This is a genomic window from Aliiglaciecola sp. NS0011-25, from assembly GCF_040370605.1.
Classification (GTDB): domain Bacteria; phylum Pseudomonadota; class Gammaproteobacteria; order Enterobacterales; family Alteromonadaceae; genus Aliiglaciecola; species Aliiglaciecola lipolytica_A.
Genome location: NZ_BAABWR010000001.1, coordinates 1 through 57,671, shown reverse-complemented (window position 1 = coordinate 57,671; position 57,671 = coordinate 1). Strand labels below are relative to the sequence as shown.

The following is a 57,671-nucleotide window of genomic DNA, read 5'->3' as shown; positions in this document are numbered from 1 at the left end:
TTTGATCCACGAAATTGAATTAGAAGCGGCCAATGAGGAAGAGATTGCCAATACCATTAAAGTCATGGGTGGTGAAGATTGGGAGCTATGGTTGAACGCTCTAGCTGATGCTGATTTGTTGGCGGATAACTGCAAAACAACAGCCTATACCTATATAGGTAAAGAGTTAACTTGGCCAATATATGGTCAAGCGACTATCGGTAAAGCTAAAGAAGATCTTGATCGTGCCGCGAGTGAAATTATTAAGCAGCATAGCGACAAAAATGTTTCGGCTTATGTCTCTTCTTTGAAAGCATTGGTTACTCAAGCAAGTTCAGCGATTCCAGTAATGCCTTTGTATATATCGTTAATTTACAAAGTCATGAAACAAGAAGGAACCCATGAAGGTTGTATTGAACAAATCACTGGTTTATTCCAACAAAAACTGCTGGTAGATTCTCCTGAAACTGACGAAGCCAATCGACTTCGTATGGATGGCAAAGAAACCAACGAAGCTACTCAGGCTGTTATCAAAGGTTTGTGGGATAAAGTCACACAAGATAACTTCCATGAACTAAGTGATTACGCAGGTTATCACCACGAGTTCTTGAAATTGTTTGGTTTTGATATTGACGGTGTCGATTACGAACAGGATATCAATCCATTAGTAGAATGGTAGATAGCCTTTAGAACTATTTCTAATGTTATTCAAAACCCTAATTGTCGCTCGCGCATTAGGGTTTTTTAACAATTTAGTTACTTGTTAAAAAGGTGAGTGCTGTGCATAATTTGCACTATATTTAGAAAATCCCTAAATATTATGCGGAAAATCCTTATTTAGCCGTAAATAGCGTAGCGTAAACAGCTGGAATAATGCTAAAATTCCAGAGTTTACTGGCATGAGTTTCTTTAATTAGTTCATAAGTGACTCAATTGCTCAATCATTCTCTTGCGAGGTGTGGACCAATACGGATTTTATTTCTGTGTTCACCTGGTTAAGGATTCACACTCAACAAAAGACAAAAATAGTTGATAAGTAAGATCACCTTTGAGTTTTCAAGCGAAACTGCGGATGTCACCATTCTTCGCATTATTTAGCCAGAATTCAAAATTGATATTTCTTTCACTTTAATTTTATTTTTACAAGACTGCGGTTGCATATGATAAAAATCAAGCAAGGGTTAGACCTTCCTATTCAGGGGGCTCCTAACCAAACAATTCAAAACGGCCCGAACGTCACTCGCGTGGCTGTCTTGGGGGAAGAATATGTTGGCATGCGTCCTACCATGTTTGTTCAGGTAGACGATGTTGTAAAGAAAGGTCAGGCTCTTTTTGAAGACAAAAAGAATCCTGGTGTTCTCTTTACTGCGCCAGCAGCGGGCAAGGTAGTTGAAATTAATCGTGGAGCAAAACGTGTTTTGCAATCTGTGGTTATTGAATTAGCTGGTGACGAGCAAGAAACCTTCGACAAATATGACGCTGGACAATTGAGTTCAGTAGCACGTGAAAAAGTTGAAGAGAATTTGGTTAAGTCAGGCTTGTGGGTTGCATTCAAAACGCGTCCATACAGTAAAGTGCCTGCACTGGGAAGTGAGCCAAAATCAATTTTTGTTACCGCAATGGATACCAACCCATTGGCCGCCGATCCGCAAGTAGTAATTGCTCAACGCAAAACTGATTTTGAAAACGGTTTAGCGGTATTGAAGCAACTTACCTCTGGCTCAGTATTCGTCTGTAAGGCTCCTGGCGCTGATATTCCTACTGGTTCAACTCCGGTTGAAGTAGAAGAGTTTGCTGGTCCACATCCTGCAGGTTTAGCTGGTACTCATATCCATTTCTTGGATGCAGTGGGTGCAAGTAAAACCGTTTGGTCGATTAACTATCAAGATGTCATGGCATTTGGTGCCTTGTTTACTTCTGGTGAGTTGAATAACCAACGCGTGGTTGCTTTAGGCGGCCCTGCGGCGAAAAATCCTCGTTTGGTGAATACTATCCTTGGTGCTGACATTGAACAGTTAACTGCTGGTGAAACAGTGGGTGATGATGTTCGAGTGATTTCAGGTTCAGTGCTTATGGGAACGCATGCTCATGGCGTTCACGGTTTCTTAGGCCGTTATCACACGCAAATTTCATTATTAGCTGAAGGCCGTGAGAAAAAATTCTTAGGTTGGTTAGCGCCAGGCAGTGACATGCATTCTGTTACTCGTGCCTATCTAGCGCATTTATCACCTAAAAAACTATTTAATATGACAACGTCTACCAATGGCTCAGACCGTTCCATGGTACCTATTGGTAATTACGAGCGCATTATGCCGCTGGATATTTTACCAACTTTGTTGCTTCGTGACATCATTTCTGGTGATACCGACAGTGCGCAAACACTGGGCTGTTTGGAGCTTGACGAAGAAGATTTGGCGTTGTGTACGTATGTTTGTCCGGGTAAATACAACTACGGACCTATTCTACGTGACTGTCTCACCACCATTGAGAAAGAGGGTTAGGTCATGGGATTAAAAGCCTATTTAGAAAAAATAGAACCGAATTTCGAAGCCGGTGGTAAATATGAAAAGTTTTATGCGCTTTACGAAGCAGCAGCGACTATTTTTTACACGCCAGGTAAAGTAAACAAAGCATCTACTCACGTACGTGACAGCATAGATCTTAAACGCATCATGATCATGGTATGGATGGCTACTTTTCCAGCTATGTTTTACGGTATGTACAACGTTGGTGCTCAAGCTCATGAAGCATTGTTACTTGGTGCTGGCACCTTGCCTGATATTTGGCAAGCGAATTTGTTTAGCGCATTAGGTGGGCAAATTGGTGTTGAAGGTACAGGCTGGTTAGGCATGATGTCCTACGGTGCGTGTTTCTTTCTTCCTATCTATGCCACTGTATTTATTGTTGGTGGATTCTGGGAAGTGTTATTCGCTTCTGTGCGTAAACATGAAATAAACGAAGGGTTCTTTGTTACCTCAGTGTTGTTTGCATTGACCCTACCGGCAACGATTCCATTATGGCAAGTTGCTTTAGGTATTACTTTCGGTGTTGTTATTGCCAAAGAAGTCTTTGGTGGTACAGGTCGTAACTTCTTAAACCCAGCGTTGTCTGGTCGTGCCTTCTTATACTTTGCATATCCTGGGCAAATATCCGGCGACCAAATTTGGGTTGCAGCTGACGGTTACTCTGGCGCAACTTGGTTGAGCAAAGCTGCGTCTGGCGAGATGGACTATACCAACATGGACCTTTGGTGGAACTCGTTCTTCGGCAATATTCCAGGTTCGGTCGGTGAAGTATCGACGCTAGCCATCATGCTTGGTGGTCTATTTATTATTTATATGCGCATTGCCTCATGGCGAATCGTTCTGGGTGTTCTGTTAGGTGTTGCTTTCTTTGCATCTCTATTGAACTTTGTAGACAGTAGCACTAACCCAATGTTCGCGATGCCGTGGTACTGGCATATGGTAACTGGTGGATTAGCGTTTGGTATGTTCTTTATGGCAACAGACCCAGTTTCAGCTTCTTTCACTAATAAAGCTAAATGGGCATATGGTTTCTTAATCGGGTTTATGACAGTGATGATTCGTGTACTTAACCCTGCATTCCCTGAGGGTGTGATGCTAGCCATATTATTTGCAAATTTATGGGCGCCACTATTCGATTATTTCGTGGCTCAAAGTAACATTAAGCGGAGGGTTGCTCGTGTCGGATAAGAAAAAAGAAACCTTAGGCAGAACTATCGGTGTTGTAGTCGCTGTATGTCTAGTCTGCTCAGTTGTTGTTTCTGGCGCAGCCGTAGGCTTGCGAGAAATGCAACAAACAAACGCTGCCAATGATAAGCGTAGTAATATTCTTCAAGCTGCTGGACTTGAAACAACAGCAGAATGTGACGTTCCTTGTACTTTTAATAAGTTTGTTACTGAACGTTATGTTGATTTAGCAACGGGTAAATATGTTGAAGTTGAAGAAGACTTCGATATGTATAAAGCGGCTAAAGAAGAAAAGTACAGTGTTAAAGTCGAAAACAGCAACGTCGGTTTCCAACGTCGCTCTAGCGTCGCCAGTGTTTATTTGATTGAAAATGAAGCCAATCAAGTCACTCGCATCGTTTTACCTGTTCATGGTTCTGGATTGTGGGATTTGATGTATGGTTTCCTTGCGATTGATGCTGATGGCAACACCGTTCGTGAATTGGTCTACTATCAACAAAAAGAAACACCAGGATTAGGCGGTGAAGTACAAAACCCTAGCTGGAAAGCGAAGTGGGACGGTAAAAAACTGTATAAAGATGGTGATGTGGCAATTCAGGTTAAGAAAAATGCAGGATCTGGCAACGACTACGCTGTTGATGCACTATCCGGGGCAACCTTAACCAGTAACGGTGTGCAGAACACATTGACATATTGGTTGGGTGAGAATGGTTTCGGACCATACCTCAAAAATCAGACTTGGAAATCATAGGGCGAAGCACAATGGCTGAAACTAAAGAAATGAAAAAGGTGCTGTTCGGACCCATTCTGGACAACAACCCCATCGCATTGCAAGTGTTAGGTGTTTGTTCTGCACTTGCTATTACTACTAAATTAGAAACTGCATTGGTTATGGCTTTAGCCCTGACCTCAGTAACGGCATTTTCTAATTTGTTTATCTCTCTAATTCGTAAGCAGATTCCTTCTAGCGTTCGGATTATTATTCAAATGACAATCATTGCATCTTTGGTAATCGTTGTTGACCAAATCCTAAAGGCGGTCGCGTACGATATTGCTAAAGAATTATCGGTATTTGTTGGTTTGATTATTACTAACTGTATCGTAATGGGGCGTGCAGAAGCCTACGCAATGAAGAGTCCACCTTTCATGAGCTTCCTTGACGGTATTGGAAATGGCTTAGGCTATTCTTTAGTACTTATTATTATCGGTACAATTAAAGAATTGTTTGGTTTTGGTACCATTCTCGGTTTCCCAATTTTACCGCTAGTACAAAATGGTGGCTGGTATCAAGGTAATGGTCTATTAATTCTACCTTTCAGTTCTTTCATTTTGATCGGTGGATTAATTTGGTTTATTCGTACCATTCGTCCTGAACAAGTCGAACCTAAGGAGTAAGACATGGAACATTATTTAAGCCTTTTTGTTAAGTCTGTCTTCATTGAAAACATGGCATTGTCATTGTTCTTAGGTATGTGTACTTTCTTAGCAGTATCTAAAAAAGTAAAAACTGCTATGGGACTTGGTGTTGCGGTTATCGTGGTGTTGGGTATTTCAGTACCTGTAAACCAAGTAATTTACGTAAACATTCTTGCTCCTGGCGCACTTGCTTGGGCTGGTTTCCCTGATGCAGATTTGAGTTTCTTAAACTTCTTAACCTTTATCGGTGTTATCGCAGCATTAGTTCAGATTCTAGAAATGAGTTTGGATAAGTTTTTCCCAGCGCTATATAACGCGTTAGGTATTTTCTTACCGCTAATTACCGTTAACTGCGCCATCTTTGGTGGTGTAGCTTTCGCCGTACAACGTGAATATAACTTCACTGAAAGTGTGGTTTACGGTATCGGTAGTGGTGCAGGTTGGGCAATCGCGATTACCCTACTAGCGGCAGTACGTGAAAAATTAAAATATGCTGATATGCCTGAAGGCATACGTGGATTAGGCTCTGTGTTTATGATTGCAGGTCTTATGGCATTGGGTTTCCAGTCGTTCACTGGCGTAGCCCTTTAAGCGAAGACACTAAGGAGTATTTGTAAATGAATCCAAATGAAATTTACCTTGGTGTAGGTATGTTTATTGCCATTGTATTGGCACTCGTACTTATCATCATGTTCGCAAAGTCTAAGCTTGTACCATCAGGCGACGTGACTATCACTATCAATGGCGATCCTGATAAAGCCATTACGGCTTCACCTGGCGGCAAGTTGCTTGGCGCTTTGGCTGATTCAGGTATTTTCGTATCATCTGCGTGTGGCGGTGGTGGCTCTTGTGGCCAATGCCGTGTTGATATTAAGTCTGGTGGTGGCGAGATTCTGCCTACTGAACTGGATCACATAAGTAAACGTGAAGCGAAAGAAGGTTGCCGTCTATCTTGTCAAGTTGCGATTAAACAAGACATGGATATTGAATTACCAGAAGAAGTCTTTGGGATCAAAAAATGGGATTGCGAAGTTATTTCTAACGATAACAAAGCAACCTTCATCAAAGAACTTAAATTGGCTGTGCCAGATGGTGAAAGTGTTCCTTTCCGTGCCGGTGGTTATATTCAAATTGAAGCTCCACCTCATCACGTTAAGTACAAAGATTACGACATTCCTGACGAGTACAAGCCTGATTGGGAACGTTTCGGTTTCTTTAATATCGAATCTAAAGTAGACGAAGAAACTATACGTGCATATTCAATGGCTAATTACCCAGAAGAAGAAGGGATAATCATGCTGAATGTGCGTATTGCTACGCCTCCACCGAACAATCTAAGCTTGCCTGCGGGTAAAATGTCTTCTTATATTTGGAGTTTGAAAGAAGGCGATAAAGCCACTATTTCTGGTCCATTTGGTGAATTCTTCGCTAAAGACACACAAGCTGAAATGGTCTTTGTGGGTGGTGGTGCAGGTATGGCGCCAATGCGTTCTCATATTTTTGACCAATTGCGTCGACTTAAGACTGACCGTAAAATTACCTTTTGGTATGGTGCTCGTTCGCTACGTGAAATGTTTTATGTTGAAGATTTTGATATGCTTCAAGCAGAAAACGAAAACTTTAAATGGCACGTTGCCTTGTCTGACCCTCAACCAGAAGACAATTGGGAAGGTGATACTGGATTTATCCACAACGTATTGTTGGAAAACTATTTGAAAGATCATCCAGCGCCGGAAGATTGTGAGTTCTACATGTGTGGGCCTCCTATGATGAATGCTGCAGTCATCAATATGCTTAAAGAATTAGGCGTTGAAGACGAAAACATCATGTTAGATGACTTCGGTGGCTAATATCTAAATGGAAAGTTGTAAAGAGGGACATTTATGTCCCTTTTTTTTGTGAGCATTAGTGTTATTAAATGAGCTTGTTGTATGAATAAAGTGAAATCCCTCGGCCTACTATTATGTGTTTTAGTGGTAATACTGGTTGTTTGGAATACTCCTAAAAGTGCTGGCGAAATCCATTTGTCAGGTGCGACTATGGGGACTAGCTACAATGTGAAAGTTCTTGCGGATGTGGGTTTGCCACCGGAAGAATTACAGCAAAAAATTGATGACCTGTTGGTCGATATCAATAAGTTAATGTCAACCTACGATCCTAACTCCGAGTTGTCCCGCTTTAATCAACAACTTAGCTCTGAACCCTTTAAAATGTCGCCAGCTACACTTACAGTATTAAAGGAAGCGAAAAGGCTAGGGGAAGTCAGTCTGGGCGTACTGGATGTAACCATAGGACCTCTAGTTAATTTGTGGGGCTTTGGACCTGAAGCCCGACCAGAAAAAATTCCTTCACAGCAGACAATCGATTCGCTTAAAGAACAAATTGGCCTGAACAAGTTGGTTATCCAAGATAACTATCTAATTAAACTGCAGCCTGACTTGTACGTGGATTTGTCGACCATTGCAAAAGGTTATGGTGTAGATGCTGTAGCTGAATTATTGGAGTCTTACGGTTACAAAAACTATTTGGTAGAAATTGGTGGCGAGATGCGCGTGGCCGGTGTAAAGAGCAATGGTTCAGGTTGGCGTATTGCGGTTGAAAAGCCAGTCAATAACGAACGCGCTGTACAGTCAATCCTCACAATTGGGAATAACGCGGTGGCAACGTCGGGAGACTACCGTAATTACTTCGAACAAGATGGCATTCGTTACTCCCACTTGATTGATCCCAGAACTGGCTACCCTATTCAGCATAACTTGGTTGCGGTAACTGTTGTTCATCCTTCTTCTATGACTGCAGATGGTTTAGCGACGGCTTTAAATGTATTGGGGAAAGACGATGCACTGCGAGTTGCGAAAGAACATAACCTAGACGTGATGTTAATTACGCGAGAAAAAGGTAGCTTTAAAGCGTATACTACCGGAAAGTTTGACGAATATATTAACGCTGCAACTGAGCAGTAATTTAAATTAAAATAGTTAGGATATAGTGTGAGTACATTTATTTTAGCCTTTGTGTTTTTTCTCGTTGTGGTGCTAGCCATGGCAGTAGGTTACATATTCCAGCAAAAAACAATTGCAGGAAGTTGTGGAGGTTTAGGTGCGCTAGGTATTGCAAAAGCTTGTGACTGTCCAGAACCGTGTGACCGCAAAAAAGCGCGCTTAGAAAAAGAAGAAATACGCCAGAAAAAACTGGCCGAATGGAAACAGAACCAAATTTTATAAATTCTGAGATGAAAATTATCACAAGGTTGTAAGGTTTATTACAACCTTGTACCTACCAAAACTTAAACCGTTTTTCCGCTATTTCCCAGCTGGTTGCAAGATAATATACTGCAAAATAAATTACTTTTACTACACTTAGTAAAAAGCTAAGCAGGGAAAGAAAATGCCTAAAGAAACCCCAATAGAACGTCGCAGACGCATAGCAGCGCATACCGGCATCACCAGTTTACGAACTGATTTTTTACATATTTGCAAAAAACACCCTGATAGAATTGGCATCATCACAGAAGGCGATTCTTGGTTTGCATACCCTAAGAAGTGGGTTGCATTTGGTGGCGATATTAACGTTATCCATCATATTGAGAATGTGGTTTCTAGAACAGATAAAGTCAACTTACTTAGGCTGGCAAGTAATGGCGATGAAGCGGTTAATATGATGTCAGGTCAGCAAAAAGCAGACCTATCTTCAGTCTTGCAACAGAGTGCTCAATACGTGAAGTTGATTTTATTCTCTGGCGGCGGCAACGATATTGTCGGTAAACGTGACATGCCAATGATTTTGAACCAATACGAAGAAGGATTTAGCGCTCAGGACTGCATTCATGCTTCACGCTTTAACCGCAAAATGGATGCAATCATGTTGGCTTATGACCAGTTAATTGATTTACGTGACGAGTATAATCCTCAAGCAACTATCATTACCCATACTTACGATATTGCCAAACCGAGTAAAGACGGCGCTGAGTTTTTTTGGGGGCTGATAAAGACAAAACCTTGGATTTATCCTTATTTAATAGAAAAAAATATACCACTAGAGTTACATTTGCCGATAGTCGAAATTCTTTTAGGTACGCTAAAAACGCGACTTCAAGCGTTAGCAAGTCGTCCGGAACATTTGAATAAGCTCATTGTTGTGGATACCCAAGGAATTTTGCGACCTGGTAATAAAACAGATTGGCTGAATGAAATTCATCCTACAGAGTCGGGCTTCAAAAAAATTGCCAAACCTATATATGCGCAAATGAAATCACTAGAGCCTGAACTTCCTGCATTCAAATGACTTGACCTGAATTTACCATTACTGTATAAAAAAACAGTTTAATGGTTTTGGTTGAGGTTATGCGCAAAATTATTCATATCGATATGGATTGCTTTTATGCAGCAGTAGAAATGCGTGATAATCCTGCGTTACAAAATGTACCTATTGCTATCGGAGGTCGATCTGACAAGCGAGGTGTTATTTCAACTTGTAACTATCCCGCTCGCAAATTTGGTATACGTTCTGCGATGGCTACGGCACATGCGCTTAAACTCTGTCCTAACCTTGTTATGGTGCCAGGTCGTATGGAACTATATGGACAGATTTCCAAACAAATACGCGCTATTTTCGAGCGATACACCGACAAAATAGAACCCCTTTCATTGGACGAAGCCTATTTAGATGTGTCTGATTCCACGCTATTCTCTGGCAGTGCTACTTTAATAGCAGAGGATATACGTAACGCAATAGTGAACGAAACGGGGTTAACGGCCTCTGCTGGCGTCGCACCTATAAAGTTTGTGGCAAAAATTGCCAGTGATGAAAACAAGCCCAACGGCATTTGCGTGATCACGCCAGACAAATTAGATGACTTTGTTAAAAAGCTCCCCCTTGGGAAAATTCCTGGAGTGGGTAAAGTGACTGTGCAGAAGTTGCATAATTTAGGCTTATACACCTGCAATGATGTGCGCACTTATCCCATTGAGCAGTTAATTAAGATCTTTGGTAAATTTGGTCCGATAATTTGGAAGCGTAGCAATGGCATAGACGATCGAGATTTAAGCTTGTCGCGGGAACGAAAATCAGTTGGCGTTGAGCGCACATTACATGAAGATATTCAGACCAAAGAACAATGTTTGCAAGTATTAGAAACCCTCTACCCTAAATTGGAAGAACGATTAAAAACAGCCCGCAGTGACAACAAGATTCAAACTCAAGGTGTGAAACTAAAGTTTAGTGACTTTCAACAAACCACTGTTGAGCACCGATGTTCTGAATTAGATAAAAACTATTTTGTTGAATTGCTTGATGAAGCCTTTAGTCGCAAAACCGAACGTGGAATTCGCTTAGTTGGCTTGCATGTAGGCTTACCAACTAAAAGTCGGTTTCAGCAAATGGTGCTGCCTTTTGATTCAGCCCTAACATAGCCATAATGCGCTAACTTGTTTGCAGCAAATGTAGTTAAATGATGTTTAACAGTTGCACTTTAAACTATGTTATTTTCAAGTATGCGTTTTCACTCTATTAGGTAGTTAATACTTTGTTTTCCCTCCCTCGAAATGTTTGGATTTTGACATTTATACTTGCCTTAGCGATGAGTGCGGGAGCGATGATGGTAATGGTAGGAGGCCTTGTTGGAGCGAATTTAGCCCCCTCTGTTGGTCTTTCCACGTTGCCGGTAGCAATGATGATCATAGGTACCGCTTTTGGCGTCATACCCGTTACTCGTTGCATGGGAAAGCTAGGTCGAAAACCTGTTTTTTTAGCCGTTGCTGGATTGGCTTGTTGTGCCTCATTGCTTGCTGCATTGAGTATATATATTGCACATTTTATATTATTTTTAGTGGCTACTTTTTTGTTAGGGATAGCAATTTCTGGGTTTCAGCAAATCCGCTTCGCCGCTATGGAGTCAGTGACCTTTGAACGTGCCCCTAAAGCTGCATCCACTGTACTACTTGGCGGCTTAGCCGCAGCCATCATAGGTCCGGAACTCGCCACTATTGGTAATCAATTATTGGCAACCCCATTTGTTGGTTCATTCGTTTTAATGGCCGTACTTTGTTTGATTTGTATAGGGTTATTCGGCTTATTTAAAGAGACCCATACCCCGCTGCAACATACAGGAAAGCAAAAAGTTGTTATTCGTGATGTCTTGTCTAAGCCTTCTTTCATTATTGCGGTCTCTGCGTCAGTGATAGGTTATGCACTCATGAGCTTTATCATGACAGCAACACCTGTGCATATGCATATCAATACTTTGTATAGCTTAGAGCAAGCTAAGTGGGTAATTCAAAGTCATATTCTGGCGATGTACATTCCTTCAATATTCAGTGGTCTGTTGATTGCAAAACTCGGCGTTTATCGGGTGATAGTGGCGGGTCTTATTATCTACTTGTTAACCATTGCGGTTGGTTCAATTGACAGTCAACTGATCAATTACTGGGTCGCTCTCATTTTATTGGGTATAGGCTGGAATTTTTTATTCTTAGGTGGAACTGTGCTTCTGCCGCAAACACATACTATTGAGCAGAAGTTCCAAGTTCAGAGTATTAATGAATTCGCTGTTTTTAGTGCTCAAGGCATGGCTGCGTTGGGAGCCGGTGCACTACTCTTTGCTTTAGGTTGGAAGGGGTTAATGCTAACTAGTTTTATGATTATTTGTTGCCATCTAATTTTGCTGTCTTGGCAGGCTTGGCGGATTAGATCAGCAACAGTATTGGAATTGAATGGAGAAGGGTAAGTATGCTAAAAGCGGGTAAGTATCGTCATTATAAAGGTAATGATTATCAAGTGATTGGAGTGGCTAAACATTCCGAAGATGAGTCTGAGTTAGTGGTTTATCGTCCACTATATGGAGAAGGCAAGTTGTGGGTAAGGCCATTGGAGATGTTTACTGAAGAGGTGGTGATTGATGGCAAATCCACCCTTCGTTTTCGTTTTGTGGAAGAGTAAGTTAAGCCTAAGGTTGCTAAAACAGCAATCAAAACGGAGCTATTTAAGCTCCGTTTTAGGTTTGTGTTAATGGCTAGATAACAGTATCAAAACTTAAATTTAAGCCCTGCTTTATAGATTCTACCTAAGACTTCATAGTTGCTTGGAAAGGTATTGCCCGAATTTGAACTGGTGTCACCAATATCATTACCCAAAACCGGTGGTTCCTTGTCAAACATATTATCTATACCCAAAGTAAAGGTGGCATATTTAGTAAAACTATAACTGGCAAATATGTCGAAGTAATCGTAAGAATCAATTTTTCTGAAGGCTTCAAATCGCAAGTCACGCTCACCTGGCTCTACATCCACAGAATTAATATGTCTCCATAATAACGAAACAGTAAAGTCATCATATGACCATGTGGTGCGCTGAATCCAACGTATATCAGATAGCGGATCACAACTGGTGCCATAATATCCTTTGCAGTCTAGCACTGGTACTGTGTCTGAGCTTTGTGACTCCTGAGTTAAGTATTTATTGATGTTACCTGAGATAGCGAGATTACCCATGTCATCTAAATCAAAATTCATGTTGAATCCAATTTCAATCCCTTCAGCACGAAGATACTTCAAATTGGTAGTGAATTGATTTACACCCGCCGCAGAACCGGTTAAGTCTCCTCCAACACGATTGATTTTGGCACATTCACCAGCGTCACCATTGATATAACATGAATCAAGTATTTCCTGCGCGGAAAAATTACCAATGATCCCAGAAATATCGATGTCGTAATAATCGACCGATAATGTAAAGTCGTTGGCCCAATCAAAATCTGGGGTCCACACGAAACCAGCAGTGAAGGTGTCTGCTTCTTCTGGTCCTGGCGGATTACTGGGTGAACTGCCGTTAAAGGTATTGATTTGACCTGAGATAATGTCGGGTATCACGCCTACTTGCGCTTCAGTCATGCCAGTTGAGACACATAGTGCTGTTAATGCCGCGTCAATATTTCCTGCATTGGCTATCGAGCAGGGATCAATAACGGCATTATCTAAACCAGATGTGACAGGGGAAGCCAGTTCACCTACGTTTGGCGCTCTATTGGCTTTTTGTTGCATCACTCGCAATAACAGTGGCCCTACTGGACGCCAATTGAATCCTATTTTCCATGATTCTGCAGTTCCGATAGTATCAAAATCTGAAGTCCTAAAACCGAATTCTAGATCCATGGTTTCAGCAAACGCAGCACCATCGAACACGGGTAGAATCCCTTCAAAATAAAATTCATCAACTTTAAAACCACCTTTAATTGGAAGCAAGTTACCTCCAGCTCCACCTTGACAGCTAGCTGGGGTTTCTTTTAAACATTCATCCGGCTCCAAAATACCAGTCTCCGTCCTGTTTTCAAAACCAAAACTCATGGCTAGTGGAGCCCCAGCTGTGGGTAACTCAATGAAGTCTACTGGGCCGGTAAGTACGAGGGAGATAATTTCTTGTTCGTATTTTTGTTGCTGTAAAGCAATCGCTCTAGCGTAGGCCGAAGCTGCATCTGTAATAGTGCCAAAGCCGCCAAATAAATTAATAGGAACACAAGTTCCACCCACTGCACAGGTGACACCATCACGGGTATCCAATGCATTTTGGATGTTACCAAGATTGGTATAGCCGTCTCGAACAGTAGTGCGGTTTGACTCACCATACTGGTAAGAAAAATCATAATCCCAGTCGGCTACTAACTCGCCGCGAATACCGGCATTAATTTGCCAAAGCTCAGCGTCATAGCGTTCCGAGCGCGGACCTAGTTCTAACGTACGTCTGCGTAATCGAACCGTTAACGAGTCTTCGGTATCCACAATTCCGTTGTTGTTAGCGTCAGTCCAACTACCACCATTTAATAAGGTTCCATCACCTACAGCTGCATTCGCGCCATCAAGAATAAAGTCTAAAGCCTGTGTGCCAATGAGAGGGTTGTATAGCGGTAAATTGAAACTGCTACCAAATGTACCGGAAGGCGCGACTTGCTGAACCACTGTGGTATTAGTGAAGTTAAACGATGAGTAGAATTCCATGTGATCGTTTATTTCATAGTTGGCAAGGGCTGTTGCGCCATAACGTTGAGCTGGCGTTTGATAATAATTAAATGGGTTAAAGTTGAATAAACTACAGTTTGAACCAAGGGTACCGTCCTCTCTAAACTGTCCACTTACACCGGTTCCTATTAATTCAAATCGAGTGGGGATTGCAGTAGTTGAACCGCTACCAGATAAATCCACAACGTTTGGACCGCCACAACCAGCCGGCGGCGGTGTGGCTACATCTCCGTTTAGAAACTCTTGATAACCGGAACCTGTGTTGGAATTAATACCGAATAATCCTAAGGAACGATCGCCGAGCAGTACTGAGTCCCGTTCCATCCAGCTAATTGATAAAACCGCATTCCCTCGGCTGTCGTCAAAGTTAGCGCCAATGGTAAGAGACATATTGTCTTGGTCGCCATCACTTTCGCTACTTTGCGAGTGATTCATATCCAGAGCAACACCTTGAAAGTTGTTCTTCAGTACAACGTTCACTGCACCAGAAATGGCGTCAGAACCATAAACGGCAGAAGCTCCCCCGGTGACTACATCGATTCTGTCAATTAGTGCCGTAGGAATGTTGGCGGTATCTACTTGGCCATTAAAATTAAATGGCACCATGCGTTTTCCATTTAGCAGTACTAAATTACGTTGCGCCCCTAAACCACGTAAATCTATGGTTGCAGCACCTGCGGTGCCATTATTTACGTTGCCACCATCGGCAGGAATAGTAGAGGGTAATGAGCGAATTATTTTTTCAAACTCGGGGGTTTGTAAATAACCAATCTCTTCCTCTCCCAAGGAAAAAATAGGACTGGATGATTCAACTCCGGGTGACAAAATACGACTACCTGTTATTGAAATCTTTTCTACATCGGTCGTGTCTGTAGCTTCTTGAGCGGCAACAAATGATGTGCTAATTGCTGCCATCGAGCTAGCACAAAGTGCCAACTTAATTGATCTGGCTAGTTTTGAGGTGATATACATTTTTAGCTCCCCAATGGGTCTCAATGGTTAATTGGACTCACATTTTTTGTATAGTTAGTTTGTGACAAAAACCACTTGTCTAGAGATAAGCTATGCGCTATCTCGGAGTTGCTCTAGGTGGTTTCCGTCAAGCGTTGTAAGTGTGTGACCAAAGGAGTGTTTTGCGTGTTGAAGCGGGGGAACTTTCGATGAACGGCGGCTGTGCAGGTTTAACTGTTGCCCAAAAAATTACCCTAAAACTTATTAAGTTATTGAAATTTAATGATTAAAATATAATTGTACGATTTTTGTTGTGCTTTAGGCTGATTACTTCTAAAGTTTTAATTGAGATGGTTTTGGGGCGAGTGGGGACAGGTTGTGACGAATAGTTAACCCACTTTAATGCAATTTTATGTGTGGATTATTTATGAAAACATCGATATGTTAAAAAAAAGCCAACGATAAAGAATAATTGAAATGGCCCATTCAAAACTTATTTTTAATCGCTATTTCTGGTTTGCCAACACCTTCTTTTGGTTGGCTGTTCACGCCCTTTACACACACGTTAAATTTTTAGCGTTTGAGCAAAATGACAAAAATCCAAATTGGACTGAACTTTGGATCGCGATAAGTCCTTGGTTTATTATTTGGATAGGCGTGACCGCCATTATCTTTAAGCTAGTGCAATACACAAGTCACTCATCTCATTCAACCACTGTTAAAGTTTTTTTCCACTTAAGTTGGATGGTGTTTATTCTATTTATCTATTGGGGCACGGCGCATCTACTCATCATCGCCGTAACAGATCGAACAATGGATGAGTTTTCGTATTACTTTCTGCGCACCATAACTCAGAATGCACAATTGGATATTTCTATGTATTTAGGAGTGCTTGGGGCAGCGATGGCATTGCGTTTTTATCATAATGCAGTGCAAGAAAGTCTTGAATTGAAGCGCTTACATCATGAACTCACCCAAGAACAGTTACGGACTTTACGTTCTCAGCTGAACCCCCACTTTCTGTTTAATGCATTGAATACTATTGCCAGCTTAGTGCGCTTAAAACGTGAAAAGGATGCAGTAACAGCCCTATCCGAATTGAGTATTATGTTACGTAAAATACTCGAAACTAAAAATCATGATGATATTAAGATCAAAGACGAAGTTGCTTTTATAAACAGTTATTTAGCGATCCAAAAAATGCGCTTTGCAGATAAATTAGATACCCATATTCATGTGCAGCCAGAATGTCTCGAGCTGACTATTCCGAACATGCTTTTGCATCCTTTAGTTGAAAATGCGGTGCAGCATGGTTCCCAATTAGAGTCGAGTCGAAACCTTTTGAATTTAGATATAAGTCGAGATGAAAACGAACTTAAAGTCGTGTTAACCAACAAGGTTGCAAGGAACGATAATCACTGTGGCTTTGGAATTGGCCTTAGCAATACCCGTGAGAGGTTAGCTCGATTATATGGACAATTTCGTTTGGAATTGCATCCACTTGAAAACGATTTATTCGAAACCTTATTAGCAATACCGATAGGAGGACAAGATGCTTAATGTTCTTATCGCAGACGATGAATATTTGGCTCGGGAAACTATCAAAGTATTATTATCCAACGAATCAGATATTGGCAATATTTATGAGGCCGAAGATGGCAATCAAGCACTCTCACTGGTCAGCGAATTTAAACCTGACGTGGTATTTTTAGATATTGAAATGCCAAAAATATCGGGTATCCAAGTTGCTAAACATGTACCTCCTGAAAGCGTTATTATTTTTGCAACCGCTTATAATGAGCATGCTGTAGAGGCATTCGAGCTCAATGCGATTGATTACATTTTGAAGCCTTACGATGATGAACGTTTTTTTAAAGCGCTGGAGCGGGCTAGAGCAAAAATCACCGGTGAGCAACAAGATGACTATGCTAAATTGAGTGAGGCCATTCAGCAGATGCTTTATGAGCAGCAAAAAGCGTATCGTGAAAGATTAGTAATACGAGATCCTGGGCGAATTCGTTTAATTGATGTGGCTCAAATTACCTTTATTTCTGGGGCGGGAAATTACGCCGAAATTCATCTTGATGATGGCAAGCATGTATTGCATCGAGAAACACTTTCGACTTTAGAAGAACAGCTTAATCCCCAAGAATTTGTGCGAATCCACCGTTCATCTATTGTCCGTCGTAGTGCAATAAGTGAATTACGGCCGAATGATAAAGGAGATTATTCAGTGATTTTACAAAGTGGTGAGGTGTTAACCCTATCTCGTCGAAATAGAGTGAAACTCGACGAGTTAACCAACTAAACAGAGAACGTTATTTCAGCTTAAGATTAACTCATAAACAGCGCGCATAACGTCCATAAAACCGCGGCAATCGAAGCGGCAAATGTAGCAGGAACAAGTTGTGTTTTCACATGATCCATTAAATCGCAGCCAGTTGTCATGGAACTTAAAATGGTGGTATCCGATATCGGTGAGCATTGGTCGCCATACACGCTGCCATTTAAAACAGCAGCAAAACAAATCATCATAAATACTTCTGGATTAGCTAACATTTCGTTTTGAGAAATGTCCCACACCAAGGGCATCGCTAATGGGAATGCAATGGCAAATGTTCCCCAACTTGTACCTGTGGAAAACGCGATGATCATGGTGAGTAGTTGTAAAACCACCGGTAAAATCCAAAACGGTAGCTCTTCGCCTAGTAGATCTACTAAATAAATTCCGCCGCCAAGTTGTTTGCTGATAGTGCCGATGGTGATAGCTAACATTAAAATGACGGATGCAACAACGACTCCTTTCCAGCCTATACCAAGCCCATTGAGCATTTCGCGAATTTGCATACCTTTACCCAGCGCGAAGAGTACAGCGATGAGTAACGCACCGCCAAAAGCCCAGTGAATTTGTGGGGTACCGGTGAATATAAAGGTTACCACAGCAATCCCAATTAGACTGACTAAAGGAAAAACAAACTCGATCCAATGAGGGTTATACCCTTCAGGCACGCTCGTCTCTTGCAGTTCTTTTGCGCTAATAGGGGCCGCGTCTGGAGCATCTAACTGGCCGGTCAGTCTGGCCCTAGAAATGGCTTTGCGAATTGGTGCACCGGAAAAAACGGTGAATTCTAAGCTAAGAAGGAGAGTACCAATTACTGCAAAAATGCCGTAAAAACTAAATGGAATACTGGAAAAAAAGAAAGCTATTCGGTCGGCTTCAGTGGCTAAGAATGCCACCCCTGGAACAAATATAAATGCCTGAATATATGCAGGCCAGGCGTTAAATGCGATCACTGCTGCAATAGGCGAAGCGGTGGAGTCAACCACATAACTCAGTTCTTCATGGCTCACATTCGCTTTGTCAGCCATGGGCTTGACAGTGGTACCAACTAATACAGTACTCATGGTGCCACCTTGGAAAAACAACACCCCTAACATCCAAGTTACTAGCTTTGCTGAACGAGGACCGGTGACAAAGCGTTCACTCATCATTTCCGCAAACGCTTGTGCCGCGCCTGTTTTAGACCAAATTCCCATCAGCCCGCCCAGCAACCACAAATACAATATTAAAATTGAGGCTGCGTCAGTGGTGGCCATATTAGGTATTAAAACTTCTTGGCTGATATCAAACTTGCCTAACATAAAAGCGCCCACAACGATCCCGCTAAACAAGGCAAGCAGAGGTTCTCGGCTGATTAAGCATAGGGCGATCGCGATGAATGCTGGTAACAGCGACCATACTTTAAAGTGATAATCTGCGCGAAGTAAAATAGGGTTTTGACCGACGTCTGAGATGACAACCCACTGTTCTTTTATTTCTGGTTCTGAGGTCAGTAAATTTAGTTTATGCTGGGCCAGTGGCGATAGTTCGTAAGGAGTAACGTCGCTAATAATTTGTTCATTACCTTGCTTTACGTATGCCCATTCACCTTGTTCTGTTAAGTAGGTTTGGTATTGTATCCTTGATTCGACCCAAGTTGCTGAAACATATAAATTGACATACAAAGCGCCTATTAAACCTAAAATAATACATAAAAAGGTCAACTTATTTTGCAATTTATTCATTCTAGCGCCACTCTAAGTAATTATGTCTTTAGCAAATTGAGAAAGTAATAGTCTAGCATCCAAGGAGGCTAAACTTCTAAGCTATTTAGGCACTATTGTCGTTAAATGCTAACGATTAGTTGAGCTCTTTATATTCATAACTGATTAAACACATAGGATAGGAAAATGCGTAAACAAGTTGTTTTATTGATGTTTCTGTTAACTGGATTTTTAACTACGTCTGGCTATGCTCAAAATAATCCTGATGACGTTACTATGAAGTCTGAAAATTTGGGGGATTCAGTCTATATGCTAACGGGTATGGGCGGAAATATTGGGGTATCAGCCGGTGAAGATGGGCTTCTGATTATTGATGACCAATATGAACCTATGGCAGAAAAAATCTCTGCTGCTTTAGATTCAATTCTGAAAGACAAGTTAAGGTACGTGATTAATACCCACTATCACGGTGATCATACTGGCTCAAATGCGTATATGAAAGAAGTCAAAGATGCCACTATTTTCGCCCACGATAATGTCCGTGTCCGACTGCTAAACAAAGAGGAGCATAAACACTCGGAATTGCCTGTCGTAACTTATTCTCAAGGTGTTACCTTTCACTTTAATGGTGACACACTAAAAGTAATGCATTTATCCAACGCTCATACCGATGGAGACAGTGTCGTTATGTTTGAAAAAGCCAATGTTTTGCATACTGGTGATTTATTTTTCAATGGGCTTTTTCCCTATATCGATATTGATAGTGGGGGCTCAGTAAAAGGTTACATTGCCGGGGTAGAAAAACTGATTAGTATGATTGATGATGATACTAAAATTATTCCAGGTCATGGACCTTTAGGCGACAAGGCGCAATTACAGGCATTTGTTGAAATGATTAAACAAACATCTTCGCAAGTTAAACAGTTGAAGATAAATGGCTTGCCAGTTGAAGATATTATAGACGCGGGATTAGATGATAAATGGAAAGAATGGAGCTGGGCTTTTATCAATGAAGAAAAATGGATAAGAACACTTTACCGTTAATTTTAGTCGAGGCCTCCGAACAGGATATAGCCAGCCTTTGTGGGTGGTTTGTCAGTTTTGATGAAATTCGTGATTGGGGGGGACCTAACATCTCCTTCCCCATTAGCTCCCGCAGTCTAATTGTAGAAACTAAATTAGCGCAGGGAAGGAGTTATAAGCTAATAGATACCAAAAACAAATTGCTCGCTTTTGGGCAGTGTTATGAACGACTTGGAAGGTGTCACTTAGCCCGTTTGGTTGTCAATCCTCAGAACAGAGGCTGTGGTGTTGGTAAGCAACTCGTTAAGCAACTACTGACTCAAGCCCCCGAATACCTAGTAACTAAGGGCTTTTCGTTATTTGTATGGCCTCATAATAAAGTCGCTAAGAAGCTGTATCAATCTTTGGGTTTCCGGCGAGTAAATTATCCGGATTCTATAACACCTGAGATGGCTAAGTGTGACTATTTAATTAAAGACTAAATAACAGATTGAAATAATCAGCACTAATCAGGTTAAAACAACGCAAGTTTGGGGGTTGAAGACAAAATCAATCAACGCCGCCATGCAAAACATTCGTTTTCAAATCTAAAGTAACTATTTAATTTTACCCTCGCAGTCAACTCTGAGTTCAAAATTTCCCATAGCAATCAAGCGCATGTACAAATAACGAACAATTATATGAGGGCGAAAAAGTGAAAATATATGCGCATAAAATAGGCACTCGTTTGAACGGTACGCCCTAATAAAGTGCTAATGCACCAAACTGGTATGATGTGCGTCAAAAGACACCAATGTGAAAAAATTAAGTCATTGATTTTTATATATAAAAAAGTTGGCACTGAAGCTGCTAAGTAAGCTTTGATTACGCATCTACGATAGAAAAGTTATGTGTGTAACCATTGATAATAAAAATAATAAACAATGTTGAAATACTTCAAACGCTAGCTAAGTTGTTTGAGGCAGGAAGGCAATACTACCCGCACAAATTTTCGTGTCCTGTGGTTTGTGCGGGTTTTTTCCTTCTATTTATTCTTTACTATTCTCATATACGCGTTTACCAGCAACCCAAGTTTCCACTACGTTAGTTTTCCAAAGTTCTTTCTTATCAATTTCGAAGATATCCTGATCTATCAAAATGAAGTCAGCCCATTTACCTTTAGTTAATCCACCTAACACTTTTTCTTGATGAGCGGCATAGGCTGCATCTATGGTAAAGCCTTTAAAAGCTTGTTGGAGACTTAAAGCTTGACTAGGAATCCAACCTTCGACAGGTTGGTTGTTTCTATCCTGACGGGTGACAGCTGCGTGAATGCCATAAAATGGATTAGCTAATTCAACTGGAAAATCTGAACCTAGCGGCAATGGTGAGCCCTGATCAATGAAGCGTTTCCAAGCGTATGCACCACGTAAACGGTCTTTTCCTAAACGGTCTTCAGCCATGTTCATATCGCTGGTGGCATGGGTAGGTTGCATGGAGGGAATGATGTCTAGTTGTTTAAAGCGTGGGATATCATTCAAGCTGATAACTTGAGCATGTTCCACTCTATTGCGCAGCTCTTTACCGCCAACGGTTTTGAATGAGGCTTCAAATTGATTTAAGGCTAAGTGATTAGCGAGATCACCAATAGCGTGCACATTGAGTTGAAATTTGTGCTTGAGTACCAAATCAAAAAGGGGTTTAAATTGTGCTTCCTGCATGACCATCAGCCCCTTGTTGTCAGCTGCATCTGAATAGTCTTCGAACAAAGCTGCTCCACGACTACCTAGGGCTCCATCGGCCATGGCTTTGACACTTCTAATCGATAAAAAATCGTCGGGATCATTAAAATAACCCGCCTCGAGTACTTCCTGTAAACTGGGATCTTCAAACCAGAACATTGCATAAATACGCACAGCTAAACTTTCTGCTAAGGCTTTTTGTTTAAAAAAATCATATTCTGATTTGCTTATTCCAGCGTCATGCACATTGGTTATACCCACTGAAAGTAAGTGCTGTGAAGCGGCTTCTAAGCTAGCTTCAATGCTGTCGTTACTTTCTTCTGGTAGATGTTCCGATAGTAAATCCATCGCCGTATCTATTAATACACCTGATGGATTTCCTTGTTCATCTCGAATGATCTTGCCACCTGGCGGATCCAAAGTGTCTTTGTCTATGCCCGCGATTTGCATTGCTTTACTGTTAACCCAAACGGCATGACCATCCACTCGACTTAAAATAACAGGGGTTTCATTCACATATTCGTCAAGCAGTTGTGCTTTGGGAAATTGTTTGTCTGGCCACAATACTTGATTCCATCCGCCGCCAATTATCCACTCTAAATGTGAGTTTGCTGCTGCATATTCGCCTACCTTAGAGGCTGACAGTTGTGCAGATTGCACATCGCGTAAGTCAACTTCTAGCAATGAGTAGCCAAGGTATAATAAATGCCCGTGCGCATCAATTAAGCCCGGTAAAAGGGTTTTTTGGCGGCCATCAATAAATACACTATCTGGATATTGATTCATTAAGGTTTGATCGCCGATGGAAATCACTTTGCCGTTTTCAAAGACTATATGAGAAAACTGGATCATCGCTCCATCATTATTGAGGGTATATCCTTTAACATTGCCTACCATTGTTGGTTTAGCATGTGTAAAAAAGCTAAGGAAACAGACAAGCAGTACAAGTAAATTTTTCATAAATCCTCTTATTTTTATAAGCTAGGTAAATGACCTAGGTAATCGACGGACCAAATTTGTTGCATTTTTTTATGATCAATATTTCCGCCCGATAACAGCACTAATATTGTTTGACCTTTCGGTTGATGTTTTAACCACTCAATGACGGCCTGCATCGACATAGCGCTGGTGGGCTCCATAAGCAGCTTGAGTAAATGTTGCAACCACTGAGTCCAGTAAGCGATATCAGGTTCGGATACTTCCACTATACCATCTAGCATTTTTAGTACCGCAAAAGTATGCTCACCTATTGATGGCGTCGCAGCCCCATCGGCCATGGTTTGCGGTGGTTTGTTCAGCGTTATTATTTTATTCTGACGTAAAGACTCTGCGGCATCGTTGGCTACCAGTGGTTCTGCCCCCAATATTTTTGCCGATGGACAAAGGGCTCGAGCCGCAATTAATGTGCCTGATAATAGTCCACCGCCACCACAGGGCGCAAATATCGCGTCTACATCACCTGTTTGTTCGAGTGCATCCACTACCAAGGTGCCCTGTCCAGCGATAATGTCGGGGTGATTAAATGGAGGTATCCACAAGGTTCCTGGTTCTATGGATGCCTGTTTTACTGCATCGTCTGCTTCTAGTCGAGTTGGGTATAGCGCTAGTTCAGCACCATAATACCGAGTAGCTTGTGCTTTTACTACCGATACATTTTCGGTACTAAATATTTTCGCTGGAATACCATATAGGCTGGCTGCGTATGCAACTGCTTGGGCATGATTGCCTGAACTATTGGCAACCACACGTTCTGGTAAAGCATTCTGTTCGGCTAGTTTGGCCAAGGTATTAATAGCACCGCGCACTTTGAATGCGCCGGTTCGTTGTAAACATTCTGCTTTAAATAAGATTCGGCTGCCCAACCATTCATTCAATAACGAAGATTCAATTATTGGGGTTTGATGTATCATTGAAGCAATCCGTTTGCGGGCTTGAACAATGTCAGAATAGCTTGTCATCTAGACTCCTTTTTTCGCATATTAAGTCGTTATCTACAGATTTTATGTATAGTAAGCGGCTTACTTCGTCTGACGTTTATTTTTGATTTCCTAGTGAAGCATAAACTCGACACAATGGGTATAGGTGTATTGTGTTTTGCAACCAATCCCCTATGCTTAATACCGCAACATGAATCAGGAGACAAAAATGGGATTGTTAGACAAAATAATGGGGAATGCGTCAGAAATTAATGTGGCTGACGTTAGTGAAGAGTTAGCTCCTATCATAGGGGCAAGTGAAACCATAGAACGTGTATTTAAAGAAATCCGTGATATGTACGTCTTTACTAATAAGCGTTTGATATTAATAGATAAACAAGGTTTAACTGGAAGAAAAGTCGACTATCACTCAATTCCTTATCGGGCAATTACCCAATTTAAACTGGAAACCGCAGGACATTTCGATTTAGATGCTGAGTTCAAAATTTGGATATCTGGAATTGATGAGCCAATTGAAAAAGAATTAAATAAAAATGTGGTAGTTGGCATTCAACGTACCCTTGCCGATTATATGTTTTAAGCGATATAGCCAAATTAGGTGGGAATGATTTTCCACCTCGTCTACTTTATGAATAGCAGCGTGCAAGTAAGTGATCCTCCCAAATGATCCCCAAAACTAAATTTAACGGATTTCGATTTAAACAATTCGATATTGAACATAAAGATTGTGCCATGAAAGTGGGAACCGATGGGATATTGTTAGGAAGCTGGGTGGCGAAAGGCAATTACTCTTCTATTTTAGATATTGGAACCGGCAGTGGCTTAATTGCGATTATGTTGGCGCAACGAGCTGCCGAGCAAAGTCACATATTGGGCATAGATGTTGATGAGAAAGCGGTTTTACAGGCTCGAAAAAATGCGAACAACTGTCCGTGGACAACAAAACTGTCTTTCCAACATACAGCTTTGCAGCAATTACCTAGGTCATCTCAATACGACTTAATTGTGAGCAATCCGCCATACTTTGAAGGAAAAATGGGAGAGCTAGAAGTCACAGACGCTAATTTCATGAGTGAATCAAGAAGGCAAGCTAGACACGATACGCGCTTAAGCCTCGCCGAATTATTCCACTCAGTATCTAATTTATTAACACCGCATGGGCATTTTTACTGCATATTACCGTTGCAAAGTGGCGATATCTTTACTCTTGCTAAGCAGCAAGGCCTTTACTGTCAAATGCTAACAGTGGTGAAATCAAATCCTTCTAAGCCGGCAATACGTCAATTACTAAGGTTTGGATTTAGTCAAACAGAGCTAATTACAAAGGAATTCAGTATACATAACCAACAAGGCGCTTATTCCGATGAATACCTAGATCTTTGTCGGGACTACTATATTAATTTTTGAATCGGCATGGTTACTTTAAGTTGCTTTGCTGAAGGTTTTTTATACAAACAATTTTCTCTTAGCATATTTGTTGCTATATTTAATTTAGATGGTTTAGATAAAGTGGTGATGTATGCGTGATATTGAACTACCGGATTCAATCTCTAACTTAGCCGATAAGCTGCAAATTGTTGAAATTGTATGGCAAGGTATTCCGTTTCAAATTCCCAAATTTGCAGTTTACAGTATCTTAAATAACCCCGTTTTCGACAGATTTATGTATCGTAATGGGCGACGTGTGGCACTAATCAAACTTGGGCGCTATGAGGTGCCAGTAATTGATCCATTTCGAGGCAATATTGATAAGCCACCTGAGCATGTTGTTATCATCACTCACAGCAAGGGAGATAGGTTTGGGTTGTATGGTTATCCTGCCGATCATGTGGCTGATGATGTCTGTGTAGCCAGAAACCATCGTTCGGTCAAACGTATTATTAAAGATTTTGTTTAGTTAAATTAACTATCACCTGAATAATTCTCAAGTTTGAGTCATAACAAAGTAGCAGCCAAAAAAAAGCCCTTCAATTGAAGGGCTTTTAAAATCAACTTGAATCTTATCAGCTGTCTTTAACAAGAATTGACACTTTGTCTATTCCTGCTTCTTTGGCTTGGTTCATTACTTCAACCACGATACCGTGCTTGGTTTTTGAATGAGCCTGGATCGCTGCAGAATCAGTATTATTCTCTGCTAAAAAGCTTTGGATGTTTGCCACAACACGACGGATATCAACTTCACGGTTATCCATTACAATGGTACCTTGCTGATCAATTCGTATCGCCAATGTTTTTGCATTACTTGGCGGCGGCGGCGCATCTGGAGCCTTTGGACGATTAGCCATCAAGCCAGCTTCTTTCACAAAAGACGTCGTTACAATGAAGAAAATCAACATAATAAAAACGATGTCTAGCATGGGGGTCATATCAATTTGAGCTTCGTCATCAGCGGAGCCGTGCTTTTTCTTTCTCATAAATTCAACCACAGTTACTAATCGTTAATGTCCTAGTATAGAATCACTTTGGTGTCAGAGTAAATGCGTTAAATGAAATTTGTTGCTAGATTTTAGCAATTAATTTTAATTTGAGTTTAAAATTGCCCGTTAATTGAGCGCTTTCCCCAAAATTCTAAAATATTTCAGTACACTAGCGTTACTTTCTAACCTATGTTTTTCAATCGGATATATTCCTACTTGTGCTTCTACAGTTTGTTTTGTGCCTTGCACTAGGAATGCATTTTTAACGCTTTGATCCTGAATAGCTGCTTCAAACGCCCTTGCAGCCATCTCTTGTGGTTGAGCGAAATAATACAGTTGCATGCTTTTATCTGCTTGTACGCAGCGTGTGACATATTCGCTGGGCTCGATTCCATTACTGTCTAAAAATAAGGTTTGAAACCAATTCGAGAGGGTTTGGTTTAAAGGATGTGAATGCATTATGGCATCTTCTAACCAAAGACTAGAGGCAAATGCATGGGGTAGGTTTGTGGAATACATTTTAGCGCTAATGTAATGATCGAAACCATGGAACCACTCATGGGCTAGGGCGCCGCCACCTGCATTTTTAGCTAAGGATAGTTGTCTCTTAGGTGCATGATAATGTGCGCTACTGTGCTTTTGTCCGCCAATCCCAAAAGCCAGTGACAAAGTACCATTGAGGGAAATGACTTGCTCATTGACTTGCAAGATGTCCATTAAGTCACACAGCGCATCGAAAAATAGGTTAGCCGCTAACTGTTGCTCAGATTGGGTTACCCATTTTCCGATTTGAATCGTCTTGAAACCGAAAATTTTACGAATATCTCCAAAACTTACGTCCGCTCCCGCCCGATGCTCTGCACCGTTTCGATAAAAAGGTCGCTGAATTCTAGGGATAATATCCGACATTAGATGGCTAGCTTAGTGGAATTTCAGTCAGCAGTTGTTCACACCATTGACTGATACGTTGTTCGCTTAAGTCGTATTGGTTTTCATCATCTAATGATAATCCAACAAAATGACTTTTATCTGCAGTCAGTCCTTTGGAATGATTAAACTCATATCCTTGATTGGGCCAATAGCCTATAAATTCACACTCAAGCACTGCTAACTCGTCGTGTAACATTCCTAGCGCATCCTGAAACCAGTCGGCATAACCAATTTGGTCTCCTAATCCGAACAAGGCAACGGTTTTTCCTTTTAAGTTCAGGCTTTTAATATCATCCCAAGTCGACTCCCAATCTTCCTGCAGTTCACCAAAATCCCATGTGGAAATGCCGAACAACAATATGTCGAATGATTGTGCTTTGCTCAATGCTACGTCTTTTATATTAAATAGTTGAACAACAGGGGCATCGAAAAGTTCGTTGATTTCTGATTGGATTTTTTCTGCGGCCATTTCTGTATAACAGGTGGTAGAACCGAAAAATAAACCAATGTTTAGGGCGTTTTCTGACATTTTTTTCCTCATACTAATTCCGATAAGGGATGCGTTATTTAGAAACGCTCCTAAACGAAATAGGTATTAACGATTACTCAACCATTATTGTCTCTGTATGCGCTATCAATATCCAACGATTTTTTATTTTTATCTGTTAGCAGCCGTTTTAACTACTGCAGAGTCGATGATGTGGCGTCAATCTTTTTTGATAAAAGTGACTTGCTCACCATTTGCTAATAGAACAGAGGCTTCTACTTCGGTGCAATCGTCGTTTACTTTCAATTGGCCTATTCCCGCTCCGTTTAGTAGCGTTCTTATTTGTTGGTTGCTAGGACGGCGATGGCGAATAGTCATGTTGCGACGTTGTGTGAACCAGTTCAACGGTGACTTTGGACCGAATAAAATCTGATTCAGTCTATCCAACCAGCTTATTAATTTTTCTGGAAACTCGTTTTTAATACCGCTACTGGTTATCTGAGTGATGTGGGGGCTGTTGCGTCTGAATTTTAGGGTTATATCGTAGACAAAGGAATAATGAACGTCACCAGATAAGATCACAAAATTGGGGGGCGTTTTGTAATGCCGGAAAATATTAAGAATCACACTCGCAGTGCCTTTGTGCGCCATCCAGTTTTCCGCATCAACCATTAATGCTCGACCAAAAAAGGTAAAAATGCGCTGAATGGTCTCAATCAGTTTAACACCGAATATCGGTGCTGCGGAAACCATAATAACCGCGGGTTGATCGATCAACTCTTGTTGTAAGTCGCATAACGCTTCCCAGTCCATCAATCCTGAAGGTTTACTTAAACTTGATTCCGAGCGCCAACGCTGAGTCCGCGTATCTAACACAACAATTTTCGGGTGAGTGTTCAAGGTATAATGCCATTGATCCCAGTGCAGCAAAATATCAATAACCTGATCATGTTGTTCGATACCACTATCGCTGAAAAAAGGCAGTAACTTTTCTGTGAGCGGAGAAAGTTTTGTTACATCATTGCCCCAACCTTGGCACAGCCAATATCCAATTAAGGCATTACCAACAATGCGTTTAGCAAACGCATTATTATAAACCGCTTCCTCCCAACCTCGGGTTAAGTTCCAATCGTCGGTAATGTCATGGTCGTCGAATATCATATACACAGGAATATGCGCCATTGCTCGGCGCACTTTAGGTAACCCCTGTTTAAATTCTTCTACCCAATGCAATTCTTCTGCGTAGGTAGCTTGATATTGAGGGGCGATATTGTCTGCTTCAAGTTTGCTAAAACGCCACATTTCAGGAGACCATATTAGCGCGTACATACCTATTACTTCTGCGAAGCTTATCAAATGGTTATTTGCATTTACCGAAGTAAATATCGGTTTCTTTTTACCCTTGAAAAAGTAAGACATTACGTTTTCAGTTGTATCATTGTCAGGTAACAAAGTAGGGCGTTGGTAATAACAATTTTCATCAGTTAGTAATTGCTTACTACTATCTATTGTCGCCCCTGACAGTTCTTCTTGGAATAAACCTAAATACTCAATAACTTGGTTAATAGCGAATAAAGTCGGGCCTGCCACATCATCAATATAAGCCTGATCGCCAGATAATATGAGTAAATCGGGTGCTGAGGCTTCATCTGCAAATGACTGTTCCAAAGCCTGATCAATAGATAGCATCCCATCCTTACTATTGTGATGAGGTTTACGGCAGGAGCCATGTAAGACGTTATTGATTTGCCTATTAAAAAAGAAACTCGGAGAGCTTTGCTGGTTATACACTATGTCAGGCATCAATTCTTGCAAGGTTTTACGAATGCCTTGGTTATCGGTAAGGGTAATGTCGTAAAAATAGCGGGTCGCTTCCGTTAACGATTCAGAAAGTGCTAAGGTAGTGACGTAAATGAACGCATTTTTGCCTACTCTGACGATATTTGAGTGTTCGTCAATATTCTGGTGATATAAGATATCAGACTCTTTGGTCCAGACTTTAGCATCGAATTCGTATTTGTGACTAACTAGCATCCACAATGTAATACTAGTTTCATCAATTGCACGAAGAATAGGCCCCGCAATAATCGGGGGCAATTCTTTGGGAGGATGTTGAGAAAGTCTTGATTTTACCAAAGCAATATTAAAAATAGTCGAAATTTCTATTCAGTTTGCATTAGTTTTAAGCGAACAAGCAAATAGTTTTCTGATTTACTTGCTATTAATAAATTAACAACTTATAAAACCTGCCGAAGGATGAGGAAAGGAATAATGAAGAAACTGAGTCTAATTTTTTTAGTTGTTGTTGGACTGGCGGGGTGCGCGGAAGAGAAAGAGCAGAAATCACAAAGTATTCCTTTGCAAGGTCAGTGGTTAACTGAATCTACTGGCGATGTGATGCTTGATCCACAAACTTCCGGACTTAAAAGTTGGCGTGGGAAATTACTTTCTGTCTCTGATGGAAGTGCGGATATTTCTCAGCGTAAGCAGCTACATGTTATCGAGCCTAAAAATGCACTGGTTTTAGAAGAATCACTGTTATTTGTTATGTCGGAAGCTGTTCAGCAGAGTTGTTTTGCCGCATATTTAAATGATGCGCCTGATCTAGAGGCACTTGCCGTTGATCCGCGCAATGATAAAGTGTTTGTGGTTGTCACCGAAGATGCGACTCGTGGTGAAAGCATGTCTGAAAGTTGTTTTGAAAAATATCGAAACAGTGGTTCAACTGACTATCCAACATTGTTAGTGCGACTTGAGCTACAAGACGACAATTCATTGTTGATCACGCATGTAAGGCCATTACAGTTTGAAGCATCATTAAACATTGGCAATTTCCCCAATGACGGTATCGAAGCGATGACTTTTGGACCCGATGGCACTCTTTATTTGGGCTTGGAGAAGGACAAACAAGTAAACGCTCGAATCTTCTCAGTCAAAGTCGAAGATTCTTTTTGGGCATCTGATGACTTTGTTCAAGTAACTGATTTGGAGCTCAGATTACCAAAGTTTGAAACCGGTAATCATCCGATTAATGCCATGGACTATTTGCCTAGAACTAATCACCCTGGCTATTTAGTTGCTGCCGCTAGAAATGATAACAATATTTGGTTGGTTGATTTAAAAAAACAACACGAAACCAAAATTATCCCAGTTCACTATTACGCACCTACTAATTCTAATGATCCTAATTGTGGTCAATGGGAGTTAATGAATAACGCTTCTTTAGAGGGGTTGGCTGTAGTGGGAGATAAAATTTGGATGATCAACGACCCGTGGAAAAAATATTACAAAGAAAACGTTGTTTGTGAAACGAATCGAACTAAATACGAACAAATGGCGCCGCTGTTATTTTCTATGCCTATCGATCCTAATTGGTTTAACTAAATAAGAACCAGCGTAACCGACGAGTTAAATACTTATCGGTTACACTGTTTGTTATTCGAATATCCTGATAGCTAAAACGTTGTCATTTCAATCGACTGGCAAAGTTCTTTTTAAATTTCGCTAATTTAGGGGCCACGACCATATTGCAATACTGGTTCTGTGGGTTGTTAGTGAAATAATCCTGATGATAATCTTCGGCTTGGTAATAATTGTTGATTTCCGTGACTTCGGTAACGACAGGGTCTGGCCAGATCTTTTGCTCTTCAATTTCCGCGATAATCTCTTCGGCTAATTTCTTCTGTTCATCATTATGATAAAAAATAGCACTTCTATATTGGCTGCCTACATCATTGCCTTGTCTATTTAATTGGGTGGGGTTGTGCAAAGAAAAGAATATTTCCAATACATCTCGAAACGAAATTTTATCCGCATCAAAATTGACTCTCACCACTTCAGCATGGCCCGTTGAACCACTGCAAACTTGCTCATAAGTTGGATTATCAATGTGACCTGCAGCATAACCTGAATAAGCTGATTGGATGCCATCAACAGAGTTGAATGCTGATTCAATACACCAGAAACAGCCGCCTGCTAGGGTTGCTTGTTGAATATTTGCCATTTTTTCCTCAGAAAATAAGTTTTCGCGAATTGTTGCAACTAACATGGTAACGAATTTAGTTTAGTTCAAGGCATCCACAACAGATAGTTTTGCGTACTAAGATTATCATTGCCCGCCTAACCCTATCTTATTTTGCTTAGTGATGTGCATGGGAATAATTGAGTTAGCGGAAAGGGGCAAGCTATTGCGCTCTAAATACAGAGGTAAAATTCAGTTATGCAAAAAACAAATGCGCTAATTATTGGCAGTTCATCAGGTATTGGTGCCGAGCTTGTTCGTCGATTGTGTCATAACAGTCACTTTGATGTTGTCCATGCTGTATCTAGAAGACCCGATAAAATCGAACATCCAAAACTCTGCACTCATCAACTAGACAGTGTAGATGAAGTGCAAGTAGAGAACCTTTGTAAAGAGTTGCAAGCATACGGTCAATTTAGCCTGGTTATTTGTTGTATCGGCGTTCTTCATGCCGACGACATAGCGGGGGCGGTGAGGCCAGAAAAAAGGCTAGAGGATGTTACAGCTAGACAATTGGAATACTACTTTAAAGTAAATACTCTGGCGCCTATGATGTGGTTAAAACACCTGCCTATGCTTTTTTCTAAATCGGTTCATTCTCAAGTGGTTTTTTTATCGGCTCGAGTAGCCAGTATAGAAGATAATAAACTGGGAGGTTGGTACGGTTACCGAGCCAGTAAAGCCGCGTTAAACATGCTCGTGAAAACTAGTCAGGTGGAATACAAACGTCGATTTAAAAACGTAGAACTTATCTGTTATCACCCAGGTACAGTAGATACGGGGTTGTCTAAACCTTTTCAATCCAATGTGCCAAAGGAAAAGTTATTTAGTGTGGATTTTACTGTGCAAAGACTACTATCACACCTGCAAACATTAGACTTCAACCAAGCTCCGCATTTTATTGATTGGGATAATCAACCGATTCCATGGTGAAATGTGGGTGTTTTATCAATATTACGCTGCATATCTGCTGTGTTTTAATTTTTGGCAAACCTATATTTTTAAGTAAAAGACATTTTAAAATTAGCCTGTTAACATCGTCATTCTAACCTAAAAACAATAAGGGTGATTAAACTGCGCTGTAGTCTACAGTAAGGGGTAATCAACCAACAAAAAAGGAAAATATTATGGCAGCAGATCGCGAACAGTTTGGTTCTCGTCTCGGGTTTGTTTTGGCTGCGGCAGGGTCCGCTGTGGGTATTGGCAACATGGTGGGATTTCCAGTTGCTGCCACCAAAAATGGTGGCGGAGCATTCTTGCTCATTTATGCCGTTTTTGTGATGTTAATTTGTTTACCCGTGATGTTGGCAGAGATGTCTATTGGACGGCGAAGTCGAATGGATCCCCTCAATGCTTATGTCAAACTTAGCCAAAATCAGTTGCATTGGCGGATAGCGGGATGGTTGTCAATTATTACGCCTTTTATGATCGCGGTATTTTATCTGGTCATTACCGTGTGGATCTTTGGTTACCTGTTTCAAATCGCGATGGGTAATTTAGATAAATTAGCCGATCCTTCAACATTTACTGATTTCGTAAAGTCTTCGCAGTTATTTATATACATGGTTGGTGTGTTAGCTGTGGTGTACTTAATTTTGCAAGGAGGGGTAAAACAGGGGATCGAAAAAGCCGCAAAAGTGATGATGCCCGCCTTGTTTGTCATGCTAATCGGTCTGGTTATTTTTGTACTTACCCTAGACAATGCCTTTGCTGGGGTGGAATATTATTTGGTCCCCGATTTCAGTAAAATTGATGCATCTGTGGTCAGCGCCGCATTATCTCAAGCGTTCTTTTCCTTATCTTTGGGGATGGGGATTATGATCACCTATGGTTCGTATTTAGATAGCAAAAGTGATGTACCAGGTTCGGCCAAATTCGTTGCTTTAGCGGATACAGGGGTGGCCTTCATTGCAGGGCTTTTAATTCTTCCAGCGGTATTTTCGTTTAACCCTAATACCAATACAGCAGAGTTGAGTGACTCTTCTGTAGGAATGATTTTTACCTTTTTGCCTAAGATATTTTTAGCTTTACAGGCCTCCATTGGCTACGTTGGAGCAAGTGTTGTCGCCGGTTTGTTCTTCTTACTGGTATTCTTTGCCGCCATAACCTCTTTGGTTTCAATTTTCGAAGTGCCAGTGGCATCCTTTATGGAATCGAAAAAAGTGGGCCGGAAAAAAGCGTTGGGCGTAATGGGGCTGTTATTGGTTGTGACCTCTGGGGTGACGACTCTGTCATTTGGTATTTGGGATCCCGTCACCTCATTGACGAGTTACGCAGGACAGAATAAATCCTTGTTCGACATTATTGTCGATGTTTTTTATGACACAATTTTGCCATTAAATGGATTGCTAATCTGTCTATTCGTGATTTATCGTTGGAAAAAAGAGAATTTTAATGCAGAGTTAGACCAAGGAGCTCCTAGTTACAAAGGCAGTTTCTTTGAAAAATACGTCGACTTTTCGGTGGGAACCTTTATCCCGCTAATCCTATTTTTAGTCTTTATTAATACTGTCGCACTGAAGTATTTCGGAAAAGCGCTGATTGGATAGTTAGGTAACTAACTTCAAATTAAAGCCGGTCAACAGACCGGCTTTTTTACATCTGATAAATATGAATTTGAGGTTTTAGGTTGGCGCTAAAGCATATCGTATGGACTAGGGTAGGCTAAGGTTAGCTCAAGTGCGTTAATGGTGAGGTCACAATTGATGCGTTTGCCTGAGGGCGCAGAGGTGACTGGGGTAAATTCAGGAGGGGGCAAGCCTAAAGACGTTGCGGCATCAGTATAATATTGCTGTCGGGTTGGGTGCTCAACACTACTTAAGTGATAAGTCTGGCCAAACTTATTGTTTGTAATTATCTTTTGAATGGCGCTAATCACGTCTTCCCGGTGTACAAGGTTGATAGCTTGCTGACCATTTTCAATATTTTTCCTGCCGCTTAAACTACGTGCAGGATGTCTATCTTGTGAGACCAAACCTGCTAATCGAAGAATACAGGCGTTTTGCTGGAATAGATCGCGAATCCAATTTTCAATCTCGACATGAGCTTTGCCACTGTTGGTGTGCGGAGCTACTGGTGAATATTCGTAAATTGTTCCATCGCGATTACCATAGACCGCAGTAGTTGAAATGAAAATAACCTTTTGCACACCTTTTTGTTTGGCTGTTGTGACTAATGCTTGCATCTGATTAGTATATTCAGTCAAAGATAGCGATTTGCGACCTGGCGGTATATTCAGGATAAGAGTTTGCACGTCAAACAAGTTAGCTAGTTCAGGGCTGTTTAAGTTATCGCCCAGAGCATATTGGAACGCTGATACACCCATATCCTGTAACTTTTTGACGTCAGAGGCAGAACGTTTTGTGGCCACAATTGAGTGGCCACTTTGAGTTAATGCTTGGGCAAGTGGTAAACCTAACCAACCCGCCCCAATAATTGCTATTTTCACGATATTTATTTTGCCTATTACATTTTATAATCTGACTTTACGGTAATCAGATTTAATCCTGACAACTCTTGCATTGAGTTTTGAAGTTTATTTTCAGCATAATCAATGCTTGCTAAACGCATACAAAAAGCATCGGCTTTTTGTTCTAACTTTTCTGCTCTGGCTTCAATCTTTTGTTCGATATTTTGGCCAAAGTTATCCATACGTTCATCGAAAGCATCTGTATCACCATCACCAAATATAAGTTCGGTTCCAAGGGCAATCATTAAATGGCCAATGGATGCGGTAACCACTTCTTCCACTGTTTCTTCAAAATCTTGTTGCCACTGCGCACCTAAAAAATCGCCATCTGAAAAGTTAGCAGAATCTATATGAATGCTGCCATCATCAGCGTAAAAGTTGAATTCAATTTTTTCCTTAATTTGATCTAATTTTTCTTGGATCTTATCCACTGCGTTGCTGTCCGTTCCCAGCAAATTACCCAAAACTTCAGACACTGCAACATTGGCTATTGCTACACCATCTAGGGCAAGTTCAGCCGCTACTGGGACTGCATCGTAGATACCATTGTAGTATTCAGATACCCACCTTTCTTGGTCCCTGTTTACATCCATGCGCTGGCCGTTTACAAATAACGCTTCGCCAGCATCAATTTTAATTACATCATTGGCTTCAGTCGTTATGGTCAATACGTTGTTTATTAAGGAAACTTGACCATCCATGCTAACGTCACACTCATTTGCGGCCGCGGTGCCAGAGAGCAACAATATACTTGCGGCGATCACTGATTGTTTCATAATTTTTTCCTCTACATAAATTAACTAATTAGCACAATGACCGGTAGCGACCACTGACTGTGTTGATTGAATTTATTAATAAGGTAGCAACACTCTGGCCAGTTTTAATTAGTTCAATATAATCAATTGGTTAACTTATTTTAGAATTGTGAAGTTGGTAATATGACCTACGATGAATAGGAAGAAATACTAAAAGTTAGTCAATTTAACTATATTCTTTTGGCTATTATATATTGAAGAAAATTTTAACTGTTTGATATAGATCACTCCCCCAATTAGACGTTTTGGTGCATAATGTACGGAGTTTAACGTTAATTAACTTGGAGATAGCATGGTTGATGCCATTTTATTTGGAATAACAGTTCTTGTGTTTGTTTTGGGCGCAACCTGTTTGATTATGGGTTTTCTACCTTCACCTGCTGGTGGAATGCGTGAGAAAGTTGAGTATGGATTCTTCGGTGTGACGGGATTGGTTGCGACTTTGTTGTTGTCCGTAGCCCTAGCCTGGAGCTAAATCTAAGCTTTTTAATCAATGATATTAACGCTGACTAAAGTTTTCCTCGAAATGGATGCAAACAGTCAGCGTTATTGTTTGCAAGACTAGGGCGCAATCCCTGTATTGATTATTTGTCGCTAACTCTTTGATAAGCTCTCAGATTAAAAACAGGTAACATAGCTAAACAGTGATCAAAAATATCTGCCTGCACCCCTTCATAATTTACCCAATTTTTATCTGCACAAAAGCAATATATTTCCAAAGGTAGTCCGGTTTCAGTTGGTGGCAATTGACGAACCATCATGGTCATATCTTTATTGAGTTGCATATGATGGTGCAAATACGCATTAACGTAGGCTCTGTAAGTACCTATGTTGGTTAAACGGCGACTGTTTAATAAATCTTGCTCGTCAATATGTTGTTGATCGTGATAATCGCGCAGCAACTGGATTTTAGATTCAATATAGTCACTGATATATCGGATTTTTTTGTACTCGCTAAGCGTTTCAGCATCACAGAACTTAATACTACTGATATCTATTTTAATTGCGCGTTTTATTCGCCTCCCGCCCGACTCAGACATGCCGCGCCAGTTTTTCACTGAATCACTGATTAACGTATAAGTGGGTATTGTTGAGATGGTTTTGTCCCAGTTCTGTACTTTAACTGTGGTTAATCCAACTTCTAATACTTCACCGTCAGCACCGTATTTTTGCAGTTCAATCCAGTCGCCCGTATTCACCATTCGGTTCGCTGCAATTTGAATTCCCGCCACAAAACCGAGAATAGTGTCTCTGAATAACAATAATAATATGGCTGTAACAGCACCAAGACCTGAAAGTAACAGTAGGGGAGATTTATTGAGTAAATTAGAAATAATAAGCAGTACAGCAAGGATCACGACGACCAGTTTAGCCACTTGAATAAAGCCGGTTATCGGCGCTCGTTTGGCCAAATCTGACGCGTTATACACGTCTTCAATTGTGTTAAATAGCGCACTACTAGACCATACAACTGAGACAGCTATATAAATCAACATGGTTTTTTGAATAAACGCGTAAAGAATATTAGATACGTCAAGCAAAACAGGGGTTAATAAAAATATAACCAAAGCAGGAACTATGTGGCCTATACGCTGGAAAAACCCATGTTTATGGAGCTCATCATCCCAATTATTTCGGCTTAATGAAACGATTCTCGAAATACGCCCGCGCATCAACAAACGGGTTAACATGAAAGCGATTGTGGCCAGACCTAAAGAAAGTAAAATAGCGGAGGTTTGATACAGCCAACTATGCTCAGTGATGTCTACATCAATTGTACTTAAATTCGTCAGCAACCATTCTTTGACTTTTTCTTGTTGAAGCATTATTTCGAGCTACCTAATTGTGATATGAATTTATCTTTACTGGCCCACAAATCATTTAGCCAAATCTGGAACCGTCCTTTAAACTCCGCATCGTTGAAATAGTCTCCAATAACATCATCCGCCACGGGGAGTACATCAATGTGCACAACTATGCGGGTAAGATTGCCGCACAGCATATCCATCATTGGATGTTGGTTGTTTTCAGGATACAAAATGGTGACATTCAAGATATTAGTAAATTGGTCGCCCATAGCCGCTAATGTAAAAGCTACACCTCCGGCTTTAGGGGGAAGTAAATGTTGGTACTGGCTTGATTTAGCCCGCTGCTTTTCTGGTGTGAATCTTGATCCTTCAACAAAGTTGATTACCGTAGTTGGTGTGCTTTGAAACTTCTTACAGTATCTACGGGTGGTTTCAATGTCTTTGCCTTTTAAGTGGGGATTCTTCTCCACGAACTCTCTGCTATAGCGCTGCATAAAAGGCATGCCAAGGGCCCAGGCTCCTAAACCAACAAAGGGCAACCATATGAGTTCTTTCTTGAGGAAAAATTTGGGGGCGGGGATCCGCGATGCGGCAAACTCAATCAATAAAATGATATCTAAATAGCTTAAGTGATTTGGCATCATCAAATACCAGCTGTCTTTGCTCAACTCCCCTTCTACAGAACAGTCCCATTGGACGTTGTTGGTCAGTCGTATGAGTTTGACACTAACCACCCCAAACGCAAACATCATAAAATGCATCATTGGGCTGAGCAGTGATGCTACCCATTTAAATGGGAGTATAAACTTAATTACCCCCAAAATAATAATCAACGCTGCCCAAAAACCAAGATTAAGTATTTGTAATGCAAAATGAATTGGGAACATCAAAAAAGCAGGGATAAAACTCAACATAACACTCTATTTACTCGATGACATAGTCGTGAGAGTGTGATCTTTTTCAGACCACAATTGATTTAACCAACGTTGGAATCGAGCGCGTTGTTCGGGGTTGTCAAAATAATCCATGCCAAAGGCATCACTATTAAGAATGTCTTCGACGGACAAAATTCTCACTTTTACTTGTATTTTTTTGACCCTACCACACACAAAGTCCCAAAAAGACGGTATACCTTCTGGATAATATATTGTTACGTCCAAAAACTTGTGCAATTGATTGCCCATGGCACTAAGCACAAACGCCATCCCGCCAGCTTTAGGTTTTAAAAGGTGTTTATAGGGACCGTTGATTCGCTTCAACTTTTCCTCTGTTAACCGCGTGCCTTCTACGAAGTTCATAATACTGACTGGTTTAGTGCTGAACTTTTCACATGCTTTGCGGGTACTTTCCATATCTTTACCCTTCAAATGTGGGTTTTTGGCTAGAAAAGACTTCGAATGACGACTCATAAAAGGAAAATCTAACGCCCACCAAGCGATACCTAAAAATGGTACCCAGATTAATTCCTTTTTTAGAAAGAATTTAAGAAAGGGAATTTTGCGATTAAAAATACGTTGTAAAACAAGAATGTCGACCCATGACTGATGATTAGACGTCACTAAATACCAGTCATTAAGTGTAAGTGTTTCAACGCCTTCTACATCCCACTCGGTATTGGAAGTGATTCGTTGATTTAAGTTATTCACGCCAATCCAAGCAGTTGCACAACCATCTAACGGATAACTAACCAACTTTTGCCAAGATTTAATTGGGATCAACTTTAAAAATGAAAGGATCACAATGGGGATGACCCAAAAGACAGTATTAAAAAAATAAATAATGACAGATATGGTACCAATAAAATGACCAACAATATTGCGGATAGACACGCTAGAATAGACCCCATTTCTCAGAATTAATGGGCGATATTGTAAACTAAATTGTGGGCTTTGTTGCAAACAATTATTGTGATTCGGTAGACGATTACAAAATTTGATCCAGCCAACTTCTATTTCGTGAAAAGTGATTCCCCAAAAAAGCCATTTGGTCAGCCAAAATACGTCGATTCATCAGGTAAAATCGCTCATACAAATTGGGTGTGAAGGGCACTGCAATTAACGACATTTGAGCTTCTTCAGGAGTACGCGCTGCCTTGTGGCAGTTACAGCGTGTGCAGGAAGTTGCTGAGTTGGTCCACACATCTTTTCCGCCGCGAGAGCGAGGGATAATATGATCGCGAGTGAGTTGGGATGATTTAAATTTTTGTCCGCAATACATGCAAAGAAAGTTGTCTCGACGGAATAGATAACGATTACACAGGGATATTTTGCCGTCCAAGTTCGTCACTTTTCCTTCGCAACCAATAATTGAAGAAAGCTGAAGTCGACTCTGAATTCCTTGATTATTCCAGCCACCAAGCATGACTTTTTTGCTTTCACCCAGCTCGAATAAAACCCGATCTTGGGCATAATACTTGGCCGCTTCTTCAGGTGTTATCCACGCTTGCGGCATACCAGATTTGTTCAATCGCAATACCAACATAAATTTCCCCAACTCGCTGTAGTTGTTTCAAGCTCCCTGAAAAATGGTCGATTGATGATTACTTGTATTGTCTACAAACCACTTTGTCAGGAATTTGAGCCTGTAATTATAATTATGGTTCCAAATCGGTATAAATAATATACAGCTACTGTGACAGATTTAGTGCAAAAAATCTAACAATACAATTTTCTTTCGATTCAAATATTTATTTGCGTTTAAACATAATCTTTTTGTGAAGCTAGTGCATAATAATGACTTGCAGTTGAATCTATAAAAGGATGCTATTTATTCAATCTTATATTCCAGGACAAAATGATCTGTGGTTCTTGCCGTTAGGTGGTACAGGCGAAATCGGTATGAACATGAATCTTTTTGGACATAACAATCAGTGGTTAATGGTAGATTGTGGTCTCACTTTCGATGAACCATTAACCTATAAAGAAGGATTTGCAGTTGGACCAAAACATGATGTGGTCTGTGCCGATCCCGCATTTATAACTCGTCAAAAAGAAAATTTGGTTGGCATAGTTATCACTCACGCCCATGAGGATCATATTGGTGCCTTACCGCATCTTTGGCATCGCTTTAAGTGTCCCGTTTATACAACGCCTTATACCGCTGAAATACTTCGTCGGAAATTGCGAAATAGCGCTAATCAAAATATGCCAATTATTGAAGTGGTATCTGAGCAAATTGTTGATATTGGCGTTTTCAATGTGCAATGGATGCCAATTACACACTCTATTCCAGAACCCCATGCGTTAATTATACGGACTGAAGCGGGGAATATTTTCCATACTGCGGATTGGAAAATTGATAGTCATCCGGTTACCGGTAAAGCATTTAATGAACAACCGTTTAAGTCACTGAGAAAGCAGAATATTTTAGCCATGATTTGTGATTCAACCAATGCCACAAAAAGTGGATATTCTATATCCGAAGGGGCTTGTTATCGAGGATTGAAGCAGCTAGTGGATGAAGCACCTGGCCGTGTAGTCGTGGGCTGTTTCAGTAGTAATATTGCGCGATTGATTACCCTAGCGAAAATCGCCAAACAAACAGGACGATATCTAGCGTTGCTTGGCCGCTCATTGCAAAATACCGTAGGGGCCGCCAAGGCAACAGGGCATTGGCCTGAAGATTTAAGCATAATTGACTCTTATCACAGTGGCTACTTGCCGGCTAACGAAGTATTGGCTGTCGCTACAGGTAGTCAAGGTGAACCAAGGGCTGCCATGTCTAAACTGGCGCAAGATCATTACCGTGACTTGTCACTTGATGAGGGGGACTTGGTCATATTCAGTTCTATTGTCATTCCTGGAAATGAAAAAGCCGTTGAGAATCTGATCAAGGCGTTCAAAGCGCGTAACATAAACACTGTTTTGTCTGAAGACTGTGAGTTTGCTATTCATGCTTCGGGTCACCCTTGTGAAGAAGAGTTGAAATTAATGTACAACTGGGTGCGTCCACAAGTTGCAGTGCCGACTCACGGTGAACAAATGCATATGCAAAGAAACGCTTATTTAGCTAAGCAGTCAAATGTTTTACGCACGTTAACCGGCAATAATGGGGATATATTTTTGCTGGCTCCACAATTAGGAGTAAAGCGCCAAGCGGTAAAAACAGGGCGTATTGCGCTGGATAACAATTAAATACAACATGCTTCGAATTCTATGGGTTTATCTTTAGTGTTTGCCATGCATGATTGCTATAAATGTAGCGATTTCGCTTATGTGGGGTGAGTTTGAGCTGAAGATGATCAACTTCGGAGACCGAAAATAATAGCAAGGCAAAGTTTACACTTACTTCGTCTTGGTTAACGTTATCACTTACTTGAGCTTGGTGGATGTCATCAAGACCTAAAATTTCGCCGGGGGTTTCCCAAGAATACGACTGTTGCGCGCTAGAAGACAGGTTTTGCCAATGTTGTAAACGCAGCGACTGATGTTGCTCATTTTGGAAATCTATAATCTGGATATTGCCGGTTAAGCGGTACTGCTCTCTGGATTGACTAAAATACCAACATATTTGAGCTTGGTTATGGGTCTGAATTTGATTGATTTTATTGCTTCGTATATCGGTGTGGATAAGCAAAGACGTAGTAGTATTCAAAAAACCACGAAAAACGACGGTTCTGACTTCTGGCTGGTTTTGATTATTAGTAGTCGCTAGTTGGATATATTTTGATTCAGGTCTAGTTTGGCTATCAACTATTGAAGTCTGTAGTTTTTTAAACCACATTATCGAGTCCATATTTTCATTCATTTTTTCAATCAACTTCCGTAATTTGGCCTACCAGCATTTGCCTAAATATATTCTGGTTAATGTCCTAGACTAACATGTTGTTTGCTTAAGATTGGCAATAACATCCTTCGCCATCAGTGACCACTGTGGCACCTAGATGATTATTTGCGACTATGGTTTTAGCTATTGGTTCTATTAAACTTGTCCGAGAGCTACACAGATAACCAGTGGAATAGGGGCCTAAATATCCTAAATTACCTGACTCATCAAAAATAACCACTGCTGGGTAGGATGGAATTAGTTTTTTCAGGTTGGCGTTATCTTTAGGGTCAATTGTTTGCACCTTGTAGCCATTTTCAGCAAAGGTAATATTGAGTTTACGAATATGGGTTTGTGACAGTTTATTGCAACTGCAAGATCCCCCTTGAATATGAAAGACCGTATTGTTTATCGGTTGTAAGGCGTCGGAAAAAACGGATTTAACTTTGTCATCAAAGTCTTGTGACATTGAGGCTAGCAGCAATGATTGCTTTGGGTCGAAACTCGTCACCTTATTTTGAGCAAAGTAAAATAATGCGAACAGACTTGCACCTGCCCACATAATCACAGCTAAGATCCCTTTAATTGTCATCGGTTAGTTTCATCTGAATTTACTAAGACTTTGCATTAATTTGCTTGATATGAGCTCTAACTGTTGAGTTTCATTGGAAACAGATTGCACTAATGCGGACTCTTTCTGACTAATTGAATCCAATTGCCCCACAGAGTTGGCGATATTGTTAATCACATTGGTTTGGTTTTCCACCGCGCTCTTCAAACCATTAGTCACCTCATCAACGTGTTCGATATTTGATTGTACGCTTTGCATTAAATTAAGCGCTGAATCAGCTTGTTTACTGGTGGTGTTTCCTAAAGTCATACACTCCTGCATAAATAAACTAGACTGTTTGGAAGATGACAGCAGTCTTGCCATGATTTCATTGACTTCTTCGGTACTGGTTTTTGTTCTCGAAGCTAATTGACGAACTTCATCGGCAACTACTGCAAATCCGCGTCCTTGCTCACCCGCTCTGGCCGCCTCAATCGCAGCATTTAGTGCTAGTAGGTTAGTTTGGTCTGCTATAGATTGTATGGTTTCTAAAACACTAGAAATGCTATCGCACTCATTGGCCAAGTCTTCAATACTTTTACTGGTCTTTGAAATGTTCTCAACTAATTTGCTCACTTCGGTATTTGCGTTCGTCATCTCCGTTTGCGCTTTTTCGGTATCCTGTCTGGCATCACTAGCGCGATTATAGGTTTCTATGGCTAAATCCGATATGCTTGTGGCAGAATCCGATAGCTGCTCAGAAGCATTCGCAATAGCGGATATTTCGGAGTTTGCGATTGGTTTAAATTCTTGTAGTTCATTTGAAGCAGCTTTGGTGGAACTCGCATTTTTGTCTATTTTTTCCCCGAGCATCTCCACTTCATTGACAATAATTTCAAAGGATTGAATTAATTGATTAAAGGCAATGACTGATTGGCTTTTAGAATTGGGGTTAGAGCGATAAGTCAGATTAAATTTGCCGTCACCTGTGGCAATGCCGCCAACACTTTTTAACAATTCATGGGCAGCTTGGGTGTTAACTGCGTTCTTTTTACTCATCCAGGCTAAAATCACACCTTGCGCAATAGCATAAGCAAAATGCACTAACAGTAAGGTGAAAAGTAGTTCACCATCTAACAGCACATATAGGGGCGCACCAGCCTGCTGTAAAAAGAAAAAGCCTAAATGGTGCACTGCAACGACAATAATTGCGGTAATAAAAATATGCCAATTTTGATAAAAAGCTAAAAACGACATCAACACAAATATGCCAAAGTGAATTTCAATCGCGCCGTGCATCTGCTGAATATGCAAAGCTGAAAACAACATGAAGCTGACAGCAACTACGTGCTGAGTAATTTCGGCTTGCGCGTTTTTATTGATCAAAAGTAGTGGAATAATAACGGCAGGAATGCCTACCACAGCCGCTTCAAGCCAAGTTCCATAAATGGGAGCGATGGCGAAGCTGATCAGTAATAGTATTGGTAAAACAAAAGTCACAACCTTGTTAGCGCTGTCTATCCATGGTCGGTTCATGCTATTCATTTCGTATATCCACATTTTTGTTGAAAATAAAATGCTAAGTTTGCAGGTGAATTCGCTTATTTAGCCTTTAAAATGAGAACGGAAAGTTTTAAATGCAGATGAGCAAACGGTATATTATTCTTTGCTTCAATGTGTACCTTGAACTAGCCGTAACATATATGTAAAGCGTTTTCTAAAGCATTGAATAATTACCGTTCTTAATTACCATTAGCAAATTAAGCTTTCCTTCGTTCCTTCAATATAGACTTTATCGTAGTTTAAAAAATTTACATTAATATAACTAATGTAGATCAAACAAATATTATCATTCGAATATCTCAACACTTAATGTTAGCTTGGATTTATACATTTTGCCTTTACATTATGAGAGTTAAAATATGACAGTCACGAAACAATTATTCACCGAAATTACGTCAAATGGCCAACTAACCGTTTCTTTAAAAGAACGAGAAATACCCGCTTTGAAGCCTCATGAAGTTATGGTTCAAATCCAAGCCGCACCTATTAATCCGTCCGATATGTGGCCAATGTTTGGTCCAGCTAACGTATACGAAGGAACCTTTAATAAAGATCAAATGGAATTTACTGCGCCAGTTGCACCAGCGATGCTTGCTAGCGTGCGCTCAAGATTGGATCAGGTTTTACCAATAGGTAATGAAGGGGCTGGTAAAGTGGTCGCCACTGGAGACAGTGAATCAGCCAAAGCCTTGATGGGGAAAACGGTCGGCGTATTAAGTGGTGCAACTTACTCTGAGTTGTGTGTTGTGCCATTTCAAGCATGTATTGTCCATAATGAAAATACCTCAGCTAAGCAAGCGGCTTCTTCTTTTGTTAACCCATTAACCGCTTTAGGTATGGTAGAAACTATGCGTGCAGAAGGACATTCTGCTTTGGTACATACAGCAGCTGCGTCGAGTCTAGGAATAATGCTGAATAAAATATGTATTGCTGAAAATGTTCCGTTAGTGAATATCGTTAGAAAACAAGAGCAGGTAGAAATACTAGAAAAGCTTGGGGCAAAATACATTTGTAATTCCTCAAGTGAAAACTTCAAACAAGATCTGTATGAAGCAATCGAAGCTACAGGAGCCACATTGGCCTTTGATGCAATTGGTGGTGGCGACTTAGTCAGTAATATACTCGCAGCAATGGAAAGAGTGGGAAGTAAAGACGCCAAAGGATTTAATACTTATGGTTCAGCTGATAACAAGCAGGTGTACATTTATGGTGGATTAGACTTTTCTCCAACAGTGTTAAATCGCGCCTATGGCATGACATGGGGTATTGGAGGCTGGTTGCTAATGCAATTCTTAGGCAAACAAAGTCCACAAAAGGTAAAACAATTACATCAGCGTGTTGCTAATGAAATCGATACAACTTTCGCCATTGATTTTACCGATGAGCTGTCTTTTGAGCAGGTTCTAGAGCCTTCTGTTATTGCCAAATATATGGCAAAGAAAACCGGCGAGAAATTTTTACTCAACCCCAGTTTAGGTTAATCTAAGCCGGTTAAAAAACTAAAAATAGTGAAGGATATAATTACCCTTCACTATTTTTTTTGGTTTATTTTGATATCGAATGTTGTGGTGAATTCTCATTGCAAATAGCTTAACTAATGCATGACTAACGCTTTGCATACCTACTTCTTTATGTAGAGTGCAAAGCGTTAAGAAGTGTGAGCTTTACCCAACAAACCACATCCCATCTGAATGTTAGATAGGATGGGAATTATCACGCTGCAGCTACATTGAATAAATCAACGAAGGATGGCTGTAATTGAATATCTACTGGTAATTTCAACAGCCTTGCTACATCGCTTGCTGAAATCAACCCACGAATTTCGTGATTACTCTTATCAATTACCAGACAATGTTGTTGATGATTATCCCTCAGAGTTTCTACTACATCACCCACTCTGGCTGTACTTAATTCCTCGTAAGCGAAAGCTTTAAGCGTGTTTCTTGGACGCATAAAATCGGTGACGGTAATTTCTTCCCGAGGTTGATTTTTGGTAACTTTCGCAAGTATTTTCTGCTCGGTTAAGTCACTTAATGCAATAACTCCAATGAAGTTCTTTTCACTATCAAGTACCAGTTTCATTCTAACATGTGACTTTTTCATCAGATCTTCAAGTTCCACAGCTTTCGCTGTGGAATCGATAACCAAAGGCATGAACTGCTTGAAATCAGTGAAAATAGACAACGCATTTGAACGCATTGTGATGCTAGTGTTTTCGGGGGGCCAAACGAGTTTGTCTACAGATTCAGTGTTATAGAGCGCTAACTTTTTCATTTGCACGCTCCTTTTTAACACTTTTTAACAGATTGCTTTTTGTTTTAGACTGAATAAATGCACAGTCGACACGATAACGAATTAAAACGTCAGTTATACTCATGGGAATACCCTCTGATTTTATAAAATTAAAAAATTGTTTTTGTATCAGATGGATATAGAGGGCGGACCGCGTATAAAGTCAGCATTTTTGAATACAATAAAAGCTGCATTTTGCTGATAAGCGAAGGGAGCATAGCTGACTAGGCTTGAAGATGAAGTGAATGAATTTAAGGTCGCATCGAAATCAAAGTCTAAAGGATCAAGACTAAATATTTGCGCCTGTTCTACTATTGAACTGGATTGGTCGACTGCACCTTGTTGATTCTCAAATGCTACTGATGAGAAGCTAAAACTAGCTACCCACGACATCAGCAATATATTGAACCAAAGGGTTTTCATCAAATTCTTACTCTTTACTACTTAGTAATTATTTACAGACAGTGACATTAATCTTAACTGTTTGGCATCTCCAAAAGTGTTTGGTTCACCCGAAAATGCAAACAAATATCAAGTTGTTCAAAATTAGGAGAAAAAGTAATGCCTATGCAATTGCTTTCTCCCAATCTGTTATATGGTAAAATACGCCTATAAAGTGGCTATGTACAAATTTTTCAACCCATTAAATCGACCAATTGTCGTAGATGTTAAAAAATTGTCACAATTTCGCATATTAATTTAACTATAGGTTTATAACCTCGATATTTTAGGCAACTGGATTCCATTGAATACTTCAACCATCAACCGCACCATTTCAATCGCGCCAATGCTGGATTGGACGGATTTTTATTTTAACTGAATGATAATATTGATTATTTTGGCTAAAGAAAATGTTTGTTCCCCCATTTGGTCCCCTTTTAAGGGCAACCTGAAGCACAATTCTGCACTTTGGAGCAATCGTGTCAATAAGAATATTTTTAAATGCCAATACTTAGACTTTATTATTGGAATATTCCTACTTATTTAACCTTGGATTTTACCGAACACATTAACTAAAGTATGGTTTAACACTTATTGCTTCTATTTAAATTGTCACAATAGAGTTTCCTTCACAGATTATATGTCTTTATAACTTGCTCAAAGGCCACTTTTGCGTTTTCGGGAATAAATTTAAAATAAATAGAGAACAACACGACACGTATTGACGTCTTCTGTGTCGTCCAGTATTACGGATTAACTTTCTTTCTCGCTATTTTTTATCGAGTAAAGTGGACTTTCCAGAAATGCTTTGGGACGTTAAACGACCAGAAACACGCCAACCATTATCATTATTCTATACAACAAGGTTAGCTATCCTCCATTTTAGTTAGGTATATTTATTACTTCTGTGAGTTTTGGAGTCGAATGACACCCCTTTAGAGAAAAGCTTAGTAGAGCATACACTTTAAGACGTAACTGGGTGGAATTAGTAAACAATAACTCCATTCCTTATTTTGAGTTGTTTTGTAAAAACGTGCACCATACTTCTTCAAATATGGTGCACAATTAACACGTTAAGCCGATTTCGAGTGCATCATCCGATATAGAATAGGCAAGACAACGAGCGTTAAAATAGTGGATGAAATGATCCCTCCAATCACAACCGTCGCCAAGGGCCTTTGTACTTCAGCACCGGTGCCAACATTGAGTGCCATCGGAATGAAACCTAAACTAGCTACCAGTGCTGTCATCAACACTGGACGTAACCTGGTGATGGCACCATCAACGATGGAGTTAATTAAATCGCCAGTTTCATGCAGTCGCTGTTTAATAAATGACAGCATCACTAAACCATTCAACACTGCTATTCCAGAAAGTGCGATAAACCCAACTCCTGCTGAAATAGACAACGGCATGTCTCTCATCCAGAGTGAGAAAACACCACCCGTTAGAGCTAATGGCACACCAGTGAAGATAATAAGAGCATCACGGAACGAGCCAAAAACAACGACTAATAACACCAGTATCAAAAAGAGTGTGGCAGGTACGACAATTGATAAGCGCTGGCTGGCACTTTCGAGTTGCTCGAAAGTGCCGCCATAGTCAAGCCAGTAGCCCGCAGGCAGTTCTACTTGCTCCGCGATTTTCGCTTTCGCTTCATTAACAAAACTACCGAGGTCACGTTCTCTGACGTTGGCGGTTACCACGACTCGGCGTTTACCATTTTCACGGCTAATTTGATTGGGGACCGAAGAATAACCGAGTGAGGCGACCTCTGATAAGGGTACGAATTCTCCGTCAGACGTAATGATGGGAGTGCTGCCAATTGCATCTAAATCGGTACGAATACCTTCATCAAATCGCACTAACAATTCGAATCGTCTATCTCCTTCAAAAATCAACCCTGCGGTGTTACCACCAACCGCTGACGCAAGCCACTCCTGTAAATCAGCCACATCCAATCCATAACGTGCCATTTCAGCAGGTTTAGGGTTGATGGTGAAAATAGGGATATCATCAACCTGCTCAAGCCGTGCATCCGCCACACCATCTATAGATTGGAGTACGCTTAAAATATCGTTAGCTGAAACAACAAGCGCGGTCAGTTCATCTCCAAAGACTTTAATCCCAAGGTCCGCCCTTACCCCACTGATCAACTCATTAAAACGCATTTGAATCGGCTGGGTAAACTCATAGTTGTTACCTGTTACCGCTTGGAGTTCTCTCTCAAGGGTTTCAACGAAATCCGCTTTTGTGAGGCTCGGATCAGGCCACTGATCGCGCGGTTTGAGCATAACAAAGGTATCGGTCACATTAGGCGGCATTGCATCAGTAGCAACCTCTGCTGTACCGGTTTTAGCAAATACGGTGCGTACCTGCTCGTATTCCATCAGGGTAGATTCAAGTGTTTTTTGCATTGCGACAGCCTGTTCAATACCGGTGCTCGGTATGCGCATGGCATGTAGTGCAATATCCCCTTCATCAAGCTGTGGAACGAACTCAGAGCCTAATCGAGTTGCTAGCCAAACACTACTAACTACTAATACAATTGAGCCAAGGAGCACAAACCAGCGTAACTTCAGTGCAGTGTGAAGAATTGGTCGATATGCAGATTTTGCCGCCACAATGATGATACTTTCCTTTTCATTGACTTTTCCGCCCATAAACATCGCGACTGCAGCTGGTACGATAGTGATGGAAAAAAGCATAGCCGCTATCAGTGCCATAATGACGGTTGCAGCCATTGGCTGAAACATCTTGCCTTCAACACCGGTTAATGAGAACAGTGGAATATAAACTACAGTTATAATCAATACACCAAACATACTGGGACGAATGACTTCGTTCGTCGCTTGAAAAACCAGCTCAAGTCTTTCTTTCAATGGCAATACGGCACCAGTGCGTTTCTGTGATTCGGACAGTCGCCGAATGCAGTTCTCAACTATAATCACAGCACCATCAACTATTAATCCGAAATCTAATGCACCAAGGCTCATCAAATTGGCAGACACACCTGCATTAACCATCCCTGTTATAGTTACCAACATAGCAAGTGGAATAACTGCCGCTGTGATAAGTGCCGCGCGGATATTGCCCAACAATATGAACAAAATCACGATTACTAATAATGCGCCTTCAACTAAGTTCTTTTGAACAGTTGCGATGGCTTTGTCTACCAACTGGGTTCGATCATAGACCGCTTCAATCAATATCCCATCAGGTAAACTGGATTGAATGTCCTTCATTTTTAGCGCAACGGATTGGGCAACTGCACGTGAATTCTCACCAACCAACATCATAGCGGTACCTAATACCGTTTCTTCACCTTCCTGCGTTGCAGCCCCCGTTCTAAGCTCCTTGCCAATAGCCACACTACCAATATCCTTTACCGCAACAGGGATAGTATCGATGCGTTTAATCACCACGTTTTCGATGTCATTTAGTGTTTGTAGCTGTCCTTGTGAACGCACTAAAATTTGTTGGCCATTTCGCTCAACAAACCCTGCGCCTTGATTGGCATTGTTGCGTTTAAGTGCACTATGAATATCACTCAAACTAATATCAAAATTAAGCATTTTTTGTGGATCTGGGTTGACGTGATACTGCTTCACATAACCGCCAATAGCGTTTACTTCGGTGATCCCTTCTACAAGTGCAAGCTGCGGTTTGACAATCCAATCGTGTATTTCCCGAAGAGCCATTGCATCATATGGCTTGCCGTTTTTTTGAACGGCACTTTGTTCAGCTCTCAAAGTATACATGTAAATCTCGCCTAGCCCCGTGGCTATGGGCCCCATTTCTGGCTCCAAACCTTGCGGCAACTGACTTTTAATCGCTCCCAGTCGAGTATTTATGAGATTACGTGCAAAATACAGATCAGTGCCTTCATCAAAAACAGCTGTAACCTGAGATAGTCCGTAGCGTGATAGTGAGCGGGTATACGACAAATCTGGTAATCCAGCCAGTGCAGTTTCAACCACAAAGGTGATTCTCTGCTCCGTTTCTAATGGTGAGTAACCGGAAGCCTGGGTGTTGATTTGTACTTGCACGTTAGTTATGTCGGGTACCGCATCAATTGGCAACTTTTGATAGCTTAATATTCCCATGCCAAGCACTAAGAATATCAACATCAGCATCAAACCTCGTCGCTCTATGGATAACCGCAATATGGATTCAATCATGTGTTTGCCTCCTAAGAGCAGCGACTACCAGTCGTATAGGTGGCATTATGTAATTAATGATCATGACCGGCCTCCGACTTCTCTAAATCAGCTTTTATTAAATAACTATTCTGACTGACAATCACATCTGCGATATGCAGACCAGATAACACTTCGATATTGATATTGTCTTGTTGACCAAGTGTAACGGGGACAGAGTGGTATTTATTGCCTTCTTTAACAAACACCACTGACGCCCCTTCAAATTCTTGAATAGCCGCTTTAGGTACCATCATGGCGACATTTAGGCTGCTAGTGACCACCTGACCTTTGATTGCTGCGCCAACCGGCCACCGTCCAGATGTATTATCAATTTTTGCATACGCTAGTACGTAAGGTTTTTCATCGGGCGAAGGTATAATATGATTGATAGTGGTGTTTAACTTTGCCTCTGACAAACTAAGCTGAACGCTTTGTTGCTCGGCTATATCTGAGAGTTGTTGTGGAAAGAGCTTGAGTTGTGCCCAGACATCATTGTAGTTGGCGATTGAAAATAATACTTGGCCGTTAGATAACTCCCCCTCATTAGCATGCCGAGCAATCACTATGCCTGAAAACGGCGCGATGACAGGATAGCTTTTCAAGCTCTCATTGGATTCAACGACCGCCAGTATCTGACCTTTTTTGACCTTGTTACCTAAATTTACGTTAACCTTAGTCACAATTCCGTCGAATCGAGCACGGATATGACTCATTGAAGCTGGGTCTGTCACCACATTTCCGTAAACGGTAGTGGTGATATTGAGTTGTCCCGCTTTAACACTTTGTGTCATCACTTCCATTTTTTGCGCCATGCTGTCAGACATGAGTACAAATTCAGCATCATGGGTTTCTAAATCCCTATGTTCGCCTTCAGATGCGTTTATTGGACTACTGACAAGCAATGTGAACACACTGCACATAATGAAAATTAACAATGTGCTTTGTTTCTTGATTAATGTTTTGTTGTTCATTGATTTTTACTCGAAAAAGAAGTGTTGATTACATCGGAAAGTTGCTGTCCAGTGAGTGATTCGATATCCGCACCTCGCTGGTGTGCTTGTTTTGCAGACTGAATTAAGGCTTGTTTAGCATTAAGCAGTTCTTGACGGGTACTAACCCACTCAAGGTAACTGTATCTCCCGTTGATGTAGGATTGCTCAACCAAACTGAGCGATTCCACGAGTGGCGGGATAATGGAGTCCTGCAGCGTTTGAACGTTAAGCAGCGCATTATTTCTCGCCACCAACGCCATGTTTAGTTGGTGGTAAAGGTCTAGGGTTGCAGACTGTTTTTGCTGCTCCAACTGCCCTTGAATAGCCCGTTGCTTTTCGTATTCACCTAGGTTTCTCTCACCAGAGAATAGCGGCATGCTGACGCCCGCTACGAAAGCGGTTTCATCAATACCATTGATTCGCCTTATTCCCGCTGTCCAGGTTAAATCTGATTGATTAGCGGCTCGGGTAAGGCGGACTTGTGCTGCTTGTATCCTCTCGCTTTGTGTATAAACATTTAGATTGGGGCTTTCCAATAGGGTTGTGAACAACGAAGTCAAGGAGGGGGACGATGGTAAGGTGAACAGATCACCTTCAACATTAGTAAAGGTCGGGAATCGCTCTCCCCACATGATGGCCAAGCTATTTATCATACCTTGCTTGGTTTGCTGTGCGGTTAATACATCCAGCCTAGCTCTAGCCAAGGCAGCCTCAGCACGACGCTGTTCAAACGCAGGTGATGCGCCTGCATCGACTCTTTTTGTGACAGCTTGATAAGTATATCTTGCAAGCGCTTCTGCTTCCTCTTGTGCTTTAATCAGTGCCTGTTGCGCTAACACATCGATATAACGGCGTGTTACTTCAGCCAATATATCTAGTGTATGTACTTGCTTTTGTGCTTCTACAGCTTGAGATTGAACAGAAGCAAACGCTTTTCGTGAGTTGAGTTTATTCCCTAATTCAATCACTGAAGACAAGGTCAGTGTCAGCTCAGTATCTTTAATCCCTGAGACCTCTCCTGTACCTAAGAAGTTTTCCACTTCAATACCAGCATTAACAACAGGTTTAAGTGATGCTGTTTTAATGTCACCCTCAACTTCTTGTTGCTTGAAGGTAAATTCATGTAGTTCGGGAGAATTGGCTAAAGTGAGTTTAATAGCGCTTTGCAGTGTTAACTCCCGATTGGGGTTTATATTTGTTTGTGCGAATACCATAGTGTGTGTCGTCGCAAGGACGACCATAGTGGAAACCACCCAAGCACGCACACGCAAGAGGCGGTTCAATGAAATGTGACTCATTGTTTTATTCCTAAATTATCAATAATGAACATCGCCAGATTGCTGGCGAACGATGTTTGATTAGTTCAGGATTAAACTTTTGGTGGGCGTAATAACTGTGTGACCGGTGCATCTACTACTATTGATAAATAATAGAAACCGGAGGAGGGATGGATGGAAGCGAGTTCGATTGATACATCATTTCCAAGCCACTGGGCATGGCTCCCCTGACAATGGCCGCAATGGTGACAATCAGCTGGATTATGGGGAACTTCGATTAATGAATTATCAACATTCGCTTGAATATTAGAATTTAAGAGAATCTGTGTTTTGTCAGTTGCGGTATTATCGCCTACCTGATGTTCGTGCACTTCACTTAGATGTTCAGAGTCGATAGTATGAAAGTCAATAGATTTGGCGACAGCAGAGAACGACTGAAAAAGAATCAGCGAAATCAAAAGGTAACTTGTTACCCTTAAGTTAAACATGTCTATCTACCCTCATTCTTTAATATGTTAGCAGGTTATTTTATTAAGTTACATTGAATAGCTGAAAAAAATTTTCAACTATCACGGCAATCTTCATTCGCGAATTCAATCTCTATTGTAGTGTGCACAAAACCAAAATTTTCCAGTCTTTGATGAAGTTCATTTTTGAATTTCTTTAACTCAGCTAGCGAAACATCCTGCTTCAATTCTACATGTACGGTCATGACGTTGTGTTCTCCATCTAATGACCAGATGTGGAAATGATGAATATTCGCAACGTTTTCATTTGTAAGAAGCAATTTGCGCACTTCTTTCATCTGTTGAGCATCGGGTGTAGCTTGTAAGAATAAAAGTAAGGTTTCTTTTAGATTTTTAACCACATTAAATAAAATAAATAGGGTGAAGCCAATCGATAAAATGGGGTCTAAAATTGGCCATGGCTTGAACATCAATACAACGGATACGGTAAGCACAGCCACCCAGCCCAATACATCCTCTAGTAAATGCCAATTTAATATACGTTCGTTTAGAGAGCTTCCCTCACTAAGCTTGTAAGCAGCAAAACCATTTACTGCTATACCAAATATCGAAAGCAATAACATTCCTTCTACTTGTGGCATTTCGGGTGCTGAAAGCCTCGGTATGGCCTCGAATAAAATCCATACTGAGCCGATGCTCAAAACTAGTCCGTTGATCAACGCTCCTAACAGAGAAAATCGTTTATAACCGTACGAGAAAGTGCTGTTAGCGTCTTTATCGCTTAGTTTGTTTAATCCCCATGCAGTGCCAATAGATAAGCTATCCCCCAAATCATGCACTGCATCGGCCATTATTGCAGTGCTGTTAGTCAACCAACCACCAATAAATTCGATAATAGTGAAAGTCACGTTAAGGGAAAATGCCCAACCAATGCGTTTTGACGCATTTTCATGACCGTGACTGTGGTTATGACGATGCATGATTGATTTCATCCAAAATAGCTTGGTTTTCAGAGCTGATAGGAAGCGATTTGAATGGGCTGATGTTGGTGCCACCTGTATTGCCTTTTGGTATAAGACCGATAGATGTTTTTGTTGCAGCACCAATGAGTCTTACGACCTGCCCAAAAACAGCTTTCCAATCTCTATTTTTAAGCCCATGCCGCAGCATTTTAAAATGGATAATACAGTGGTAATAAGTAGAGTGCTGCCCAATGACGTGTGCATCTTCCAGTGCAGAGAATGCTTCGCGTTCATTGTGATTTGATAGTGCTGTTTTATAAGCCACGATCTTGGCATCAATATGAGGCTTAACAGCTTGGTTGTATGTCATATTGACTCTCCTTTTTCATTATTAGCTTTTAGTAATTCATGCTTGGCGTCACTAATTATCATCCAAGCACCTCTCAATACAACTCCCGCCACAACGACGCCAATAACTAAATCGGGTATACGGCTATCAAGCCATAAAACAAGAATACCAGCAGTAATTACCCCCAAATTTGCGATGACATCATTGGCAGAAAATATCCAGCTCGCACGCATGTGCACTTCATCGTTTTTATGATTGCTAATAATCAACAAGCAGACGACGTTAGCAATCAAGGCGACAAATCCCATTCCAATTATTAATATAGACTCGGGCTCACTGCCAAAGAAAAGCCTTCTGGCTATATCACTAAGAATTATCACGCCTAGTATTAGTTGAAAGTAACCACTGATTTGCGCAGCATTGGCTTTGTGCAGTAAAGATTTACCTATAGCGTAAATACCTATTCCGTAGACAATCGCATCTGCCAACATATCTAAAGAATCTGCAATTAATGCAGTGGAATCAGCAAGCAGTCCAACACTCATTTCGACAAAAAACATCACCGTATTAATAATTAGCAGCCAGTATAAAACACGTTTTTGTGAAGCATCTTTAATGTCTACTTCGCAGCCACACCCACTCATTATTTCAGCCTATTTCAATTAATCTACGTACAGTGTAAAGTCTATACTAAGTATAGAGTCAACGTTTTAGTGAAAATAGGAGATTTTTCTAAAAAGCGATAGCTCTATACAGATGCTCCGCTATTAAGAAAAACAGCACTTGTTCAAAGGCAACTATCGAGCTTAAGGCGCATCTTTATTGAGTAAACTGCCTTATAGATTGAATAGAAAAAGTCTAATGGAATAATAACGACATATTCGTTTAGTAACTTAATAGCTGGTAGATTGCCAAGTTTATAGGTGGAGCATTATTACTTCGCCCCACCTGTTTACATCAATTACCAATAATTGATATTAGTCTGAAGGTTGATTATTTGATATTTCAACATTTCTGTTTTTTAATAGAAAATCAACTAAGTCTGAAACCATAACAAATGCGACACCTTTTGTCGGACGGATGACTAGTAGTCCTAGTTTGTGTGTAGTTCCGTCATTTAGTCTAGCCATTGCAGTTTTAGGTGCGGTCCATCCTAAGAATTCCTTCGCTATTGTTGCATAAGGAATAACACTAGATCCAAATTTTTGCATTAATTGGAACATCATCAAAGACGCTGCTAATCTATTATTCATTTACACCCCCAATTTCAACTTCTCTAATCTTCAATAAAAAATCTGCGATACAGCGAATTGAAATCATTTCGTTAAAAATGTCATGGATAGATAAAAACTGTAACTCTTCATTTTTCAATTTTTTCAGAAATGATAATTCACTCATATTAAAAAATTTCTTAGCAATAATTTTGACCGGAATTCGAATGGCCCCTTCAAATTCGATTAAAAGTAATTCAATTAAAACAATCCTTTTTTCATCCTTCATCCATGCTAAGTGTTTGTCATTCATAAGCATCTCATTTGTTTCTATTTAAATATTTCACTATTTATTCGTAAATGGTAACCCGCAAATATTATTAGACTTGTGGGGTATATAAATCACTACTTAATTATTTTTCCTTCTATTAGAGTTGTTGGACGCTAATTTACAGGAAATTTCTTAAAGACAAATTCATGTTTTAGTTTTATTATTCCAGACATGTTGAAAGGAAATTATTGACCCGAATAAGTATCCAAAATATTGTCTAAAATAAAAAACACATATATTTCCGAGCGACGATGCCCCAGATGTAATGGGCAGGAGCGCTATATTAAATGGAAAAACTGTTGTCATTGCCAAAAGGAAAATCAGAAAAGAAATTATGCTAAAAATCGGAAAGAAAATAATAGAATAAAAAATAACGAAGCTTTCGAGCGAGCAAAATTACTAGGCAATAAAAGATTTAAAAGTTTAGATAAATGCAAAAAATGTGGTTCAGTTGAAAGATATATAAAAAATAGAGCTTGCGTTAAATGTTTGATGGATAAAATAGTCGCTGAACGTCAGTTCATGAAAGAAGTT

Annotated in this window: 56 protein-coding genes (1 of these 56 running past the window's edge); 27 read left to right on the top strand and 29 right to left on the bottom strand. The window is 40.6% G+C overall.

Features of this window, described 5'->3' with window-relative positions; genetic code table 11:
* From fabV to ABWV72_RS00220, 13 genes are all read left to right on the top strand, one after another.
* A protein-coding gene (gene fabV / locus ABWV72_RS00280; RefSeq protein WP_216048958.1) for an enoyl-ACP reductase FabV crosses the window boundary here: on the top strand, positions 1-658 show its 3' portion. It extends 521 nt beyond the left edge of the window; 658 of the gene's 1,179 nt are visible here — the last part of the coding sequence; the start codon falls outside the window, past its left edge; it ends in the stop codon at positions 656-658.
* A 481-nt stretch (positions 659-1,139) separates the two neighbouring features.
* Positions 1,140-2,480 (top strand): Na(+)-translocating NADH-quinone reductase subunit A, encoded by a 1,341-nt coding sequence (locus ABWV72_RS00275; protein WP_216048957.1) that lies wholly within the window; start codon positions 1,140-1,142, stop codon positions 2,478-2,480.
* 3 nt (positions 2,481-2,483) lie between these two features.
* Positions 2,484-3,692, top strand: coding sequence for an NADH:ubiquinone reductase (Na(+)-transporting) subunit B (locus ABWV72_RS00270; protein WP_216048956.1), 1,209 nt, complete (start codon positions 2,484-2,486; stop codon positions 3,690-3,692).
* Positions 3,682-4,440 carry a Na(+)-translocating NADH-quinone reductase subunit C gene (locus ABWV72_RS00265; RefSeq protein ID WP_216048955.1) on the top strand — a complete coding sequence of 253 codons (759 nt, stop codon included), beginning with the start codon at positions 3,682-3,684 and terminating at the stop codon, positions 4,438-4,440. The genes ABWV72_RS00270 and ABWV72_RS00265 overlap by 11 nt, the downstream gene beginning before the upstream one ends.
* Before the next feature lie 11 nt (positions 4,441-4,451).
* On the top strand, positions 4,452-5,084 hold the full coding sequence (locus ABWV72_RS00260) for an NADH:ubiquinone reductase (Na(+)-transporting) subunit D (protein ID WP_216048954.1): 633 nt from the start codon (positions 4,452-4,454) through the stop codon (positions 5,082-5,084).
* Between the two features lie 3 nt (positions 5,085-5,087).
* Complete coding sequence (nqrE, locus tag ABWV72_RS00255) at positions 5,088-5,696, top strand: NADH:ubiquinone reductase (Na(+)-transporting) subunit E (RefSeq protein ID WP_216048953.1); 609 nt, start codon at positions 5,088-5,090, stop codon at positions 5,694-5,696.
* Between the two features lie 26 nt (positions 5,697-5,722).
* The gene (gene nqrF / locus ABWV72_RS00250; protein WP_216048952.1) at positions 5,723-6,955 is read left to right on the top strand and encodes an NADH:ubiquinone reductase (Na(+)-transporting) subunit F; all 1,233 of its coding nucleotides are present in this window, start codon (positions 5,723-5,725) and stop codon (positions 6,953-6,955) included.
* 81 nt (positions 6,956-7,036) lie between these two features.
* Positions 7,037-8,068 (top strand): FAD:protein FMN transferase, encoded by a 1,032-nt coding sequence (locus tag ABWV72_RS00245; protein ID WP_303499172.1) that lies wholly within the window; start codon positions 7,037-7,039, stop codon positions 8,066-8,068.
* A gap of 27 nt (positions 8,069-8,095) precedes the next feature.
* Positions 8,096-8,329 (top strand): (Na+)-NQR maturation NqrM, encoded by a 234-nt coding sequence (gene nqrM, locus ABWV72_RS00240; protein ID WP_216048950.1) that lies wholly within the window; start codon positions 8,096-8,098, stop codon positions 8,327-8,329.
* A 163-nt stretch (positions 8,330-8,492) separates the two neighbouring features.
* On the top strand, positions 8,493-9,389 hold the full coding sequence (locus ABWV72_RS00235; RefSeq protein WP_216048949.1) for a hypothetical protein: 897 nt from the start codon (positions 8,493-8,495) through the stop codon (positions 9,387-9,389).
* Between the two features lie 59 nt (positions 9,390-9,448).
* Positions 9,449-10,516 carry a DNA polymerase IV gene (dinB, locus tag ABWV72_RS00230; RefSeq protein WP_353368293.1) on the top strand — a complete coding sequence of 356 codons (1,068 nt, stop codon included), beginning with the start codon at positions 9,449-9,451 and terminating at the stop codon, positions 10,514-10,516.
* Positions 10,517-10,659: 143 nt separating this feature from the next.
* Entirely contained in the window at positions 10,660-11,829 is a 1,170-nt protein-coding gene (locus tag ABWV72_RS00225) for an MFS transporter (protein ID WP_252729251.1), read from the top strand.
* 2 nt (positions 11,830-11,831) lie between these two features.
* Positions 11,832-12,041 (top strand): DUF1653 domain-containing protein, encoded by a 210-nt coding sequence (locus tag ABWV72_RS00220; protein WP_353368292.1) that lies wholly within the window; start codon positions 11,832-11,834, stop codon positions 12,039-12,041.
* 86 nt (positions 12,042-12,127) lie between these two features.
* On the opposite strand, the gene ABWV72_RS00215 is transcribed toward ABWV72_RS00220, so the two are convergent.
* Positions 12,128-15,085 (bottom strand): TonB-dependent receptor domain-containing protein, encoded by a 2,958-nt coding sequence (locus tag ABWV72_RS00215; RefSeq protein ID WP_353368291.1) that lies wholly within the window; start codon positions 15,083-15,085, stop codon positions 12,128-12,130.
* Positions 15,086-15,541: 456 nt separating this feature from the next.
* Between ABWV72_RS00215 and ABWV72_RS00210 the strand changes: the two genes are divergently transcribed.
* Positions 15,542-16,624 carry a sensor histidine kinase gene (locus tag ABWV72_RS00210; protein ID WP_303499178.1) on the top strand — a complete coding sequence of 361 codons (1,083 nt, stop codon included), beginning with the start codon at positions 15,542-15,544 and terminating at the stop codon, positions 16,622-16,624.
* A complete protein-coding gene (locus tag ABWV72_RS00205; protein ID WP_216048943.1) occupies positions 16,617-17,372 on the top strand; it encodes a LytR/AlgR family response regulator transcription factor in 756 nt (251 codons plus the stop codon). Before ABWV72_RS00210 ends, ABWV72_RS00205 begins: the two co-directional genes overlap by 8 nt.
* Positions 17,373-17,398: 26 nt before the next feature.
* Here ABWV72_RS00205 and ABWV72_RS00200 read toward each other — a convergent pair whose 3' ends face one another.
* The gene (locus tag ABWV72_RS00200) at positions 17,399-19,129 is read right to left on the bottom strand and encodes a Na+/H+ antiporter NhaC family protein (protein ID WP_303499180.1); all 1,731 of its coding nucleotides are present in this window, start codon (positions 19,127-19,129) and stop codon (positions 17,399-17,401) included.
* A 165-nt stretch (positions 19,130-19,294) separates the two neighbouring features.
* Between ABWV72_RS00200 and ABWV72_RS00195 the strand changes: the two genes are divergently transcribed.
* Both ABWV72_RS00195 and ABWV72_RS00190 read left to right on the top strand, forming a co-directional pair.
* Entirely contained in the window at positions 19,295-20,152 is an 858-nt protein-coding gene (locus tag ABWV72_RS00195) for an MBL fold metallo-hydrolase (protein WP_342805261.1), read from the top strand.
* Positions 20,128-20,613, top strand: coding sequence for a GNAT family N-acetyltransferase (locus ABWV72_RS00190; protein WP_353368290.1), 486 nt, complete (start codon positions 20,128-20,130; stop codon positions 20,611-20,613). Before ABWV72_RS00195 ends, ABWV72_RS00190 begins: the two co-directional genes overlap by 25 nt.
* A 546-nt stretch (positions 20,614-21,159) precedes the next feature.
* Here ABWV72_RS00190 and ABWV72_RS00185 read toward each other — a convergent pair.
* Together ABWV72_RS00185 and ABWV72_RS00180 are read right to left on the bottom strand one after the other, a co-directional pair.
* Entirely contained in the window at positions 21,160-22,812 is a 1,653-nt protein-coding gene (locus ABWV72_RS00185) for an amidohydrolase (RefSeq protein ID WP_216048939.1), read from the bottom strand.
* A gap of 14 nt (positions 22,813-22,826) precedes the next feature.
* Entirely contained in the window at positions 22,827-23,810 is a 984-nt protein-coding gene (locus tag ABWV72_RS00180) for a serine/threonine dehydratase (protein WP_353368289.1), read from the bottom strand.
* Between the two features lie 187 nt (positions 23,811-23,997).
* Between ABWV72_RS00180 and ABWV72_RS00175 the strand changes: the two genes are divergently transcribed.
* The 3 genes from ABWV72_RS00175 to ABWV72_RS00165 all read left to right on the top strand — a co-directional run bounded on the left by ABWV72_RS00175 (position 23,998) and on the right by ABWV72_RS00165 (position 25,686).
* Positions 23,998-24,369 carry a PH domain-containing protein gene (locus tag ABWV72_RS00175; RefSeq protein ID WP_216048937.1) on the top strand — a complete coding sequence of 124 codons (372 nt, stop codon included), beginning with the start codon at positions 23,998-24,000 and terminating at the stop codon, positions 24,367-24,369.
* A gap of 83 nt (positions 24,370-24,452) precedes the next feature.
* Positions 24,453-25,196 carry a tRNA1(Val) (adenine(37)-N6)-methyltransferase gene (locus ABWV72_RS00170; protein ID WP_353368288.1) on the top strand — a complete coding sequence of 248 codons (744 nt, stop codon included), beginning with the start codon at positions 24,453-24,455 and terminating at the stop codon, positions 25,194-25,196.
* Positions 25,197-25,308: 112 nt separating this feature from the next.
* The gene (locus tag ABWV72_RS00165) at positions 25,309-25,686 is read left to right on the top strand and encodes a hypothetical protein (protein ID WP_303499185.1); all 378 of its coding nucleotides are present in this window, start codon (positions 25,309-25,311) and stop codon (positions 25,684-25,686) included.
* Positions 25,687-25,792: 106 nt separating this feature from the next.
* On the opposite strand, the gene ABWV72_RS00160 is transcribed toward ABWV72_RS00165, so the two are convergent.
* The 4 genes from ABWV72_RS00160 to ABWV72_RS00145 form a co-directional block, all read right to left on the bottom strand.
* Positions 25,793-26,203, bottom strand: coding sequence for an ExbD/TolR family protein (locus ABWV72_RS00160; RefSeq protein ID WP_216048934.1), 411 nt, complete (start codon positions 26,201-26,203; stop codon positions 25,793-25,795).
* Positions 26,204-26,332: 129 nt separating this feature from the next.
* Positions 26,333-27,115, bottom strand: coding sequence for a CLCA_X family protein (locus ABWV72_RS00155; RefSeq protein WP_216048933.1), 783 nt, complete (start codon positions 27,113-27,115; stop codon positions 26,333-26,335).
* A gap of 7 nt (positions 27,116-27,122) precedes the next feature.
* A complete protein-coding gene (fldB, locus tag ABWV72_RS00150) occupies positions 27,123-27,665 on the bottom strand; it encodes a flavodoxin FldB (RefSeq protein WP_216048932.1) in 543 nt (180 codons plus the stop codon).
* A gap of 177 nt (positions 27,666-27,842) precedes the next feature.
* Positions 27,843-29,657, bottom strand: coding sequence for an alkaline phosphatase D family protein (locus ABWV72_RS00145; protein ID WP_502902104.1), 1,815 nt, complete (start codon positions 29,655-29,657; stop codon positions 27,843-27,845).
* Between the two features lie 237 nt (positions 29,658-29,894).
* On the opposite strand from ABWV72_RS00145, the gene ABWV72_RS00140 reads away from it, so the two are divergent.
* A complete protein-coding gene (locus ABWV72_RS00140; protein ID WP_353368286.1) occupies positions 29,895-31,007 on the top strand; it encodes an SdiA-regulated/phytase-like domain-containing protein in 1,113 nt (370 codons plus the stop codon).
* 82 nt (positions 31,008-31,089) lie between these two features.
* Here ABWV72_RS00140 and msrA read toward each other — a convergent pair whose 3' ends face one another.
* Positions 31,090-31,626 carry a peptide-methionine (S)-S-oxide reductase MsrA gene (gene msrA / locus ABWV72_RS00135; protein ID WP_216048930.1) on the bottom strand — a complete coding sequence of 179 codons (537 nt, stop codon included), beginning with the start codon at positions 31,624-31,626 and terminating at the stop codon, positions 31,090-31,092.
* A gap of 216 nt (positions 31,627-31,842) precedes the next feature.
* Between msrA and ABWV72_RS00130 the strand changes: the two genes are divergently transcribed.
* Both ABWV72_RS00130 and ABWV72_RS00125 read left to right on the top strand, forming a co-directional pair.
* Positions 31,843-32,577 carry an SDR family NAD(P)-dependent oxidoreductase gene (locus tag ABWV72_RS00130; RefSeq protein WP_353368285.1) on the top strand — a complete coding sequence of 245 codons (735 nt, stop codon included), beginning with the start codon at positions 31,843-31,845 and terminating at the stop codon, positions 32,575-32,577.
* 194 nt (positions 32,578-32,771) lie between these two features.
* Positions 32,772-34,193: a sodium-dependent transporter gene (locus ABWV72_RS00125; protein WP_216048928.1), complete on the top strand. Its 1,422-nt coding sequence runs from the start codon at positions 32,772-32,774 to the stop codon at positions 34,191-34,193.
* A gap of 86 nt (positions 34,194-34,279) precedes the next feature.
* On the opposite strand, the gene ABWV72_RS00120 is transcribed toward ABWV72_RS00125, so the two are convergent.
* Positions 34,280-35,092: an SDR family oxidoreductase gene (locus ABWV72_RS00120; protein ID WP_353368284.1), complete on the bottom strand. Its 813-nt coding sequence runs from the start codon at positions 35,090-35,092 to the stop codon at positions 34,280-34,282.
* Between the two features lie 17 nt (positions 35,093-35,109).
* Entirely contained in the window at positions 35,110-35,889 is a 780-nt protein-coding gene (locus ABWV72_RS00115; RefSeq protein WP_216048926.1) for a DUF2884 family protein, read from the bottom strand.
* Between the two features lie 331 nt (positions 35,890-36,220).
* Between ABWV72_RS00115 and ABWV72_RS00110 the strand changes: the two genes are divergently transcribed.
* Positions 36,221-36,403, top strand: a complete 183-nt coding sequence (locus ABWV72_RS00110) for a hypothetical protein (RefSeq protein ID WP_216048925.1) — start codon at positions 36,221-36,223, stop codon at positions 36,401-36,403.
* A gap of 109 nt (positions 36,404-36,512) precedes the next feature.
* Here the strand turns inward: ABWV72_RS00110 and ABWV72_RS00105 are convergent, their stop codons facing one another.
* From ABWV72_RS00105 to ABWV72_RS00090, 4 genes are all read right to left on the bottom strand, one after another.
* On the bottom strand, positions 36,513-37,754 hold the full coding sequence (locus ABWV72_RS00105; protein WP_342805251.1) for a mechanosensitive ion channel family protein: 1,242 nt from the start codon (positions 37,752-37,754) through the stop codon (positions 36,513-36,515).
* Positions 37,754-38,650, bottom strand: a complete 897-nt coding sequence (gene yihG / locus ABWV72_RS00100; protein ID WP_216048923.1) for a 1-acylglycerol-3-phosphate O-acyltransferase, YihG family — start codon at positions 38,648-38,650, stop codon at positions 37,754-37,756. Before yihG (ABWV72_RS00100) ends, ABWV72_RS00105 begins: the two co-directional genes overlap by 1 nt.
* 6 nt (positions 38,651-38,656) lie before the next feature.
* Positions 38,657-39,565 carry a 1-acylglycerol-3-phosphate O-acyltransferase, YihG family gene (yihG, locus tag ABWV72_RS00095; protein ID WP_502902099.1) on the bottom strand — a complete coding sequence of 303 codons (909 nt, stop codon included), beginning with the start codon at positions 39,563-39,565 and terminating at the stop codon, positions 38,657-38,659.
* A gap of 94 nt (positions 39,566-39,659) precedes the next feature.
* A complete protein-coding gene (locus ABWV72_RS00090; protein ID WP_216048922.1) occupies positions 39,660-40,217 on the bottom strand; it encodes an HNH endonuclease in 558 nt (185 codons plus the stop codon).
* Between the two features lie 356 nt (positions 40,218-40,573).
* Between ABWV72_RS00090 and ABWV72_RS00085 the strand changes: the two genes are divergently transcribed.
* On the top strand, positions 40,574-41,869 hold the full coding sequence (locus ABWV72_RS00085; protein ID WP_353368438.1) for a ribonuclease J: 1,296 nt from the start codon (positions 40,574-40,576) through the stop codon (positions 41,867-41,869).
* 19 nt (positions 41,870-41,888) lie between these two features.
* On the opposite strand, the gene ABWV72_RS00080 is transcribed toward ABWV72_RS00085, so the two are convergent.
* The 3 genes from ABWV72_RS00080 to ABWV72_RS00070 all read right to left on the bottom strand — a co-directional run bounded on the left by ABWV72_RS00080 (position 41,889) and on the right by ABWV72_RS00070 (position 44,595).
* Positions 41,889-42,458, bottom strand: a complete 570-nt coding sequence (locus ABWV72_RS00080; protein WP_342805249.1) for a pyridoxamine 5'-phosphate oxidase family protein — start codon at positions 42,456-42,458, stop codon at positions 41,889-41,891.
* Between the two features lie 109 nt (positions 42,459-42,567).
* On the bottom strand, positions 42,568-43,092 hold the full coding sequence (locus tag ABWV72_RS00075) for a DUF6436 domain-containing protein (RefSeq protein ID WP_353368283.1): 525 nt from the start codon (positions 43,090-43,092) through the stop codon (positions 42,568-42,570).
* Between the two features lie 9 nt (positions 43,093-43,101).
* A complete protein-coding gene (locus tag ABWV72_RS00070; protein ID WP_353368282.1) occupies positions 43,102-44,595 on the bottom strand; it encodes a methyl-accepting chemotaxis protein in 1,494 nt (497 codons plus the stop codon).
* A 377-nt stretch (positions 44,596-44,972) separates the two neighbouring features.
* On the opposite strand from ABWV72_RS00070, the gene ABWV72_RS00065 reads away from it, so the two are divergent.
* Entirely contained in the window at positions 44,973-46,094 is a 1,122-nt protein-coding gene (locus ABWV72_RS00065) for a zinc-binding dehydrogenase (RefSeq protein ID WP_303499198.1), read from the top strand.
* A gap of 232 nt (positions 46,095-46,326) precedes the next feature.
* On the opposite strand, the gene ABWV72_RS00060 is transcribed toward ABWV72_RS00065, so the two are convergent.
* From ABWV72_RS00060 to ABWV72_RS00010, 11 genes are all read right to left on the bottom strand, one after another.
* On the bottom strand, positions 46,327-46,887 hold the full coding sequence (locus ABWV72_RS00060) for a CBS domain-containing protein (protein WP_303499199.1): 561 nt from the start codon (positions 46,885-46,887) through the stop codon (positions 46,327-46,329).
* A gap of 147 nt (positions 46,888-47,034) precedes the next feature.
* Entirely contained in the window at positions 47,035-47,328 is a 294-nt protein-coding gene (locus ABWV72_RS00055; protein ID WP_216048916.1) for a hypothetical protein, read from the bottom strand.
* 1,091 nt (positions 47,329-48,419) lie between these two features.
* Positions 48,420-51,527 (bottom strand): efflux RND transporter permease subunit, encoded by a 3,108-nt coding sequence (locus tag ABWV72_RS00050; RefSeq protein ID WP_353368281.1) that lies wholly within the window; start codon positions 51,525-51,527, stop codon positions 48,420-48,422.
* A 53-nt stretch (positions 51,528-51,580) separates the two neighbouring features.
* Entirely contained in the window at positions 51,581-52,519 is a 939-nt protein-coding gene (locus tag ABWV72_RS00045) for an efflux RND transporter periplasmic adaptor subunit (protein ID WP_353368280.1), read from the bottom strand.
* On the bottom strand, positions 52,516-53,838 hold the full coding sequence (locus ABWV72_RS00040) for a TolC family protein (protein ID WP_353368279.1): 1,323 nt from the start codon (positions 53,836-53,838) through the stop codon (positions 52,516-52,518). Before ABWV72_RS00040 ends, ABWV72_RS00045 begins: the two co-directional genes overlap by 4 nt.
* Before the next feature lie 71 nt (positions 53,839-53,909).
* Positions 53,910-54,305 (bottom strand): hypothetical protein, encoded by a 396-nt coding sequence (locus ABWV72_RS00035; protein ID WP_353368278.1) that lies wholly within the window; start codon positions 54,303-54,305, stop codon positions 53,910-53,912.
* Positions 54,306-54,379: 74 nt separating this feature from the next.
* The gene (locus tag ABWV72_RS00030) at positions 54,380-55,264 is read right to left on the bottom strand and encodes a cation diffusion facilitator family transporter (RefSeq protein ID WP_353368277.1); all 885 of its coding nucleotides are present in this window, start codon (positions 55,262-55,264) and stop codon (positions 54,380-54,382) included.
* On the bottom strand, positions 55,251-55,616 hold the full coding sequence (locus ABWV72_RS00025) for a DUF3703 domain-containing protein (RefSeq protein WP_353368276.1): 366 nt from the start codon (positions 55,614-55,616) through the stop codon (positions 55,251-55,253). The genes ABWV72_RS00030 and ABWV72_RS00025 overlap by 14 nt, the downstream gene beginning before the upstream one ends.
* Complete coding sequence (locus ABWV72_RS00020) at positions 55,613-56,239, bottom strand: cation efflux transmembrane domain-containing protein (RefSeq protein ID WP_353368275.1); 627 nt, start codon at positions 56,237-56,239, stop codon at positions 55,613-55,615. The genes ABWV72_RS00025 and ABWV72_RS00020 overlap by 4 nt, the downstream gene beginning before the upstream one ends.
* Positions 56,240-56,572: 333 nt before the next feature.
* Positions 56,573-56,848: a pyocin activator PrtN family protein gene (locus tag ABWV72_RS00015; protein ID WP_353368274.1), complete on the bottom strand. Its 276-nt coding sequence runs from the start codon at positions 56,846-56,848 to the stop codon at positions 56,573-56,575.
* Positions 56,841-57,119: a hypothetical protein gene (locus ABWV72_RS00010; protein ID WP_353368273.1), complete on the bottom strand. Its 279-nt coding sequence runs from the start codon at positions 57,117-57,119 to the stop codon at positions 56,841-56,843. Before ABWV72_RS00010 ends, ABWV72_RS00015 begins: the two co-directional genes overlap by 8 nt.
* 231 nt (positions 57,120-57,350) lie before the next feature.
* Between ABWV72_RS00010 and ABWV72_RS00005 the strand changes: the two genes are divergently transcribed.
* The coding region (locus tag ABWV72_RS00005; RefSeq protein WP_353368272.1) for a hypothetical protein at positions 57,351-57,671 on the top strand (321 nt) is incomplete at its 3' end.

What these genes read in the sequence shown, in the direction of transcription:
- ABWV72_RS00275 (WP_216048957.1), top strand. Translation starts at nt 1,140, where the DNA reads ATGATAAAAATCAAGCAAGGGTTAGACCTTCCTATTCAGGGGGCTCCT.
- ABWV72_RS00270 (WP_216048956.1), top strand. Translation starts at nt 2,484, where the DNA reads ATGGGATTAAAAGCCTATTTAGAAAAAATAGAACCGAATTTCGAAGCC.
- ABWV72_RS00260 (WP_216048954.1), top strand. Translation starts at nt 4,452, where the DNA reads ATGGCTGAAACTAAAGAAATGAAAAAGGTGCTGTTCGGACCCATTCTG.
- nqrE (WP_216048953.1), top strand. Translation starts at nt 5,088, where the DNA reads ATGGAACATTATTTAAGCCTTTTTGTTAAGTCTGTCTTCATTGAAAAC.
- nqrF (WP_216048952.1), top strand. Translation starts at nt 5,723, where the DNA reads ATGAATCCAAATGAAATTTACCTTGGTGTAGGTATGTTTATTGCCATT.
- ABWV72_RS00245 (WP_303499172.1), top strand. Translation starts at nt 7,037, where the DNA reads ATGAATAAAGTGAAATCCCTCGGCCTACTATTATGTGTTTTAGTGGTA.
- ABWV72_RS00235 (WP_216048949.1), top strand. Translation starts at nt 8,493, where the DNA reads ATGCCTAAAGAAACCCCAATAGAACGTCGCAGACGCATAGCAGCGCAT.
- dinB (WP_353368293.1), top strand. Translation starts at nt 9,449, where the DNA reads ATGCGCAAAATTATTCATATCGATATGGATTGCTTTTATGCAGCAGTA.
- ABWV72_RS00220 (WP_353368292.1), top strand. Translation starts at nt 11,832, where the DNA reads ATGCTAAAAGCGGGTAAGTATCGTCATTATAAAGGTAATGATTATCAA.
- ABWV72_RS00215 (WP_353368291.1), bottom strand. Translation starts at nt 15,085, where the DNA reads ATGTATATCACCTCAAAACTAGCCAGATCAATTAAGTTGGCACTTTGT.
- ABWV72_RS00210 (WP_303499178.1), top strand. Translation starts at nt 15,542, where the DNA reads ATGGCCCATTCAAAACTTATTTTTAATCGCTATTTCTGGTTTGCCAAC.
- ABWV72_RS00205 (WP_216048943.1), top strand. Translation starts at nt 16,617, where the DNA reads ATGCTTAATGTTCTTATCGCAGACGATGAATATTTGGCTCGGGAAACT.
- ABWV72_RS00200 (WP_303499180.1), bottom strand. Translation starts at nt 19,129, where the DNA reads ATGAATAAATTGCAAAATAAGTTGACCTTTTTATGTATTATTTTAGGT.
- ABWV72_RS00195 (WP_342805261.1), top strand. Translation starts at nt 19,295, where the DNA reads ATGCGTAAACAAGTTGTTTTATTGATGTTTCTGTTAACTGGATTTTTA.
- ABWV72_RS00190 (WP_353368290.1), top strand. Translation starts at nt 20,128, where the DNA reads ATGGATAAGAACACTTTACCGTTAATTTTAGTCGAGGCCTCCGAACAG.
- ABWV72_RS00185 (WP_216048939.1), bottom strand. Translation starts at nt 22,812, where the DNA reads ATGAAAAATTTACTTGTACTGCTTGTCTGTTTCCTTAGCTTTTTTACA.
- ABWV72_RS00180 (WP_353368289.1), bottom strand. Translation starts at nt 23,810, where the DNA reads ATGACAAGCTATTCTGACATTGTTCAAGCCCGCAAACGGATTGCTTCA.
- ABWV72_RS00175 (WP_216048937.1), top strand. Translation starts at nt 23,998, where the DNA reads ATGGGATTGTTAGACAAAATAATGGGGAATGCGTCAGAAATTAATGTG.
- ABWV72_RS00170 (WP_353368288.1), top strand. Translation starts at nt 24,453, where the DNA reads ATGATCCCCAAAACTAAATTTAACGGATTTCGATTTAAACAATTCGAT.
- ABWV72_RS00165 (WP_303499185.1), top strand. Translation starts at nt 25,309, where the DNA reads ATGCGTGATATTGAACTACCGGATTCAATCTCTAACTTAGCCGATAAG.
- ABWV72_RS00160 (WP_216048934.1), bottom strand. Translation starts at nt 26,203, where the DNA reads ATGAGAAAGAAAAAGCACGGCTCCGCTGATGACGAAGCTCAAATTGAT.
- ABWV72_RS00155 (WP_216048933.1), bottom strand. Translation starts at nt 27,115, where the DNA reads ATGTCGGATATTATCCCTAGAATTCAGCGACCTTTTTATCGAAACGGT.
- fldB (WP_216048932.1), bottom strand. Translation starts at nt 27,665, where the DNA reads ATGTCAGAAAACGCCCTAAACATTGGTTTATTTTTCGGTTCTACCACC.
- ABWV72_RS00145 (WP_502902104.1), bottom strand. Translation starts at nt 29,657, where the DNA reads ATGCTAGTTAGTCACAAATACGAATTCGATGCTAAAGTCTGGACCAAA.
- ABWV72_RS00140 (WP_353368286.1), top strand. Translation starts at nt 29,895, where the DNA reads ATGAAGAAACTGAGTCTAATTTTTTTAGTTGTTGTTGGACTGGCGGGG.
- msrA (WP_216048930.1), bottom strand. Translation starts at nt 31,626, where the DNA reads ATGGCAAATATTCAACAAGCAACCCTAGCAGGCGGCTGTTTCTGGTGT.
- ABWV72_RS00130 (WP_353368285.1), top strand. Translation starts at nt 31,843, where the DNA reads ATGCAAAAAACAAATGCGCTAATTATTGGCAGTTCATCAGGTATTGGT.
- ABWV72_RS00125 (WP_216048928.1), top strand. Translation starts at nt 32,772, where the DNA reads ATGGCAGCAGATCGCGAACAGTTTGGTTCTCGTCTCGGGTTTGTTTTG.
- ABWV72_RS00115 (WP_216048926.1), bottom strand. Translation starts at nt 35,889, where the DNA reads ATGAAACAATCAGTGATCGCCGCAAGTATATTGTTGCTCTCTGGCACC.
- ABWV72_RS00110 (WP_216048925.1), top strand. Translation starts at nt 36,221, where the DNA reads ATGGTTGATGCCATTTTATTTGGAATAACAGTTCTTGTGTTTGTTTTG.
- ABWV72_RS00105 (WP_342805251.1), bottom strand. Translation starts at nt 37,754, where the DNA reads ATGCTTCAACAAGAAAAAGTCAAAGAATGGTTGCTGACGAATTTAAGT.
- yihG (WP_216048923.1), bottom strand. Translation starts at nt 38,650, where the DNA reads ATGTTGAGTTTTATCCCTGCTTTTTTGATGTTCCCAATTCATTTTGCA.
- ABWV72_RS00090 (WP_216048922.1), bottom strand. Translation starts at nt 40,217, where the DNA reads ATGTTGGTATTGCGATTGAACAAATCTGGTATGCCGCAAGCGTGGATA.
- ABWV72_RS00085 (WP_353368438.1), top strand. Translation starts at nt 40,574, where the DNA reads ATGAACATGAATCTTTTTGGACATAACAATCAGTGGTTAATGGTAGAT.
- ABWV72_RS00080 (WP_342805249.1), bottom strand. Translation starts at nt 42,458, where the DNA reads ATGTGGTTTAAAAAACTACAGACTTCAATAGTTGATAGCCAAACTAGA.
- ABWV72_RS00075 (WP_353368283.1), bottom strand. Translation starts at nt 43,092, where the DNA reads ATGACAATTAAAGGGATCTTAGCTGTGATTATGTGGGCAGGTGCAAGT.
- ABWV72_RS00070 (WP_353368282.1), bottom strand. Translation starts at nt 44,595, where the DNA reads ATGAATAGCATGAACCGACCATGGATAGACAGCGCTAACAAGGTTGTG.
- ABWV72_RS00065 (WP_303499198.1), top strand. Translation starts at nt 44,973, where the DNA reads ATGACAGTCACGAAACAATTATTCACCGAAATTACGTCAAATGGCCAA.
- ABWV72_RS00060 (WP_303499199.1), bottom strand. Translation starts at nt 46,887, where the DNA reads ATGAAAAAGTTAGCGCTCTATAACACTGAATCTGTAGACAAACTCGTT.
- ABWV72_RS00055 (WP_216048916.1), bottom strand. Translation starts at nt 47,328, where the DNA reads ATGAAAACCCTTTGGTTCAATATATTGCTGATGTCGTGGGTAGCTAGT.
- ABWV72_RS00050 (WP_353368281.1), bottom strand. Translation starts at nt 51,527, where the DNA reads ATGATTGAATCCATATTGCGGTTATCCATAGAGCGACGAGGTTTGATG.
- ABWV72_RS00045 (WP_353368280.1), bottom strand. Translation starts at nt 52,519, where the DNA reads ATGAACAACAAAACATTAATCAAGAAACAAAGCACATTGTTAATTTTC.
- ABWV72_RS00040 (WP_353368279.1), bottom strand. Translation starts at nt 53,838, where the DNA reads ATGAGTCACATTTCATTGAACCGCCTCTTGCGTGTGCGTGCTTGGGTG.
- ABWV72_RS00035 (WP_353368278.1), bottom strand. Translation starts at nt 54,305, where the DNA reads ATGTTTAACTTAAGGGTAACAAGTTACCTTTTGATTTCGCTGATTCTT.
- ABWV72_RS00030 (WP_353368277.1), bottom strand. Translation starts at nt 55,264, where the DNA reads ATGCATCGTCATAACCACAGTCACGGTCATGAAAATGCGTCAAAACGC.
- ABWV72_RS00025 (WP_353368276.1), bottom strand. Translation starts at nt 55,616, where the DNA reads ATGACATACAACCAAGCTGTTAAGCCTCATATTGATGCCAAGATCGTG.
- ABWV72_RS00020 (WP_353368275.1), bottom strand. Translation starts at nt 56,239, where the DNA reads ATGAGTGGGTGTGGCTGCGAAGTAGACATTAAAGATGCTTCACAAAAA.
- ABWV72_RS00015 (WP_353368274.1), bottom strand. Translation starts at nt 56,848, where the DNA reads ATGAATAATAGATTAGCAGCGTCTTTGATGATGTTCCAATTAATGCAA.
- ABWV72_RS00010 (WP_353368273.1), bottom strand. Translation starts at nt 57,119, where the DNA reads ATGAATGACAAACACTTAGCATGGATGAAGGATGAAAAAAGGATTGTT.